The sequence below is a fragment of the Rhodococcus sp. EPR-157 genome (assembly GCF_001647195.1).
Classification (GTDB): domain Bacteria; phylum Actinomycetota; class Actinomycetes; order Mycobacteriales; family Mycobacteriaceae; genus Rhodococcoides.
The window spans coordinates 1-46,351 of sequence record NZ_LVCV01000190.1; the positions used below are offsets into that span (position 1 = coordinate 1).

Annotated in this window: 54 protein-coding genes; 25 read left to right on the forward strand and 29 right to left on the reverse strand. The window is 63.1% G+C overall.

What is annotated here, in order from left to right; all coding sequences use genetic code 11:
- Positions 1 to 897: protein adenylyltransferase SelO family protein (locus tag A2J03_RS08595; RefSeq protein ID WP_197480678.1), on the forward strand; the 897-nt coding region annotated here is incomplete at its 5' end.
- Positions 898 to 906: 9 nt separating this feature from the next.
- On the opposite strand, the gene A2J03_RS08600 is transcribed toward A2J03_RS08595, so the two are convergent.
- The 4 genes from A2J03_RS08600 to A2J03_RS08615 all read right to left on the reverse strand — a co-directional run bounded on the left by A2J03_RS08600 (position 907) and on the right by A2J03_RS08615 (position 3,698).
- Positions 907 to 1,818 carry an arginase family protein gene (locus A2J03_RS08600; protein ID WP_068372156.1) on the reverse strand — a complete coding sequence of 304 codons (912 nt, stop codon included), beginning with the start codon at positions 1,816 to 1,818 and terminating at the stop codon, positions 907 to 909.
- A gap of 127 nt (positions 1,819 to 1,945) precedes the next feature.
- Positions 1,946 to 2,224, reverse strand: coding sequence for a DUF3618 domain-containing protein (locus A2J03_RS08605; protein ID WP_068372159.1), 279 nt, complete (start codon positions 2,222 to 2,224; stop codon positions 1,946 to 1,948).
- Positions 2,221 to 2,634 carry a phage holin family protein gene (locus A2J03_RS08610; protein ID WP_068372162.1) on the reverse strand — a complete coding sequence of 138 codons (414 nt, stop codon included), beginning with the start codon at positions 2,632 to 2,634 and terminating at the stop codon, positions 2,221 to 2,223. Before A2J03_RS08610 ends, A2J03_RS08605 begins: the two co-directional genes overlap by 4 nt.
- The gene (locus tag A2J03_RS08615; RefSeq protein WP_231912439.1) at positions 2,631 to 3,698 is read right to left on the reverse strand and encodes a YihY/virulence factor BrkB family protein; all 1,068 of its coding nucleotides are present in this window, start codon (positions 3,696 to 3,698) and stop codon (positions 2,631 to 2,633) included. Before A2J03_RS08615 ends, A2J03_RS08610 begins: the two co-directional genes overlap by 4 nt.
- Positions 3,699 to 3,831: 133 nt before the next feature.
- Between A2J03_RS08615 and A2J03_RS08620 the strand changes: the two genes are divergently transcribed.
- Positions 3,832 to 4,893: an NAD-dependent epimerase/dehydratase family protein gene (locus A2J03_RS08620; RefSeq protein WP_068372166.1), complete on the forward strand. Its 1,062-nt coding sequence runs from the start codon at positions 3,832 to 3,834 to the stop codon at positions 4,891 to 4,893.
- Entirely contained in the window at positions 4,893 to 5,279 is a 387-nt protein-coding gene (locus A2J03_RS08625) for an ankyrin repeat domain-containing protein (RefSeq protein WP_068372169.1), read from the forward strand. The genes A2J03_RS08620 and A2J03_RS08625 overlap by 1 nt, the downstream gene beginning before the upstream one ends.
- A 43-nt stretch (positions 5,280 to 5,322) precedes the next feature.
- Here A2J03_RS08625 and A2J03_RS08630 read toward each other — a convergent pair whose 3' ends face one another.
- Both A2J03_RS08630 and A2J03_RS08640 read right to left on the reverse strand, forming a co-directional pair.
- On the reverse strand, positions 5,323 to 7,497 hold the full coding sequence (locus A2J03_RS08630; protein ID WP_082897694.1) for a catalase: 2,175 nt from the start codon (positions 7,495 to 7,497) through the stop codon (positions 5,323 to 5,325).
- A 153-nt stretch (positions 7,498 to 7,650) separates the two neighbouring features.
- Positions 7,651 to 8,091 (reverse strand): SRPBCC family protein, encoded by a 441-nt coding sequence (locus A2J03_RS08640; RefSeq protein ID WP_068372175.1) that lies wholly within the window; start codon positions 8,089 to 8,091, stop codon positions 7,651 to 7,653.
- 255 nt (positions 8,092 to 8,346) lie between these two features.
- Here A2J03_RS08640 and A2J03_RS08645 point away from each other — a divergent pair, with 255 nt between their 5' ends.
- Positions 8,347 to 8,790: an Hsp20/alpha crystallin family protein gene (locus A2J03_RS08645; protein ID WP_068372285.1), complete on the forward strand. Its 444-nt coding sequence runs from the start codon at positions 8,347 to 8,349 to the stop codon at positions 8,788 to 8,790.
- A gap of 60 nt (positions 8,791 to 8,850) precedes the next feature.
- Here A2J03_RS08645 and A2J03_RS08650 read toward each other — a convergent pair whose 3' ends face one another.
- Complete coding sequence (locus A2J03_RS08650; protein WP_231912440.1) at positions 8,851 to 10,092, reverse strand: EAL domain-containing protein; 1,242 nt, start codon at positions 10,090 to 10,092, stop codon at positions 8,851 to 8,853.
- 130 nt (positions 10,093 to 10,222) lie between these two features.
- Here A2J03_RS08650 and A2J03_RS08655 point away from each other — a divergent pair, with 130 nt between their 5' ends.
- Positions 10,223 to 11,527 (forward strand): serine/threonine-protein kinase, encoded by a 1,305-nt coding sequence (locus tag A2J03_RS08655; RefSeq protein WP_068372178.1) that lies wholly within the window; start codon positions 10,223 to 10,225, stop codon positions 11,525 to 11,527.
- A gap of 29 nt (positions 11,528 to 11,556) precedes the next feature.
- Here the strand turns inward: A2J03_RS08655 and A2J03_RS08660 are convergent, their stop codons facing one another.
- Entirely contained in the window at positions 11,557 to 13,767 is a 2,211-nt protein-coding gene (locus A2J03_RS08660; RefSeq protein ID WP_068372181.1) for a putative bifunctional diguanylate cyclase/phosphodiesterase, read from the reverse strand.
- 153 nt (positions 13,768 to 13,920) lie between these two features.
- On the reverse strand, positions 13,921 to 14,595 hold the full coding sequence (locus A2J03_RS08665; protein ID WP_068372184.1) for a TetR/AcrR family transcriptional regulator: 675 nt from the start codon (positions 14,593 to 14,595) through the stop codon (positions 13,921 to 13,923).
- A 66-nt stretch (positions 14,596 to 14,661) separates the two neighbouring features.
- Here A2J03_RS08665 and A2J03_RS08670 point away from each other — a divergent pair, with 66 nt between their 5' ends.
- The gene (locus tag A2J03_RS08670; protein ID WP_068372291.1) at positions 14,662 to 15,801 is read left to right on the forward strand and encodes an FAD-dependent oxidoreductase; all 1,140 of its coding nucleotides are present in this window, start codon (positions 14,662 to 14,664) and stop codon (positions 15,799 to 15,801) included.
- Here A2J03_RS08670 and A2J03_RS08675 read toward each other — a convergent pair.
- Positions 15,785 to 16,189: a cupin domain-containing protein gene (locus A2J03_RS08675; protein ID WP_068372188.1), complete on the reverse strand. Its 405-nt coding sequence runs from the start codon at positions 16,187 to 16,189 to the stop codon at positions 15,785 to 15,787. The genes A2J03_RS08670 and A2J03_RS08675 overlap by 17 nt on opposite strands.
- 53 nt (positions 16,190 to 16,242) lie before the next feature.
- Here A2J03_RS08675 and A2J03_RS08680 point away from each other — a divergent pair, with 53 nt between their 5' ends.
- The 3 genes from A2J03_RS08680 (at position 16,243) to A2J03_RS08690 (ending at position 17,958) form a co-directional block, all read left to right on the forward strand.
- Positions 16,243 to 17,217, forward strand: coding sequence for a GlxA family transcriptional regulator (locus A2J03_RS08680; RefSeq protein WP_068372191.1), 975 nt, complete (start codon positions 16,243 to 16,245; stop codon positions 17,215 to 17,217).
- A 105-nt stretch (positions 17,218 to 17,322) separates the two neighbouring features.
- Positions 17,323 to 17,568, forward strand: a complete 246-nt coding sequence (locus A2J03_RS08685) for a DUF3263 domain-containing protein (protein WP_068372194.1) — start codon at positions 17,323 to 17,325, stop codon at positions 17,566 to 17,568.
- 126 nt (positions 17,569 to 17,694) lie between these two features.
- On the forward strand, positions 17,695 to 17,958 hold the full coding sequence (locus tag A2J03_RS08690) for a hypothetical protein (protein WP_068372197.1): 264 nt from the start codon (positions 17,695 to 17,697) through the stop codon (positions 17,956 to 17,958).
- On the opposite strand, the gene A2J03_RS30430 is transcribed toward A2J03_RS08690, so the two are convergent.
- A complete protein-coding gene (locus A2J03_RS30430) occupies positions 17,892 to 18,311 on the reverse strand; it encodes an HNH endonuclease (protein WP_231912448.1) in 420 nt (139 codons plus the stop codon). The genes A2J03_RS08690 and A2J03_RS30430 overlap by 67 nt on opposite strands.
- Between A2J03_RS30430 and A2J03_RS31565 the strand changes: the two genes are divergently transcribed.
- The 3 genes from A2J03_RS31565 (at position 18,256) to A2J03_RS08705 (ending at position 20,065) form a co-directional block, all read left to right on the forward strand.
- On the forward strand, positions 18,256 to 18,606 hold the full coding sequence (locus tag A2J03_RS31565) for a hypothetical protein (protein WP_231912449.1): 351 nt from the start codon (positions 18,256 to 18,258) through the stop codon (positions 18,604 to 18,606). The genes A2J03_RS30430 and A2J03_RS31565 overlap by 56 nt on opposite strands.
- 534 nt (positions 18,607 to 19,140) lie before the next feature.
- Complete coding sequence (locus A2J03_RS08700) at positions 19,141 to 19,521, forward strand: histone-like nucleoid-structuring protein Lsr2 (RefSeq protein WP_068372202.1); 381 nt, start codon at positions 19,141 to 19,143, stop codon at positions 19,519 to 19,521.
- 265 nt (positions 19,522 to 19,786) lie between these two features.
- Positions 19,787 to 20,065, forward strand: a complete 279-nt coding sequence (locus tag A2J03_RS08705; RefSeq protein WP_231912441.1) for a hypothetical protein — start codon at positions 19,787 to 19,789, stop codon at positions 20,063 to 20,065.
- A 20-nt stretch (positions 20,066 to 20,085) separates the two neighbouring features.
- Here the strand turns inward: A2J03_RS08705 and A2J03_RS32005 are convergent, their stop codons facing one another.
- On the reverse strand, positions 20,086 to 20,397 hold the full coding sequence (locus A2J03_RS32005) for a hypothetical protein (protein WP_068372208.1): 312 nt from the start codon (positions 20,395 to 20,397) through the stop codon (positions 20,086 to 20,088).
- Between the two features lie 197 nt (positions 20,398 to 20,594).
- Here A2J03_RS32005 and A2J03_RS08715 point away from each other — a divergent pair, with 197 nt between their 5' ends.
- A complete protein-coding gene (locus A2J03_RS08715) occupies positions 20,595 to 20,993 on the forward strand; it encodes a helix-turn-helix domain-containing protein (protein WP_231912442.1) in 399 nt (132 codons plus the stop codon).
- A 605-nt stretch (positions 20,994 to 21,598) separates the two neighbouring features.
- Here A2J03_RS08715 and A2J03_RS08720 read toward each other — a convergent pair.
- From A2J03_RS08720 to A2J03_RS08745, 6 genes are all read right to left on the reverse strand, one after another.
- Positions 21,599 to 22,366 carry a TetR family transcriptional regulator gene (locus A2J03_RS08720; RefSeq protein WP_068372211.1) on the reverse strand — a complete coding sequence of 256 codons (768 nt, stop codon included), beginning with the start codon at positions 22,364 to 22,366 and terminating at the stop codon, positions 21,599 to 21,601.
- A 46-nt stretch (positions 22,367 to 22,412) separates the two neighbouring features.
- The gene (locus A2J03_RS08725; protein ID WP_068372297.1) at positions 22,413 to 23,198 is read right to left on the reverse strand and encodes an SDR family NAD(P)-dependent oxidoreductase; all 786 of its coding nucleotides are present in this window, start codon (positions 23,196 to 23,198) and stop codon (positions 22,413 to 22,415) included.
- Positions 23,195 to 24,187, reverse strand: coding sequence for an NmrA family NAD(P)-binding protein (locus A2J03_RS08730; protein ID WP_068372214.1), 993 nt, complete (start codon positions 24,185 to 24,187; stop codon positions 23,195 to 23,197). The genes A2J03_RS08725 and A2J03_RS08730 overlap by 4 nt, the downstream gene beginning before the upstream one ends.
- A 153-nt stretch (positions 24,188 to 24,340) precedes the next feature.
- On the reverse strand, positions 24,341 to 25,207 hold the full coding sequence (locus tag A2J03_RS08735; protein WP_068372217.1) for an AraC family transcriptional regulator: 867 nt from the start codon (positions 25,205 to 25,207) through the stop codon (positions 24,341 to 24,343).
- Positions 25,208 to 25,270: 63 nt separating this feature from the next.
- Positions 25,271 to 25,891 carry a class I SAM-dependent methyltransferase gene (locus A2J03_RS08740; protein WP_068372220.1) on the reverse strand — a complete coding sequence of 207 codons (621 nt, stop codon included), beginning with the start codon at positions 25,889 to 25,891 and terminating at the stop codon, positions 25,271 to 25,273.
- Positions 25,892 to 25,988: 97 nt separating this feature from the next.
- Complete coding sequence (locus A2J03_RS08745; RefSeq protein WP_231912443.1) at positions 25,989 to 26,366, reverse strand: winged helix-turn-helix transcriptional regulator; 378 nt, start codon at positions 26,364 to 26,366, stop codon at positions 25,989 to 25,991.
- Positions 26,367 to 26,424: 58 nt separating this feature from the next.
- Here A2J03_RS08745 and A2J03_RS08750 point away from each other — a divergent pair, with 58 nt between their 5' ends.
- Positions 26,425 to 27,171 carry an SDR family oxidoreductase gene (locus tag A2J03_RS08750; protein WP_068372226.1) on the forward strand — a complete coding sequence of 249 codons (747 nt, stop codon included), beginning with the start codon at positions 26,425 to 26,427 and terminating at the stop codon, positions 27,169 to 27,171.
- A 32-nt stretch (positions 27,172 to 27,203) separates the two neighbouring features.
- On the opposite strand, the gene A2J03_RS08755 is transcribed toward A2J03_RS08750, so the two are convergent.
- The gene (locus A2J03_RS08755) at positions 27,204 to 27,650 is read right to left on the reverse strand and encodes a MarR family winged helix-turn-helix transcriptional regulator (RefSeq protein ID WP_068372229.1); all 447 of its coding nucleotides are present in this window, start codon (positions 27,648 to 27,650) and stop codon (positions 27,204 to 27,206) included.
- Positions 27,651 to 27,819: 169 nt separating this feature from the next.
- Here A2J03_RS08755 and A2J03_RS08760 point away from each other — a divergent pair, with 169 nt between their 5' ends.
- Positions 27,820 to 28,359, forward strand: coding sequence for a maleylpyruvate isomerase family mycothiol-dependent enzyme (locus tag A2J03_RS08760; protein WP_068372232.1), 540 nt, complete (start codon positions 27,820 to 27,822; stop codon positions 28,357 to 28,359).
- A 22-nt stretch (positions 28,360 to 28,381) separates the two neighbouring features.
- Here the strand turns inward: A2J03_RS08760 and A2J03_RS08765 are convergent, their stop codons facing one another.
- Entirely contained in the window at positions 28,382 to 29,080 is a 699-nt protein-coding gene (locus A2J03_RS08765; RefSeq protein WP_068372234.1) for a GNAT family N-acetyltransferase, read from the reverse strand.
- A gap of 86 nt (positions 29,081 to 29,166) precedes the next feature.
- Positions 29,167 to 30,381, reverse strand: a complete 1,215-nt coding sequence (locus A2J03_RS08770; RefSeq protein WP_068372237.1) for a Cmx/CmrA family chloramphenicol efflux MFS transporter — start codon at positions 30,379 to 30,381, stop codon at positions 29,167 to 29,169.
- A gap of 523 nt (positions 30,382 to 30,904) precedes the next feature.
- Here A2J03_RS08770 and thrS point away from each other — a divergent pair.
- Positions 30,905 to 32,179, forward strand: coding sequence for a threonine--tRNA ligase (gene thrS / locus A2J03_RS08780; protein WP_068372243.1), 1,275 nt, complete (start codon positions 30,905 to 30,907; stop codon positions 32,177 to 32,179).
- A complete protein-coding gene (locus tag A2J03_RS08785) occupies positions 32,176 to 32,568 on the forward strand; it encodes a VOC family protein (protein WP_068372246.1) in 393 nt (130 codons plus the stop codon). The genes thrS and A2J03_RS08785 overlap by 4 nt, the downstream gene beginning before the upstream one ends.
- Before the next feature lie 10 nt (positions 32,569 to 32,578).
- Here A2J03_RS08785 and A2J03_RS08790 read toward each other — a convergent pair whose 3' ends face one another.
- Together A2J03_RS08790 and A2J03_RS29820 are read right to left on the reverse strand one after the other, a co-directional pair.
- Positions 32,579 to 32,824, reverse strand: a complete 246-nt coding sequence (locus A2J03_RS08790; protein ID WP_197480679.1) for a hypothetical protein — start codon at positions 32,822 to 32,824, stop codon at positions 32,579 to 32,581.
- Positions 32,825 to 32,907: 83 nt separating this feature from the next.
- Positions 32,908 to 33,120, reverse strand: a complete 213-nt coding sequence (locus A2J03_RS29820; RefSeq protein WP_231912444.1) for a PLDc N-terminal domain-containing protein — start codon at positions 33,118 to 33,120, stop codon at positions 32,908 to 32,910.
- A gap of 446 nt (positions 33,121 to 33,566) precedes the next feature.
- Between A2J03_RS29820 and A2J03_RS08795 the strand changes: the two genes are divergently transcribed.
- The 6 genes from A2J03_RS08795 (at position 33,567) to A2J03_RS08820 (ending at position 39,244) form a co-directional block, all read left to right on the forward strand.
- On the forward strand, positions 33,567 to 33,929 hold the full coding sequence (locus A2J03_RS08795) for a hypothetical protein (RefSeq protein ID WP_068372253.1): 363 nt from the start codon (positions 33,567 to 33,569) through the stop codon (positions 33,927 to 33,929).
- A gap of 122 nt (positions 33,930 to 34,051) precedes the next feature.
- On the forward strand, positions 34,052 to 34,954 hold the full coding sequence (locus tag A2J03_RS08800; RefSeq protein ID WP_231912445.1) for an alpha/beta fold hydrolase: 903 nt from the start codon (positions 34,052 to 34,054) through the stop codon (positions 34,952 to 34,954).
- A 475-nt stretch (positions 34,955 to 35,429) separates the two neighbouring features.
- Entirely contained in the window at positions 35,430 to 36,374 is a 945-nt protein-coding gene (locus A2J03_RS08805) for a helix-turn-helix domain-containing protein (protein WP_068372256.1), read from the forward strand.
- A gap of 132 nt (positions 36,375 to 36,506) precedes the next feature.
- Positions 36,507 to 37,262 carry an FAD-dependent monooxygenase gene (locus A2J03_RS08810; RefSeq protein ID WP_068372259.1) on the forward strand — a complete coding sequence of 252 codons (756 nt, stop codon included), beginning with the start codon at positions 36,507 to 36,509 and terminating at the stop codon, positions 37,260 to 37,262.
- Positions 37,259 to 38,335: a maleylacetate reductase gene (locus A2J03_RS08815; protein ID WP_068372262.1), complete on the forward strand. Its 1,077-nt coding sequence runs from the start codon at positions 37,259 to 37,261 to the stop codon at positions 38,333 to 38,335. Before A2J03_RS08810 ends, A2J03_RS08815 begins: the two co-directional genes overlap by 4 nt.
- A gap of 9 nt (positions 38,336 to 38,344) precedes the next feature.
- Positions 38,345 to 39,244, forward strand: a complete 900-nt coding sequence (locus A2J03_RS08820) for a dioxygenase family protein (RefSeq protein ID WP_068372265.1) — start codon at positions 38,345 to 38,347, stop codon at positions 39,242 to 39,244.
- A gap of 11 nt (positions 39,245 to 39,255) precedes the next feature.
- On the opposite strand, the gene A2J03_RS08825 is transcribed toward A2J03_RS08820, so the two are convergent.
- The 5 genes from A2J03_RS08825 to A2J03_RS08840 form a co-directional block, all read right to left on the reverse strand.
- Positions 39,256 to 39,891, reverse strand: coding sequence for a class I SAM-dependent methyltransferase (locus A2J03_RS08825; protein WP_068372268.1), 636 nt, complete (start codon positions 39,889 to 39,891; stop codon positions 39,256 to 39,258).
- A 2-nt stretch (positions 39,892 to 39,893) separates the two neighbouring features.
- Positions 39,894 to 41,270, reverse strand: coding sequence for an MBL fold metallo-hydrolase (locus tag A2J03_RS08830; RefSeq protein WP_082897702.1), 1,377 nt, complete (start codon positions 41,268 to 41,270; stop codon positions 39,894 to 39,896).
- Between the two features lie 387 nt (positions 41,271 to 41,657).
- On the reverse strand, positions 41,658 to 41,798 hold the full coding sequence (locus tag A2J03_RS31575; RefSeq protein ID WP_231912446.1) for a hypothetical protein: 141 nt from the start codon (positions 41,796 to 41,798) through the stop codon (positions 41,658 to 41,660).
- Positions 41,795 to 42,829, reverse strand: a complete 1,035-nt coding sequence (locus A2J03_RS08835) for a hypothetical protein (protein WP_231912447.1) — start codon at positions 42,827 to 42,829, stop codon at positions 41,795 to 41,797. The genes A2J03_RS31575 and A2J03_RS08835 overlap by 4 nt, the downstream gene beginning before the upstream one ends.
- 79 nt (positions 42,830 to 42,908) lie before the next feature.
- A complete protein-coding gene (locus A2J03_RS08840) occupies positions 42,909 to 43,421 on the reverse strand; it encodes a hypothetical protein (protein WP_068372271.1) in 513 nt (170 codons plus the stop codon).
- A 105-nt stretch (positions 43,422 to 43,526) separates the two neighbouring features.
- Here A2J03_RS08840 and A2J03_RS08845 point away from each other — a divergent pair, with 105 nt between their 5' ends.
- Together A2J03_RS08845 and A2J03_RS08850 are read left to right on the forward strand one after the other, a co-directional pair.
- The gene (locus tag A2J03_RS08845) at positions 43,527 to 44,240 is read left to right on the forward strand and encodes a DsbA family protein (RefSeq protein WP_068372273.1); all 714 of its coding nucleotides are present in this window, start codon (positions 43,527 to 43,529) and stop codon (positions 44,238 to 44,240) included.
- 7 nt (positions 44,241 to 44,247) lie between these two features.
- Positions 44,248 to 45,114 carry a cytochrome c biogenesis CcdA family protein gene (locus A2J03_RS08850; protein WP_068372277.1) on the forward strand — a complete coding sequence of 289 codons (867 nt, stop codon included), beginning with the start codon at positions 44,248 to 44,250 and terminating at the stop codon, positions 45,112 to 45,114.
- Positions 45,115 to 45,132: 18 nt separating this feature from the next.
- On the opposite strand, the gene A2J03_RS08855 is transcribed toward A2J03_RS08850, so the two are convergent.
- Positions 45,133 to 46,191, reverse strand: coding sequence for a zinc-dependent alcohol dehydrogenase family protein (locus tag A2J03_RS08855; protein WP_156520274.1), 1,059 nt, complete (start codon positions 46,189 to 46,191; stop codon positions 45,133 to 45,135).
- Between the last annotated feature and the right edge of the window lie 160 nt (positions 46,192 to 46,351).

Genomic DNA, 46,351 nt, shown 5'->3' on the forward strand with positions numbered 1-46,351 from the left:
TTCGAGTTCGCGGTTCGCCGAGAGGGCGCACTGGGTCCACTCGCGGATTACGCGATCGCGCGTCACAACCCCGAGCTCGCCGATCGGCCCGACCGCTACCTCGCGTTCTTCGAAGCGGTAGTCGAAGCGCAGGCGTCGCTGGTGGCGCAGTGGATGCTGGTGGGCTTCGTGCACGGCGTCATGAACACCGACAACACCACCATTTCCGGAGAGACCATCGACTACGGGCCGTGCGCGTTCCTCGACGCGTACGACCCCGCTGCGGTGTTCAGTTCGATCGACCAGCGTGGCCGCTATGCCTTCGGGAATCAGCCCGCGGTGCTGACATGGAACCTGGCTCGGTTCGGCGAAACTCTTCTCGGACTTGTGGCCACCACCCCGGACGACGCCATCTCGTCGGTGACGGCGGTTCTGGAGTCCTTCTCCACGCGTTACGACGCTCACTTCGCGGCCGGGATGGCCGCCAAGCTCGGCCTCGGAGGCGATACCGGCACACTGGTCGAGGATCTGCTGACGATCATGGAGGACAACCGAGCCGACTGGACCGGCACCTTCCGCGCACTTGCCGACGAACTTCGAGGCAATCCGATCCCGCTGGATGCGGTGGTTGCCCGCGAAAACATCGGGCCATGGCTCGAGCGCTGGCGCGGAGAGCTCGCGGGCCAGGACGTCTCGACCATCGCCGACGCCATGGACCGCGTCAATCCGGTGTACATACCGCGCAACCACCGTGTCGACGCTGCGCTTCGTGCCGCGACCGACGGCGATCTAGGACCGTTCGAGGCGCTCTTGGACGTCGTGACGCACCCGTACGAACGCCGTGACGCGTGGTCGGATTACGCCGGTGCCGCACCGGACGAATTCAGTGCCGGGTTCCAGACTTTCTGTGGGACGTGACGGCCCAGCTCAGAGGGCGGAATGCGCGCTCAACACATCGGCGATGGTGCGGGCGAACCGCGGGAGCAACTCGGGTACTCCGGCGGATCGGGTCGGATTGATCTCGCCGATCGTCAGGACTCGCCATCGAGGGTCGGCGATCAGCACGGCCAGCGAATCGGCGAGTTGATCGAGCGTGGGACCGACGTTTCGTCCACTGGTGTTCTCCGACAGTGGAGCATCGGTGAAGTCGAGGACATCGACGTCCACGTGAACGGCGAACACCTCGTCGGGTAGTGCACGGAGCGCGGCGTCGGCGGCGGTGAAAGGGTCGTCGACGAGTTCGAGCTGCGTCGTGACGGCGATGCCGAGACGCGCGAGATGCTCCCGCTCGAATTCCGTGGACTGCGTGGGGTCGACGCCGAGGAAGCTCAGGTGCCGTGCGTCGAGCAGCGGCGCGTGTCCGAGCGCATCGACGTACGCGGGAAGCGCGCCCGGCAGGTTCAGTGCGTGCGCCAATCCCATCCAGTCGAGTGCTCCCTCGTCCGTCGACTCGGGGGTGTTCATGTCGAAGTGCCGGTCCACGTAGACCAGGCCGGACGGACCAGAGGTGTGTCGCCTCAGCGCCGACACTGCGCCGGTTGCGATCGTGCAGTTGCCTCCCAGCACGAGAAGACGACGTCCGTCCCCCAGCGTGGTCGTGGCTGTGTCGGCCAGATGCACGACGGACTCGATCACCTGAGCTGCATTCTGCGCCCGCGGCTGTGCGGGGTCGGGGGTCCAAATCTGTTGCGGCAGATCACCGAGAGCGTGCACGTCGATGCCCACCTCGGTGAGCGCCGTCAACATACCGGCGTCACGGAGAGCCCGGGGTGCCTGATCCTGTCCTGCGGCGTAGCTTCCCGCGCTGCTCGGAACGCCGATCACACTCAGTGATGTCATCGCTCGAGTTCACCACTCACCTGAGATTCCTACTTCGGATCTTCGTTCGCGAGCCCGCGGTCACCGGTGGACCCGGCCGAGCACACTCGTCGCGACAACGGCTTGTAGAAGGCTTTGGACCCGGTACTCATCGCAGGAACCTCCTGGCACGCCGTCGTCGGAGCAGGACCGTCACGAGGACACTAGTCAGGACCGCTCCGACGATGCCGGCCACGATGTTCGGATTGTTCTTCACAGCGTCGGACGCCTTCGAAGCCTGCACCGTTGCTTCGTTGCGTACCCTGGTGGGAACATCAGCTTTGGCCGCGAGCGCAGATACGGTCTCGGCGAGCTCCGCGCGTTGTGCGTCCACACTCGGCTCAGTCTGATTGCTTTCGGCGGACGCGTCCGCATGCTTGTCGGTCATCGGATTCCCTTCTTGATTGCTGCGATGTCGTCACTGACACTGGCGGCGGTGTCCTGGGGAACCGGTGGCACTGCCTTCTTCGCCTTCGAGGCGCCGACGGCAGCGAGAATCCCGCCCAGCGCGAGCACGGCGACCGCGACGATCAGGGCGGCGAGCCATGCCGAGAGCACCGTTGCCAGTCCCAAGACCGCCGTCGCGATGAGTGTGGCGAGACCGAGGAACATGAGCATGGCGCCTGCTCCCGAGATGCCGATCCCGATTCCGACGCGTGTGCCCTTTTCTTTCATTTCGGCCATGCCCGCGTTGATTTCCGTCCGTACCAGCGTGCTGACCTGTTCGGTGAGCCGTTCCACCAGCTGGACAGTTGACATGTCGGCAGCTTGGCCGTTCCGAGTCGAATCGTGATTCATGTTCTCTCCTGACTGCTTTCGGGTGCTTGCGATTCACGCAGCCGACGCCCCTGCTCGACGACGTCCGCATCCTTCTTGTCGTTCTTGTCCGACACCCGGGTGTCGCGGGGCGGAAGTTGCAACCGCTCCTCGGCGACGATCCCAGCTTGTAGCTGGCGTCCCCGTTCGAGTTCGGAGTCCAACTCCGCACCGAACAGCAGCGCCAGGTTGGTGATCCACAGCCACAGCAGGAAAATGATTGCGCCCGCGAGCGATCCGTAGGTCTTGTTGTAGCTGGAGAAGTTTGCTACGTAGAACCCGAATCCGGCGGTCGCCAGAATCCATACGACGATGCCGACTGCGGCGCCGTAGCTGATCCACCTGAACTTCGGCTGTTGGATGTTCGGTGTGGCGTAGTACAGGATGGCCACGGCCAGGACCACTACTGCGAGCACCAGCGGCCACCGTACGATGTTCCATACCGTCAGCGCCGTCTCACCGAGCCCCACAATGTCTCCGACGGCAGCTGCGACGGGCCCGCTGATCGCGAGCATCACGGCAGCGCAGGCGATGAGAATCAACGCGATCAGTGTCACCAGGAGCATCACCGGGCGCAGCTTCCACACCGGCCGGCCCTCGTCGACCTCGTACATTCGGTTCATTGCGCGGCCGAACGCCCCGACATACCCAGAGGCGGACCACAGTGCACCCGCGACACCGATGATCAGTGCAAGTCCTGCGGTGGGTGCTTGGACCAACTGTTCGATCGGCTCACGCAACGTGTCCACGGCCGACGACGGACCGAGGTCTCCGACTATCTGCAACACCCCATCGACCGTCGCCTGCCCCTGCCCGAAGACTCCGAGCAGCGAGACGATCGCCAGTATCGCCGGAAACAGCGACAGCACAGCGTAATAGGTCAGTGCGGCAGCCAAGTCGGTGCACTGATCACGCGAAAACTCGCGTACGGTCTTCTTCAACACGAACAACCACGATGGTTTGGTCAGGTCGGTCGGCGAGTCGGGCTTACGCGGGTCGTCGGGATCGGCGTCGACTGGTGCGGATGACGTCGGATTATCTTTCACTCGGGCTTCATACCCGGACAGTAAGACTGGAAACACGGAAGTATGGACAACACGGGTTTGGACCATCGCGCAACGGGGATCCGAACAGGATGAACCACGAAGGCGTCGAAGTGCGTGAGAACCAGGTGAGACCGTGCGGATAGCGGTGACGGGTGCGACCGGAAATGTGGGCACCGCACTGTTGCGTAAGCTCGGCGCCGATACGGATGTGGTCGGTCTCGTGCGCCGCCCACCTGCACTCGCCGAACCGTACGACCGGGCGAGCTGGGTGTCGGTGGACTTGGCTTCAGATGACTCGGAAATCACGTTGACAGAGGTATTTTCGACTGTCGACGCCGTCGTACATCTGGCCGTCGCGTTTCAGCCGATGCGCGACCGCGACTATCTCGAACGGGTGAACGTCGGCGGCACGGCCAGGGTGACGCGTGCATGTGCAGCAGCGGGCGTCACGCAGCTGATCCACCTGTCCTCGGGCGGCATCTATGCCGCAGGCGCCTACGGCGTCGAGGTCGACGAGTACTGGCCACGATCGGGAGTACCGACGTCGACGTACAGCATGGACAAAGCGGCGGCCGAGCTCGTGCTGGACGAATTCGAGAGCGCACACCCGGAAGTAACGGTTGCACGATTACGTCCCGGGCTGATCGGTCAGTACGAGTTCGGCAGTGCCATATTGAGATACGCGCTTCCCGACATCGTTCCTTCCTCGGTTGTGGACCACCTTCCTGTCGTGCCGATCGACCGCACGTTCGCGGTCCCGGCCGTGCACTCCGGCGACGTCGGCGACGCGGTGGTCCGAATACTGGACAGACGCGCGAGTGGGCCGTTCAATCTGGCCGCGCCGACCCCGGTACGTGCCGAGGATGTCGCAGATGCGCTGGGCGCGCGAATCGTTCCCACGTCACATCGGATTCTGTCCGCTGCCGTACGAGCAGGATTCGCGGCGCACGTGCTACCTGTCCACCACGGTTGGGTCGATCTTGCGTTTGCGACGCCGTTGCTCGACACCGCCCGAGCGCAACGCGAACTCGGGTGGATGCCGACCGTCGACGGACCCGAAGTGCTGCGAGAAACGGTGCGCGGCATGCGGGAACGCGCGCACGCCGCAAGCCCACCGATGCGCAAGAGAACGACCGCGGACCGAGTGCGTTCGTTCGGCCGACGAGGCTTCGTCTCGCGGGGGAGGCCCTCGTGATGGACGACGAACTTCTGGCTGTGTTTCACCGCGCGTTCGACAGTGCACGAAGCGGAGATGCCCTGTGGCTGCGGGCGTTCGTCGAGGCGGGTGGGTCGGTCGATCTGACCAATGACAAGGGTGACACTCTGTTGATACTGGCGGCCTATCACGTCCACCCCGACACGGTGTCGGTGCTGCTCGAGCTGGGTGCCGAGGTCGACCGGGTCAACGACAACGGCCAGACAGCGTTGGCAGCGGCTGTGTTTCGCCGTTCCGAGTCGATCGTCGGTGCCCTGCTCGCCGCTGGGGCGGACCCGGCAGCGGGAGCCCGGTCGGCGGACGCGATTGCGCAGTTCTTCGAACTGCCCGAGATGGCCGCGCTGCTCAGCCCGGCGAGTGAGTAGTTGCGTTCGACGGCAACTGCCCACTCACCGGGTGCGCCATGTCCTACTTTCGGGTCCGCTTCGCCCTGACCGCCGGCTTCGTCTTGACTGCAGCCTTGACGGAAGCCTTGGCCCCGACAGCCGGCTTCGACTTCGCAGGCGCGACCTCCGATGCCATCACCGCTGCGGCGCGATCCCACGCCCGGTGCAGGCCGACTGCGGAGAGCACCGCGTCGTTGAATGCCTTCACAGCTGTATCGCCGACGACGACGCCGGGATCGGTCGTCCCGATGCCCGCTCGTTCGAGGATCGCTGTTCCGTCACCCCATGCTGCGATCGCTTTGCAGTGACGAAATGCTTCCTGCAGCAACAGCATCAACTTGATATCGGTCGACGGCGTTGTTCCGCCTGCGACGACGAATGCGTCGAATTCGATCGATCGGACCGTCAAGAACGTGCGCTCGACGACCTGGGTCCTGACGCCCTTGCCGAGCACGCCACCGGCCGCGGCGATGACGTGTACCGTCGCCCCGCGCCGCGCGGCGGCCGTGCGGAGCTTGCCGATGCCCGACAGGTCGGATCCCGAGTCGGCGATGACACCGATCTTTCGGCCGGCGATGGGTCCCGGTGTGTCGATGACCTGTGACAGCGCGGGCGAGATGAACACGTCGTCCAGCGGCGTTCCGGTCGGTGCGGGGAGCCCGAGTCCGGCGGCGACGCGCTCGCACAGGTCGGTATCGACGTTGGCGAGGACGGCGAGTTCGCGTTCCTTGATGGACTGCTCGAATACCTTGCCCAGTTCGAAGGTGAAGGCTTCGACCACGTGGTCCTGCTCGATCGCGGTGAGGCTGCGGTAGAACATCGTCGACTGGGTGAAGTGGTCGTCGAAGGACGCCGGGTTCGCCCGCACCGCCCGACCCTCGATGATGCGTTCGGTCTGCACGTAGCCGTGATCGCTCGCCCCTGCTACTTCTGGTTCACCGCCGTCGACGGTATTGCTCAGGTACGGGGCGAGTCCGGTGTGCACTGCGGTCTGGTGCATACCGTCTCGCAGCATGTCGTTGACCGGTGCGTGGGGCCGATTGATGGGAAGCTGCGAGAAGTTCGGTCCCCCCAAGCGGGTGATCTGTGTGTCCAGGTACGAGAACAGCCGTGCCTGCATCAGTGGATCGTTGGTGACCTCGATGCCGGGGACGAGATGTCCGGTGTGGAACGCGACCTGCTCGGTTTCGGCGAAGTAGTTCGTGGGATTTCGGTCGAGGGTGAGCTTGCCGATCGGCTGCACCGGAACCAGTTCTTCCGGAACGAGTTTCGTCGGATCCAGCAGATCGATCCCTTGGAAGGTGTTGGTGCCGTCGTCGGGCATGACCTGGATGCCGAACTCGTACTCGAGTGGGGCGCCGGCCTTGATGCCGTCGGCCATGTCACGACGGTGGAAGTCCGGGTCGACCCCGGCAGCGATCTGGGCTTCTTCCCATACCAGCGAGTGCACGCCGGCGACAGGCTTCCAATGGAACTTGACGAGCGAGGTCTTGCCGTCGGCATCGACGAGCCGGAAGGTGTGGACGCCGAAGCCTTCCATCGTTCGATACGACCGCGGAATCCCACGATCGCTGATGTTCCACATGACGTGGTGGGTTGCCTCGGTGTGGAGAGAGACGAAGTCCCAGAACGAGTCGTGTGCCGATTGTGCCTGCGGGAGTTCGATGTCCGGCTGTGGCTTTCCCGCGTGAATGACGTCCGGGAACTTGATTCCGTCTTGGATGAAGAAGACGGGGATGTTGTTCCCGACGAGGTCGAACGTGCCTTCGTCGGTGTAGAACTTGACGGCGAAGCCGCGGGTGTCGCGCACCGTGTCTGCGGATCCACGAGAGCCGAGAACCGTCGAGAAACGCACGAAAACAGGCGTTTTGCGGCCTCGGTCGGCAAGGAATCCAGCCTTGGTGACGGTCTTGGCCGAGCCGTAGGACTCGAAGGTTCCGTGCGCTGCTGCGCCGCGGGCGTGTACGACGCGCTCCGGAATCCGCTCGTGGTCGAAGTGGGTGATCTTCTCGCGAAGATGGAAGTCCTCGAGCAGTGTGGGCCCGCGCTCACCGGCTTTGAGCGAATGATCGGTGTCGGGAAGGCGCAGACCCTGGGCCGTGGTGAGGAAGTCTCCGGACTGCGCGCGGCTGTCGTTCGACCCGGTGGGACCGACGGGTGCGGGCGCAGATTGGTCTGGTCGAGGTATCGGAGGCATGGACGCCAACTTTCGTCTGGGAGGGTTCGCGGGCGCTCGGGGACGGAATCGATCGATCGACCGTAAGAACATCTGGTCGTGACTTCCGACTGCGGCTACTGCTCAACCACGCCTCGACGTTGTACCCGATCCGAGGTGTTCCAATCGTGTCGATCAGCCCGGGCTGACACTTCTCTCGGCGAGCAATGCGAGCCGACGCAGGGCTTCGGTGTTTCGGGGATGGACGAGTACGTGCTGGACCGAGTCGGGGATCAGGTTGAACGGCGCCGTCAACGCATCCTCGATCATTTCGATACGGCATCCCGTGGCGAGCGGAGTCAGCCGCAGGGTGATGTGTGCTTTGCCGAAGGGCATCGCCCTGGCTTCCAGCTCGAGCTCGCGACCGTCGTGACCGCCCAACGACCTCGTGTAGTCGCTCAACACTACCGGCCATACGCCGACGGAGTGGTGAATCTTGGATCCTTCGGACGGCCAGGCCGGATCGACCGCCCGGATGCGGGAGGCGCCGACCACCCACGTCGCATAGTTCCAGCCGTCGGACAGCACGCTCCATACCTCGTCGCAACTTGCCGTGGTCTCTCGAACTGTCGCCATGTTCTCGCCCCTTCTGCCGGGATGAATGTCGCAGAGTGCGACGCCCGCCGCTTGCCGGGTGCCCGTCCTACAGGAATCCAAACTGCTGGTTCCAGGGCTGGGTTCGGACCTACTGTCGGGCAGCACTATTCGCTCGAAAATTCTCGAGGAAACCACTTGGCAGTCGACGGGTGAGAGTGCTAATTTCGTCATCGCACAGTGAAGTAGCAGCCCGCTACAGGGGCGGGTGCAACGTCAGTACAGGAGGTGGTTGCTGTGCTTCGCTTCGATCCGTTTCGTGACCTCGATTCCCTCACTGCAGGGATGCTCGGTGCGTCGTCAGGTTCGGACCGTGCCCCGCGTTTCATGCCGATGGACCTGTACAAGGTCGATGACCACTATGTTCTGAGCGCCGACCTGCCCGGCGTGGACCCTGGATCGATCGATGTCGACGTCGACCGTGGCACCCTGACGCTGACAGCGCACCGAACTGCACCGGGTAGTGAAGGCGTGCAGTGGATTTCCTCCGAGCGGTTCGCCGGGACGTACCGTCGTCAGCTCTCACTCGGGGAGGGGATCGACACCGAAAGAATTTCCGCCTCGTACGACAACGGTGTGCTCTCCGTGACCATTCCGCTCGCCGAGCGGGCGAAGCCGCGCAGGATCGAAATCGCGCGGTCCGAGAACTCCGAGTCCAGACGAACCATCGAAGCGTCGTAGGCGTCGAAGGCCGGGGACCGCCGCATCGTCCCCGGCCTCGTTTCGGCGTACGTACAGGCGTTACGCACTCAACCGATGTAGCAGGACGGTAGCTGCGTCGAGCACGACGTTTCGGTCGTATGTCAGCCGGTAGTTGTACGAGTGCCGCCCGTCATCGCTCGTGCCACGGTCCAAGCCGACCAGCGCCGCCGTCTGGAATGGGGCGACGACGATGATCGACCGTTCCAGGGCCAGCGGATCGGATGCATCGACGGTGACGGCGCGATAGCGCGCAGCTTCTCTGGCCGGGCAGGGCTCGAACACCGCGGTCAACGCTGTCCGACCGGCCAACTCGTCGAGGATGGCATCGAACGAGTGTCGGGCGCCGTGATCAGGCCCCCGGGTAGCAATGACGATCGCTGACGGCCCCATCGCGGCGGCAGTGCGCAGCAGCCCCATTTCCATCTCGTCGTACAGCGACCGACCGCTGCGTCGTGGCGCTCCGAGCGCGCTGACCACTCCGTACGGTGTCACTGCCGTCGGTACGCGGACCGTCACGGCCGGTTCCGGGTGGGCGGGGCGATGAGGAGTCAGTGTCTGCGTGAAATTGGGCAACGGACCAGGGGCGCCGTACAGCCAGCCCTGTCCCACGGTCGCGCCCATGTCCAGCGCAGTGTGCTCGTGCTCTTCGGTCTCGATTCCTTCGGCGAGAACGCGCGCGCCCGTCCGATCGGATTCCGCGGCGATTGCAGAGACGATCACCGCAGTCTCGGACGTCGATCTGCCCTGGACCATTCTCATATCGAGCTTGATGACGTCCGGCCGGATGAGAGGCAGCAACGCCAGGCTGGACGAGTCGGCACCGACATCGTCGATCGCGACGCGCCACCCCAGGTGACGAGCGTGCTCGACGGCTCGCAGCAGGCCCGCCGGGTTGCGCATCAAGTGGCGCTCGGTGATCTCGACCGTGATCGACAATGCGCCGGCCGCGGCGAGCAGAGCCGCCGAGTCGGCCGGAGGCGGGGCGTCGAGTGCGACCGGTTCCGCGTTGACGAACAAGACCATGTCGGGAGGCATGTGGGCGTCGAGTGCCCCGCGCAGAGCTGCGAGTCTGCACCGCCAATCGAAGGCAACCGTCGCGTTCATCACGTGGGCGGCCTCGAGCAATTCGATCGGGCTGGTCCACGGACTGTCCGCACACGGCCGGGTCAGCGCTTCGTAGCCCATGACGGCGCGGCTGTCGAGCGCAACAACAGGCTGATAGACCGGCTCGATTCCCACCGTGAGCGGCGTCACCGTCGACCGCGGCAGTGGCTGGCTCACGTTGCGCCTTCCTTCGAATCGGATTCGAGCAGCCCCCCAGCTCGCATCATCATGCCAAGCCGTCGAGGACAGGAACAGCGCCGGGCTATAGAGTGCCGACTACGCGTCAGGCAACGAACGGGAGTTCACGATGGCAGGCGGGGAGCCTCCTCTCGGTACGGATCTGTTCGCGGGCCGATATCGGCTCGGCGAGGTGCTCGGCCGCGGCGGGATGGCCGACGTGTATCGCGCCGACGACCAGGTGCTCGGTCGTTCGGTCGCAGTGAAGATCTTCAGGCACGGTCAGCCGCTGAGCGCACCGCGCATCGACGCCGAGACCCGGACTCTCGCTGCGCTGTCGCACCCGGGGCTCGTCACCTTGTTCGACGCAGGAACTGCATCCGACGTCCCATACCTGGTGATGGAATTCGTCGACGGCCACACGCTCGGAACGTACCGGTCCGGACATGCGCTTCGGCCTTCAGTGGTGGCCCGCATAGGTCACGACCTTGCCCAGGCGCTGTCGTACATACATGCTCGTGGAGTAGTCCATCGCGATATCAAACCGGCCAACATTCTGCTCGCGGGCTCACCCGAGGAGCCGACCGTCAAGCTCGCCGATTTCGGAATCGCCCGTATCGTCGATGCCGAAAGGCTGACCGAACACGGAACAACCGTCGGCACAGCACATTACGTCAGCCCCGAACAAGCCACCGGCGTCACTGCCGGCCCACCGTCCGACGTCTACTCGCTGGGTCTTGTGCTCATCGAGTGCCTGGTCGGTCGGATGGTGTTCGAGGGCAGTGCGGTCGCGGCGGCCGTGGCCAGGTTGCATCACGACCCAGCTGTCCCGATCGAGTTCGGCAGTCAGTGGTCCTCACTACTGACCGACATGACGTCCCGACGCCCGCAGGACCGGCCGTCGGCAGCCGATGTTGCGTTCCGTCTGCGGATGGTCGACACCCGTTCGCCCACGGCTACCGCGGTGATGGTAGTCCCGGCTGCGGTCCCAGCGGCCGTCCCGTTCGAACACGACGACGGTCGCCGACCAACTCGCGCTTGGGTTCTGCCGATCGCGGCCGTGGCCGCCTTGGCGCTGGCCCTCGCTCTCGGGTGGTCGGCATTCGAGACGGACGAGTCTCCACTCCTCGAGCCGACGGCGCCGTCCACCTCGGAGATTCTGCCGTCGCAGACAACCGCACAGGCCACTGTCGAGCCGGCGCCTGAGCCGGCGCCGGAGTCGGTGTCGCTTGCCCCCGCTTTCGTTCCGGCGCCCGTCCTTCCCGTGCCGGCGGAACCAGTGCCCACCGAACCAGTGCCAACCGAGTCAGTGCCGGCGGAAACCGCGAACCCGAACAACGGCGCACCCGGCAACAGTGGCAACGGCAACGGCAATGGCAACAGCGGCAACGGCAACAGCGGCAACGGCAACAACGGCAATGGCCGCAACAACTGACGCGCGTAGTAGTTGCGGAGGGACTCTGTCTAGGGGTGCGCGAACCGGTTCGCGCGAACGCTCCGCAGCATCTCTGTGGTGAGTTCGGCACTCTCCGGCCGTCCCATCAGATACCCCTGCGCGAGATCGCATCCTGTGGCCACGAGCGAATCGAACTGTGCCTGCGTCTCGACGCCCTCGCCCACAACGGTGACGTCGAATGCCTTGGCCAGAGCGACGATTGCCGCTACCACCGCTTGCGCGCGTGGATTGGGCAGCGCGGCGATATAGGACTTGTCGATCTTGAAGCACTCGAACATCGGGTACCGGTCGAGGTATGAGATCGAGCTGTGGCCCTTGCCCAGGTCGTCGAGGAGTAGCGCAACACCCATCTCGTGGAGTGCGGTGAGGGTGTCGGCGACACGTGCTGTGTCCGAGACCCAGGTCGTTTCGGTGATCTCCAGTCCGAGAGCGTGGGGAGGTAAGGCGGTTTCCTCGAGCACCGCAGCGACGTCGTCTGGGAATGCCGAGCTGCGCAACTGCAGGGCGCTGACATTCACCCGTATCGTAATGTCCCACACAGCACGCCACTGTGCGGCTTGACGGCACGCCGTCCGCAGCGCCCAGGATCCGAGAGCTGTTGCCAGTCCGGTTCGTTCGGCAACGGCGACGAACTCGGCCGGCGAGATCGCGCCGAGCTCCGGATGATCCCAGCGGGCCAACGCTTCGAGCGCGACGATCGTGCCCGACGCGATGTCGACGAGCGGTTGATAGTCAAGGGTCAACGAGCCGTGAGCGAGAGCGTGTCGGAGGTCGATCGACAGCAACCGGACGCGTTCGGCGTCGTAGATGTCGCCGGTGTCGAACACCGCGTAGCCACCGGTTCCGCTGTCCTTGGCGCGGTACATGGCCAGGTCGGCATGGTGAATCAGATCTCTCCGCGTGGTCCCTGGCTCGGACACGGCGATGCCGATGCTGACGCTGAGCGGGGTGGGTGCTTCACCGGAAGGCTGCGGTGCCGCGATCGCTGTCTCGATGTGATGAGCGAGTTCCTCGGCATGGGTGACGCTGTCGATGCCCTCGCAGATGACCAGGAATTCGTCTCCACCGAGCCGGGCGACGGTATCTCGCTCCCGGGTTGCCGCGGCGAGTCTCCGGGTGAACCGGACCAGCGCGAGGTCACCGGACTCATGCCCGAGACTGTCGTTGATGATCTTGAAGTCGTCGATGTCGAGCAGGAGAAGTGCCACCGACCCCGACTCCTCGTGGGCACGCGCCAACGCGTCGTCGATCACTTCGTAAGCGAGAGCGCGGTTCGGCAGGCCGGTGAGGGTGTCGTGCATCCCTCGTAGACGGAGCTGACTGTCCAGGTCGATGCGTGCGAGCGCTGTCGACAGGATACTTGTGATTGCAGTGAGGAAAGAGACCTCCCACTCTCGGTAGTCGCGCCGGTACGACGAGTAGATCGCGAGCGCTCCCCACGGGGCCGGTGTCGAGATGGGCACTGCGACGCCGCTGTGGAGCCCGAGACTGGTCATCGTTGCCGTGTTGAATCGGGTCTCCTTGTCCACATCGGCGCAGACCACCTGTGTGTTGTGCTTCAGGGCGTACCCGGCCAACGACTCGTCGCCGGCACGCACCACGGCGCCTTTTCCCAGCACACGAGTCACGGAGTCGACACGGAGGGTGCTGTCGGTAGGGGAGTCGTGACGAATGACCGCCGCGGATTCGACGCCGAGCAGCGAACCGGCCGCGGCGGTTGCGGCGGCCAGGAGTTCCGGGAGGTCGGCGTCGACGGCCAGCCGGCTGAGCTCGGCGAGTGCCTCCTGTTCGGCGGCGTAGTGCTGAGCTGTGACTGCGGCTGCCTCCAGTTCGGCGTCTCGCCGGTGTCCGACGGTGCGATCGCGGATGATCGTCGCGATCAGATCGGGTCGACCCTCCGCCCGACGGACGATGAAAGTGCAGACGGCGGCAGGTATGCCTGCACCGGTCACTTGATGCCGTAGCTCGCTGCGGCCTCGCCAGAACCCTTCGTCGCGCAACCCGCTCTCGGCCTCGTTCGCCACCTCCAGTCCGCGTGCGGTGAAGAACTGCGAAGTGGTCATCGGGGGGTCGGTGGGCAACTCGTCGAGACCGACGAGCGCCAGGCCGGAGGGGTTGACATAGACGACTTGTCCGATGAACTCGGAGAGGGCAACGAAGTCAGGGGACAGCTCGAGTAGCGCCCGCAGAATTGCCGGGTCGTCCATTGGGTCGGGCATAGGCCATCCGTTCGTATCCACACGGCATCAGTCCGCGACGCTGGGCGACGTCTTATCGTGTCAGGTCACAACAATAGGGAGACCTCTATGTCATCCGTCACGGTGTCATCGTCGCGCGGCGACATTATGTTTCCCCGGACGCTCGATATCCAATCATTTCCTGTGCGGAACGCGGCTCTCGATGCCAGCGAGGAAGTAGTCGATTCCGGCGAGGAATTGCATACGGTCGTCATGCTCGGGCATCTGCGCCGCTATCCGGTGAAGAAAGGGGAAGCGTGCAGGGTCCAGTTCGGTCCACCGGTGTGCGATCGCGGTGAGGACCGTTGTTCGGTCGGTCTCGTTCCCGTGCAGTCGGGCGTTCGCGGCGTTCTGCACGGCGACGCCGAGGATGTAATTCACCAACGCAGTGGTTGCGTCGAATAGCGCGCTCTCGGGCACACCCAACGCGTGAACCTGCGCGCCGACGACTTCGAGGATCTTTGCGGTAGCCGAGTGCCCGGTCTCGCGGGCGAGTTGAGCGCCGACCCATGGGCGCGCATCGATGGTGTCGAAGAGTGCGAGTGCAGTAGCTGTGATCGACTCCCGAGGGCTTGCTTCGACCGCCTTGTCGGCAAGGACTCGGGTCACTACGCCGTCGGTCGCAGCGTCGAGCAGTTCGCCCTTGTTTCGGACGTGCCAGTAGATCGCCCCGCTTCCCGTGGAAAGTCGGGCCGACAGCGCCCGGAATGTCAGAGCGTTCTCGCCCACTGCATCGAGGATCTCGATCGCTGCGTCGACGATCCGCTCATGAGACAGCGCCTCGGACCGTCTTTCGTTCTTGCGCGCCATTCGTTCATCTTGACATAACTGGAACGCTGTTCCAAGATTCGTTTGGAACAGCGTTCCAACGAAGGGATCATCGTGAAGATTGCCATCATCGGTGCGGGCCTCGGCGGCCTCACCCTCGCCCGTGTCCTCCGCCTCCACAACATCGACGCAACGGTGTACGAGTCCGAGGTGTCCCCAGCGGAGCGCACGCAAGGGGGTCAACTCGACATCCATGAGCTCGACGGCCAAGTCGCACTCGCCGCAGCGGGACTGACCGCAGAGTTTCAGGCGATCATCCATCACGGCGCGGAGGCAACTCGCGTGCTCGACAGTGCCGGTGTCGTTCTGTTCGATGAACCCGACGATGGCACAGGCGGACGCCCTGAGGTGCTGCGCGGGGATTTACGGAGGATTTTGATCGACTCCCTGCCGACCGGGATGATCAGGTGGGGCAAGAAGTTGATCGGCGTCGAGCCGCTCGGCGACGGCAGGCATGGCCTGAGATTCGCCGATGGATCCGCTTCTATCTCCGATCTCGTGGTCGGTGCCGATGGTGCGTGGTCGAAGATTCGTCCGCTGGTGTCCTCGGCGACGCCGGAATACGTCGGGACCACTTTCGTCGAAACCTATTCGTACGACGCCGACGAGCGGCACCCCGCCGCTTCGGCGGCTGTCGGCCGCGGAGCGATGTTCGCAATGAGCCCCGGCAAGGGAATCGCTGCGCACCGTGAGGCAGGGGGAATTTTGCACACCTACGTCGAGGTGAACCGTCCCGCCGAATGGGTCGACGGTGTCGACTTCACCGATGCTGCTGCCGCGAAAGCCTATGTTTCCGCCGAATTCGAGGGTTGGGCAACCGAACTCACCTCACTGATCGTCGACGCGGACAGCGCGCCGGTTGCGCGGATGATTCATGCGCTCCCGAACGACCACCATTGGGATCGGGTGCCTGGGGTGACGCTCGTCGGTGATGCCGCGCATCTGATGCCGCCGTCAGGGGATGGTGCGAACCTGGCGATGTTCGACGGTGCAGAACTCGGCAGGGAGATAGCTGAATACCCCGGTGACATCGAAACCGCCCTCGCAGCATACGAAGCCGCCCTGTTCCCGCGGAGCGCAGCAGCGGCCGTCGAGGCACACGAGACGCTGGATCGGTGCCTCGGTGATCGCGCTCCCTACGGCTTGATCGAACTGATCTCCGGCGCTGCTGTCATGGGTTTGTCGTGATGTCGCGGCCGGTCGTCGAACGAATATGAGCGGGAATGTCGTCGCTACGATCACCGGTGTTGACCGTGCTCGACGGCTCGAACAGTAGGACGGATGCGCCGTCGACGGAGGAAGGCTTGTGTTCGACTCCGCGCGGAACGGTGAACACCGATCCGGCAGCGAGGTGAACGACGCGTTCATGTCCCGGCGTTTCGCGTAGTGCGATGTCGATGTCGCCGCTGAGCACGTGAAAGAACTCGTCGGTGTCGACATGGCGGTGCCAGACGAATTCGCCTCGGATCTTGACGACTCGAACGTCGTAATCGTTGACGCGAGTGACGATGTGCGGGCTCCATTCGTCGGCGAATGTGTCGAGGACACGCTGGAGTTCCACGGGTTGCGTTGTCATGGATCCGATTCTGCAGGTCGTCTGGACATGGTTGTGAGTGCTATAAATTGCACGTGTCGAAAGAAAACTCTCACCCGAGAGATCATCGCGTGGTGGTCATCGTCGACGAGAATTCGAACCCGTTCGAGTTGGGCTGCGCAACTGAGGTATTCGGACTCGACCGGGCCGAGCTCGGTGGGAAGCTGTACGACTTTCGGCTGTGTGCCCCCGAATCGACGACGAGAATGCGTGACGGGTTCTTCTCGTTGACCTCGGTCGAGGACCTCGGGGCTGCAGACACCGCGGATACGCTGATCGTGCCCAATCGGCCGGACACCGAGGTGCCGCGCAGGCAAGAGGTGTTGGACGCGGTGCGGCGAGCTCATGACCGCGGAGCGCGGCTCGTCGGATTCTGTAGCGGCGCATTCACTCTTGCCGAGGCAGGAGTGCTCGACGGTCGTCGGGCCACCGCCCATTGGCAGTGGGCCGGTGTATTTCGCGGACGGTTCCCGCAGGTCCTCTTCGAGGAGGCCGTGTTGTTCGTCGACGACGGCGATATCCTCACTGCGGCTGGGAGCGCCGCGGCATTGGATCTCGGACTGCACGTGGTTCGTCGCGATCACGGTGTGGAGGTCGCGAACTCGGTCAGCCGCAGGTTGGTATTCGATGCCAACAGGGACGGCGGTCAGAAGCAATTCATCGAACGGCCGGTTCCGGCCCTGTCGTCGGAGTCGCTCGGTCCGCTCACGTCGTGGGCCGTGGAGCATTTGAGCGACGCGATCCAGGTGGCGGACCTTGCTCGGCAGGCCCACATCAGCGTTGCGACGCTGCATCGCCGATTCATCGCTCAGCTCGGTACGACTCCGCACGCATGGCTCACTCGCGAGCGCGTGCGGATGGCCTGTCGGCTGCTCGAGCGCGGCGATGCAGACCTGACTGCGATTGCGTCGGCCACGGGTGTGGGAACGACCACGACCCTGCGAACTCTGATGCGCCGAGAAACCGGCCTCACTCCGTCGGCGTACCGTCAGCGATTCGGTGGGCGGTGACCCTACGCGGTCGACGGCGTCTGTTTGCGTGCAGTTCACCACCGCGGTGATAGGTCGTCGTGTTCGGACCACGACTCGTAACGTGGGCACTGAACACTTCGGACCATGCAGACTCTGAGGCCCGCGATCGACAGCGAGCAGAATCGAATGCTGGATTTCGCACGGCTGTGGGCTCCGCACGGAGGCGGACCGTCCGAGGACATCATGGTGCGCTTCGGTCTGACATCCACCGAGTTCTTCACACGGCTGCAGTCGCTGCTCGAGCATGATGAGCAGACCGAACTTCTCACACCGGGCACCCGTGCTCTCGTCCTCGCATGCTGCCGACGACGGCTGTGGGTCGAGGCCTGATCTGTTTCACTACCGGAAACTCTCTGCAAGTTGCCAGCTTGATTTGCTTCTGGTTCACCTTTTGTCCATCTATCGTTAAGGCTGCCTCGGGACGCGAGGGAGTCGATCGATAGCTAGGCGGAGGGCATGGGCGACTACGCGGACGAGGAGCAAGCACGCGTGTTCGTCGATCTCCTCGGCCGCGAAATCGAGGATATCTCCGACCAGATCGAATGCGAAGAATTGCGCGCCCGTTCCGCTACGGCTCGCACGGACATGCCGACTTTCGAACGGCACCACACTACAGCCCTCGCGATGAGGTCGACCCTCTACGAGCTGCACCGTCAACTCCAGGCGCTGGACGTCCGGTTCCCCCGCTTGCGGATCCGCACGCCTCGTCCGCACGAGTGATGTGCGGCCACTGGAACCGCGTCGGCGAATAGTGTTCTATGCGGCGTGTTTTCGGCGACGGTGGTAGCTGGGCTGAGGCTTGCGGCTCGGATCTTCGGAGGCGGTGGGACGAGATACGGGTGACCGTCGTCGCCGATGACGAGTTCCCATTCGGTGGTGTGGATGATGCGATGGCACTCTCCACACACGAGCGCGAGGTTGTCCAGATCGGTGGCGCCCCCATGTTGCCAATACTCGACGTGGTGCACCTGGCACCATGCCGCGGGCCGGCCGCATTTCACACAGCATCGATCGCGGATGACGACGGCCTTGCGTTGCCCCGGCGTCGCGAGTCGAACACTCTTGCCGAGCATCAGCGGAACCCCGGCACGGTGCCGCAGCGTCGGCCGCAGCGTGGTGTGCGAGTTCCTGTGCACGTTCGGTGACAGCTCTGGCGGTCGACCGGGTAGCGACGTCCAGGAGCACTCGCACCACATCCGTCTGGGCGGAGTTGGTCAGGGTGGGCTCGGACAGAACGACGAGGGCCAAGCCGTCGGCGATAGCTCTGGCATGGACAGCATGGATGGTCCCGTCGATCAACGCGTCGGCAACCGTTCGGCGTTCGCCCAACCAGTATCCGAGGGAGATCTGCTTTTCGGCGTTTTTTGAACTCAGGGATTCGAACCGCGTTGGCGTACCAGCGCTTCACCGAACCCTGGCCAAGTTTCTTTGCAAGCCGACGACGGTCGGCAGCGGCGAGCATTGCCATCTTCGCGGCGGCCAGGTATTTCTCGGTGGCATCGACGTGCGCGAGTCCGGACACGATCTCCTGATCGGAGAGCGTGTGTGCGGTGGTGAAGTCCCCCAACTTCGTCATGCCACGCAAGCTACAACGCACTACCGACAAGAAGTTGCGGGCGCGGAGGCGTCGGATACTCCGTGGCCGAATCATCGCTCTGTTGCCTCTTGCTCGAGCATGCATGTAGTTCTACCGCTAAGGAAATTCTCAGCCCTGCGAAATACTTCGGCCGATAAAAAACCGGTGGGTCTGCAAAGAGGAATTCGTCGGTGACAATGCGGGTAGACCGACTGGCTTTCATATCGAAATGAGAAGAATGTGTCAGGACGCCTCCCCGGAATTCAGTCGTAAGCGGTAGTTGGCTAACCTGGTAGCTATTCCCTCGACACGAAAGGTCTCGCACTGTGGCTAAGCAAGTCATCTATGAATTGGTCGACGACATCGACGGCACCTCTATCGACGAGGGCCAAGGCGAGTCCATCGAGTTCTCACTCGACGGCGTCGACTATGTCATCGATCTGAAGAACAAGAATGCCAACGATTTTCGAAAGAAGCTCGACTACTATGTTGGCTTCGCCACGCGCGTAGGTGGGCGCAAGCGCAAGGTTGCATCGGCAGGCGCCGTCGCCAGTGCCGGCGCGCCCGCGCAACCGGCCGCCGCCACGAAGCGTGACCCTGCGCAGACGCGTGCAATCCGCCAGTGGGCTGCGGATAGTGGATATGACATCAACGATCGCGGCCGAATTCCGGCAGAGATCGTGGAGGCGTACGAAGCAGCGAATTAGGACGGTCGAGCCGGTGCCGGTCCGCAAGGTGGTGCTGGCTCGATCGGCAGTGCTTCCCTGCTCTCCGAGACCTCTCATCGGATTCGGTTGCTTCCGTACGGGTTCGGTCGCCTGACAACTCGTGCACAGCGCGGAATGTCGTTCGTCGCACCCGGGCAGGTCATGATCACCGACTTCAGTTTCTCCAGATTCGGTAACGTCCACCTGCCCTTGCCCGACGTGACAGTTACGACTGTCGACGAAGGGTGTAACGAGCATGAGGAATATGAGCCGACGAATTGCGGTCCTCACCGGCATGATGGCGCTGCCGATCGCAGCGGGGGCCACTGTCGGTGTGGCGACCGCGACCGCCGATCCCTGGCATTACGGACCGGTTTACCGATCCGAATCCTCCGGCGAAGGTGGGCGGTATTTCTGCAACAAGGCCCAGTCGCTCGAGCAGGCGACGCAGTCGATCGTTCTGGTGCCGTGCACCAATGAACCGAACACCGATGTCTGGTACCGAATCGTGGTGAACCCGTACAACTGGGGGTGGAGCGGGTAGAGGCAGCGCGGTGCGGCCGGTCAGGCCATCGGTTCGCGTGTCAGGCGGAAGCCTTTGTTGCCCAGAACGACACCGAGTAGGGCGCCGAGCCCTGCGCCGACGAGGGGGAGGACGCTCGCCCACCAGTCGAAGACCAGCCCGGCGCGAACCTCGAACGAGATGTCCATGGTTGTCTCGTAGGCTCTGCTCATTTCTACGCCGGGCAGGGGTTCGTAGACACCGTTGTATTCGACTTCGGGCGCGAAGAAGGTCTCCTGGATCAAGTCCGAGAGCATCGGCAGCAGACCCACTGTGAGGCCGAGCGCCATGAGCAACAACACGAGTGCACGCATGGGTGAAGGGTACGTAACCTCCGCAAGAATCTCACGTGGCTGCAGTAGACATCAGGCCTGCGCCGACGGTACTATTTTGCCGGACCGACGCTCGGTCAGCGCTAGATGCTGTCCGCTCGAACTGCCGGGGGTCGGTGGGCACTTCGGTGCTGTGTTCTTTTGCAGCAGCTCTCCTCGTGCCGGTCTCGAGTTCGAGCGTGAAGCACCCGAAGGGCATTGTGGATTCGCATATCAGTAGCGCTGGCGAGGATTCGGCCAGCGAGAAGTTCGACGACGAAAACTATCCCGCCTACAACATCGGCACGGCCGCGCAGATGCTCGGTGCGACGCCGGGTTTTCTGCGTAGCCTCGACGAGGCAAAACTTCTGTCTCCGCACCGATCCGAGGGTGGTCACCGGCGGTATTCGCGGTATCAACTCAGGATCGCGTCGCGCGTTCGGGATCTACTCGACGACGGTATGGCGCTCGAGGCTGCATGTCGCATAGTGCTTCTGGAAGATGAACTTGCCGATGCGCGCAGTCGTAACTCCGACTTGCAAAAGGCAATCGACCACCGTGAGAAGGCCGACGGGAAGGCTCCTGACAACAAGGTGTGACAGTCGCCTGGCTGTTCAGTTGATCTGGGTGCAGATAGTCGGAGGGCCCCGGTGCCGAAGCACCGGGGCCCTGGAGGGGAATTACTACCATCTGTTTCCACTTGCCTGAAGCAACTGCAATGTTCGCCCCGAAAATCTTGTCCATGCGGGCGAACTGACGATACGCAACTCCTTCCTTCTTCCAATTTCCAATTACACCTGCTCGACGGTGATGGTGCTGCCGTCGTCGTGCGTACTGCTCGCGGGCAGTTCGTTCTCTCCCGCGCCTTGCGATCTCTCTTTGTCTTACGTCAGAAACTATAGCCAGACCGATCCTGAATGTCTACTCCGACCGAGATAGATTTTTGATGTTGGTTGAGATCGGTTGTTCCGCTGGTCGCGGTCCTCCTGCATCCGGGCGAGGCGCCCGTACGCTCGGTTTCATGGAGACAGCACTGCTCGGGGCGGCGGGTTTGCAGGACTGCGTCGACTCCGGAACGGACTGCTTGCCAGGGTTCGGGTCCTTCCTGCTGCTCTACGGGGGTGGGTTCCTCGCCCTGCTCGTACGGGTTCCCATCTGTGTTATTTCGTCATCGTGGCTGGCCGCCGGCAACTCACAGGAACTATCAACTGACTTGGCCCCGCGGTGGCTTCTTTCCGTGAGATGCACCATCAGGTCGCGAAGGCGGGATCAGCAGGTGCACTCTTTCGACGAGGCCCAGTGCAGTGTTGGCATCGGCACCGTCGAATACTGCTGTGTGAATGCCGCGCATCGCGCCGGTGAGGAGGTGTGCTGCAGCGAATACGTCTGTATCACTGTCGATCTGATCCGCTTCGGTCGCAGCACGGAGCAGCTGGGCGATCGCATCTACGAAACTGTCGTGCCAACGTTCGGCTGAGCCCTCGGATTTCGGTACTCCGAGATTGCGGAACAGTACGTGGGTTCTCGGGGTGTCGTAGATGCTCGCTGCCGCGATACGAAGAAATGTCTGCAGCTGTTCGAGTGGGGTGTCCGGCCAGGTGGCGGCTGCCGATTTCTCGTGGATACGGTCTATCAGCACGGTCGCGGCGTCGTCGACGGCAGCCTGGAAGAGTTCACGCTTGGTGGGGAAGTGGTGGAATGCAGTTCTCGGTGCGAGACCGCATCGGAGAGAAACACTTTCGATCGTGATGTCCCCGTAATCGGCGTCCCGCAGCAGTTCCTGTGTGGCCTCGATCAGTCGGGCCGCTGCGGGCCCGGGTTCGTCGGTAGTCGACGACCCGGCCCAGCGATAGGGCGTCGTGGTGTGGATGCCCAGTGAGCTCGCCACTGCCGCCGGGCTCTCGGAACCGCCGAAAGCACGTGCGACGGCTTCCTGCCGATCAGCGAGTGTGAATCTGGAGACCCTGGCCATGCTCGTGACACTACATTCCTCGTCGGGTGCGGAGTCCGGCCCGAACCTAGTGGAGCATCCGCGCGAGGGTGGGCAGTAGAACTCGCGCGGGGACGAGACCCGCAGCGATCGCCTGAACAGTGTTTCGTCGGCCCGAGATCACCTGCGGGCGAGACCGTCTGGCGTCGAGTATGCGCATGGCAGTTGCGACGACCTCGGTCGGTGTTTGGTAGCTGCCGGCTGCTGCAGCGGTGTCTCCGATGACGTCGAAGAATTCGGTACGGGTCGGGCCTGGATTGAGCGCGAACACTCTGACTCCGTGTTGTGCTGCTTCGTACCACAAGGACTGGCTGAAGCTCAGCACGAATGCTTTGGCGGCCGCGTACACCGCGAGCGACGGGACGGGCTGGAACGCAGTCGTGCTGGCGACGTTGACGATGGTGCCGGTCGAGCGATCGATCATGCCCGGGAGGAACGCCGAGCAGATATCAACGACAGCGCGGATATCGACGGCGATGAGGCGCTCGAAGTCGTCGGCATCGCCGTCTGCGAACGGTCCCTGCACGGCGAACCCTGCATTGTTGACGACGAGATCGATCTGCTCGGGCACGACTTCGCGCAGTCGGCGTCCGCTCGATTCCTCGGACAGGTCCCAGGCCACTGTGCGGCAATGGATTCCGTGGATTTTCTCGAGCTCCTTTGCCAGGGTGGTGAGGCGGTCTTCTCGTCGTGCGACCAGTACGAGATCGGAGCCTCGGGCGGCCAGTGCTCGGGCGAACTCGGCACCGATTCCCGAGCTTGCGCCGGTGACCAAGGAGCGGCCAGGTCGGTAGCGAGAACCTCGGAGGTTCATCGGTCCGAACCGACGGGCGTGCACCCGAGCTCAGCGGCCGAACGGCGTGCGAACTCCTCGTACGACGTCGGTGTGTGTCCGAGCAGAGTCGGAAGAACCGTCAGGTCTCCGGCCGGTAGGCCGTGGCTGTCGTAGTAGGTCATCATCGTGCGGTACGCCTCGCGTGCGTCGGCGGGCCAATTCTTCATGTCACGAGGGTTCGACGCGGCCCTGGCACCGCGAACGAGGTGGCCGGCCGAGTGCAGCTTCGTCGATCGCACAGCATGCCCGACAACCGAGGCGAGTGCAGGCAACACGTTGAGTGAGTTCGTCAGGGACGAAGGGGGAATCCGAACGGCAGTCACCCGGTGGCCCAGCACGCGCGACCAGATCTGTGCCATCTCGTGGCGTGTGAGTTCTACCGTGGAGAGGTCGTAGGTGCGACTGGTGTGCGACCGCGGGTCGATCAGGATGTTCGCCGCGACCTCTGCGACATCGGCGACGTCGACAACACCCATGACGCTGTCCGGGGACACCGGGTACGGCATGACGCCCGCCTGCAGGAATTCCCATACTTCCAGGTAGTTCTGCATGTAGTGCGACGGTCTGAGCACCGTGGTGGGGATTCCGCTTTCACGCAGCAGACCTTCGGCGATGTCCTTCTGGTGATGGTGCGTCAGTTGGTGCAGGTGTGGATGGATAACGGAGTGGAATACGATGTGCTGCAGCCCTTTTGCAGGACCTGACGCAATCAGGTGTTCGATGATCGGTCCTTCGTCGATGATCTGAGTCGGTGCCGCGTGGTACAGGACGCCACCCCCCGTCAGGGCGGTATCGAGGGTCTCGGCCGACCTGAGATCTCCTACGACCACCTCGGTGGCCCCGTCCTGACGGGTGGTCGCAGCCTGGGCCGCATTCTTCACGACTGCACGAATGGGCACATTCTGTACTGCGAGTTGTCGGACCAGTAGACGTCCGACTCCGCCCGCTGCGCTTGTCACTGTGATCATCAGTCCTCCTCGGCGATGAGTGCGGCGGCTGCCTGGCTCATTTGCGAATATTGCATATTGAGTGCATATAACGCAAGAGATCGAGGTGGAATGTTCCGCTTCTGCGTGCAGTGCTGGGACTTGCCTACTGCAGATCGGATGGAGACCGCGGCCCTAGCGACGCTCCACCGGAATCCACAACTCGCCTTTACCCGAGCTCCAATCCTCGGACTTTTCGGTGATGGTCAGCAGCTCCGGCCCCGGCACCACCTGGTATGGATTGGACGGGAACCACTCGCTGAACGCGTCAGCCCACAGTTGTTGAAGTGCGTCGGTGAGGTTTCCCTGACTGGAGGCTTCGAATACAACCCACTTCGATGCAGGCACGCGCAGGTTGTCCCAGTCATCGTGATCGTGGCTCGCCGCCACGGCTAAGTAGTAGTCGAAGAGGCTTCCGTCCTCGCGTTCGGCCTCGAATCCAGCACTTACGAACAAGATTTCGGGAAGCTCCCGTACGTCGGCGAGCATCCGTAGCTGTTCCCCCGTTCCTGAGGGAAGGTTTCGGTGAAATTCGGTCATTGCGAGGTTCTCGCCCTGATACTTCAGCGGGATTCGTGTCTTCCTGCCGACGATCGAAAACTCCGGTAGATCTGCGATGCGGTATCGCATGGTGTGCTGCCCTCCGATAGTGAGATGAAATGACACGGTCTGCTGTGAACGAAGTACGGCTCCAGGGCGACGGGCCTGCGACGGGGTCATGCCGTTCATCTGCCGAAACGCGCGGCTGAATGCATCGCCCGACGAATACCCGTACTTCACGGCGACCTCGAGCACACCGGCTCCGTCGAGAATGTCCGCTGTAGCCAACGTCATTCGACGGTTTCGGACGTACTGCGAGAATGACATCCCGGCGAGGGCAGAGAACACCCGCCTGAAGTGATATTCGGACGAGAGAGTGATCCGTGCCAGGGTGGCTGGGTCTATCGCACCGTCAAGGTTGTCCTCGATGTATTCGAGTGCGGCGTTCCACTTTTCGAGCATCGCGTGTAGGCCTTCCTTCGTTCTGATCGAAACGATAGGGGCGGGTGCGGTGTCGAGTCTCGACTATTGCTGCCGCGAATTGTCGTCCGCATTCGTGAGTTCGGCCAGGATGGCGCCGTGGGGCCGGTACTCGAGTCCGGTGCGGGTGTGGGTCTCGGCGGTCGTGAACCCTGCAGCGTCGAGTTGAGCACTCAGCGCTCCGACAGGCCACCGGTACGCAGTGATGACCGCATGGTCGAATGGTCGAATGGTAGTGGCTTCGAAGAACCCGATCAGCAGTTTTCCGCCGGGCCTGAGCACTCTTGCGAATTCCTCGAAGGCGAATCGAATATCTCTTGGGTCGTGGTGAATCAGCGAATACCAGGCGAGTATCCCGGCGACGGAACCGGACTGCGCATCGAGATCCTCGGCCCGGCCGTCGTCGAACCGGCAGTTCGGGTAGGTAGTGCGTGCGAGTTCGACAAAAGCGTGAGTCGGGTCGATTCCCCGTACATCGACGTCGTGCGTGAGGAGGTGGTTGGTCCACTGTCCCGGGCCGCAGCCGACATCGAGAACAGGACCGCCGATCGACCGGGCCCAATCCGTGACGAGTTGCTTGTCGGACGGGTGCACCACCTCCATCGAACCCACTACGCGCACGTACTCCTCGGCGCGGTCGGCGTACGAGGCCTCGACATCTCCCATGTATGGAAGATAGTTCAGCGGTGCTGCTGCGAATTAACTCAGGCGCAGCTGTCTGGTGTCGCGTCGTAACACAGTCATTTCGAGTTGAGGTGCTGGATTAGGAGTCTGAATTCGATCCCGGTCTCGGCGGCAGCGGAGTAGGGGATTGTGCTGCAGCCCATTCCGCAGACCACTGCCACAGGGGTTCGAGTGCCGCGCTGAGCGAAACACCCGCCTGGGCCAGCTCGTACGTTCGCGAGGGACTCTTCTCGATCAGACGGGCGTCCTGGAGTTGTCTGAGTCGTTCTGCCAGCATGCTCGACGAGCAGTTGTCCATTCGCCGCCTGAGCTCCAGGAACCCGAGCTGGCCGGCCTCGAGTTCCCACAGGATCCGCAAACTCCACTTCTGCCCCAGTAGGTTCATCGCCGCATGTGCAGCCGCGGTCTCGTCGGGTTGCCCTGCAGGCGGCGGGGGTGGAGTGTTTGCGCTTCTCATTCAGAAGCACCATACTCACTTCTGTTTCAGAAGCGTTCGGTGACGGTGAGGGGCAAGCATGGCGGTAAACCAGGACGATTCAGGACGCGTCACTCTCGTAACAGGTGCATCACGCGGGATCGGCGCCGAAATAGCCCGACTCGTCGGCGCCGTTGGCGACACGGTCGTGGTGAACTATCGCGAGAAGCGGCCACGTGCGATCGCGGTGGCGGCAGAGATCGAACGCGCTGGAGGCCGGGCTCATCCGATCGGTGCCGACCTGTCGGACGAGCAGAGCGCGTCGGAAATGATCGACGACATCTCACGAACCTTCGGTCGTCTCGATGTGCTCATTTTGAATGCATCGGGTGGATTGGAACGCGGGGCTGATCCCGACTACGCGATGCGACTCAATCGCGATGCCCAAGTGCGTCTCGTGGAACTGGCGATGCCGCTGATGAAGCCGGGCAGCCGGGTCGTGTTCGTCACCAGTCACCAATCGCACTTCTACGGGCAGAAGCCCGTGCCCGAAAACTACCAGCCCATTGCGCAGAGCAAACGGGCGGGCGAAGACGCTTTGCGAGAACGTATCCCGGAACTTCTCGAGCGCGGCATCACGCTGACTGTGGTGTCGGGCGACATGATCGACGGGACGATCATCGTCCGGTTGCTCGAGCGACGGGATCCCGATGCCGTCTCCGAGCGGCGCGAACACGGAGCGTTACCGACCATCGAGGAGTTCGCGTCGGTAGTGGTGGACGCATCGATCGCGCAGGTCGAGTCCGGGCACACCTTCTACGTCGGTGGCGACGACTATTTGTCTTGAACCACATCAGCAAGCGGCCGGGCGGGATTGTCTCAATCCGATTCGCAGGCGGCGGCGAGTCGGTCGAGTAGTCGGCGGAGGTTCGTGGCGTCGCTCTCCGTCAGTCCAACGTGAAGAAGCTCGTCTTCTATCTGCCTGACCTTCCTGCGGACTCCGTCGAGCAGTGCTTGCCCGACGTCGGTGATGGCGACAGTCCGTTGGCGTTGGTCCTGCGACCGGTCTCGGCTGATGAGCTCTCGCTTCACCAGCTCGTCCAGGTGTCGACCGAGCCGCGTGGGATCACGGCGTGTCCTACGGGAGAGTTCGCGTTGAGATACGGCGGCACCCGAGGCGACCTCGGTCAGGATTGCGTATTCCCACATCGAGAGGCCGGCCTCGCGTAGGAGGGGCTCCTCCAATGCGGCCAATCGCGGCAATATCCGAAACATGACTGCAGCCAGGTCCTGCTCGCCGCACGGCGGACTGTCAGCATCGGTCATGGACAACCTTCCGATAATCATCTACCGTGGTAGACGGCCCGATCATCTACTGCGGTAGATGATCGGGTCTCGACTCTGTGCGCATCTCACGTTAAGTCACACCCTGCCAGTCTTTGCGACCACCCGACGCCGACTGCGTGCGTTGGCCGTACCGGAAATGGGCCCTTCTATGGACGTATCCGTCTTACACACCGCGACCGAATGCCTCGCCGAATATCTATCCGAGGTGACCCAGGGAGATCTCGGACAATCAACACCGGCGCCCGGCCGGGACATCGGTGACCTGTACCTGTACCTGATCGATCGGAATATCACCGTCGCTGCAGCCCTCATGCCTGATAGCGCACAATCGCAGGTCGGCCTCACGAGTCGATCGGCGCTCGATGCGTCGGTGAATGTGTACGGCGGCGGGTTCGAAGAGCGGTATCGCCGATCAGCGTTGCAGATGGAGGACGCCTTTGCGTCCGTTTCCGATGCTGATGTGCGTTGCCGAATCGACGGCGTCGAGATCGAGGCCGGCGCGATGTACGACCAGCAGGTCAGCGAAACAGTCATCCACACTTGGGATGTGGCGCATGCTCTTGGGCTGACCTTTCACCCGCCGCTCGAGGTGGCGCACCGGATACTGAAAACACTCGAGGAACAGTCGATCGAAGATGTCGACGCGGTGTGGGAGAGTGCTCTCAGAATGTCCGGACGGCTGAGCTGACGACGTCGCGGCGCGTCAGGCGTCAGCGGGCGGGAATGTCCCACAAGCGGTAGTCGCCGATCGTGGTGAACCCCATGCCGGTGTACATCGGATAGCCAGGAGTGGTCGCCTGGAGCACCGCGGCGTCCGCACCACGGTCGAAGCCGTCCTTCATCGCCATCCAGGTGACAGCTGCACCGAACCCGGATCGACGATGGCCGCGTCGAACAGCGACGAAGTAGATGCCGATCGTGCTCTCGTTCCTCACTCCGACGCTCACTGCTACACAACGGCCGTCGATCCACCCCAAATGGAACCGGATCGAGTCGTCGGCGAGAGCGCGCTGGTGTGCGATCGGCTTCAATATCGCTGGGTCCATCCGGTATCCCGCAGCCGCGCAATCGACGAACGCGCGTAGATCGGCCACGTCGCCGGCAGTCGTGAATGTCAGTGCAGTGGAAGGGGGCGGCACAGCCGTGGCCGCCGGGATGGCCATGACCGGATACAGGGGTTGGCGCTCGATTCCTCGGTGTTCCGAATATTGCTGTGCTGCTGCACTGTTCACGTGGCTGATGATCCGCCAGTCGACGCCGCGCCGGTCGAAAATCGCCTCGGCCGCGGCGAGCACTGAATTTTCGTCGGCCTCGAGGTGGAGTTGATTGAAGCCGGTGGCCGGGATGCCCGTCGCGACAACAGTTCCGCCGGGAAGGTCATGGACTGCCCCGTCACAGATCCGCGACACATGCTGCCAGAAAGCGAGGTGGTTGACGTTGGCCGAGTGGATGTCGATTGTCTTCCCCTGATCTGCGGTCCGGTGCAGAAACGACGCTACCTCGCGCGCCTGAATGTCGACGACGGCGGTAGGTTTGCTCCCTCGTCACCTAGTCTGGCCCGAGCGAGAGTGCGATGCCGTGTCCATCCCGCCACACCGACCACGAGTGCGATCGCCACCAACGCCGCGCTCGACCACAGTGGCGCCCGGTAGCCCAGGCCCATACCGATCGTGAGCGCTCCGAGGGTCGGACCCAGAGCGGCGCCGACGTTGAATGCGACGGTCGCGAACGAACCCCCGAGCGTCGGGGCATCGGCGGCGTCATACAGCACCTGCGAGATCAACGTCGAGCCGACCGCGAAGGAGAGCGCACCCTGCGTGAACAGCAAGATCAGCGTCACAGCTGGATGGGAAGCAGCCAAGGCGAATACGATCCAGCCCGCGAACAGCACCACTGCCCCGACGCTCAGTAGCGACAGTGGCCGTGCGTCGGCGAGTCTGCCCCCAACGCTGACGCCTATGAACGATCCGAGCCCGAACAGCCCGAGAAGCACAGGCAACCAATGTGAGTCGAACCCCGAGATGTCCGTCAGCAGCGGCGCCAGATAGGTGAACGAGCAGAAGGTCGCACCGTTGATCAGCGCTCCGAGCACCAGCATGAGCACGAGCTTCGGGCGACGCAACGATGCGCATTCTGCTCTGGCATTCGGGATGGATCGAGTCGATGAATCTGGCGGTGTCGCACACAAGATCGCGACGACTGCGGGAACGGAAATCATCACGATGGCCCAGAACGCGGCACGCCAGCCCCACGCGTTGCCCAGAATGGCGCCGCCCGGCACCCCGACCACGCAGGCAATGGTCACGCCCCCGAGGAGTACGGATGTCGCGCGTCCCTTCTTATCGATGGGGGCCATCGACATCGCAGCACTCAATGCCACTGCCAGGAACCCGGCGTTGGCCAGCGCGCCGATGATACGAGTGACCAACAGAACTTCGAAACTGCTTGTGAGTGCGCCGATCACGTGGACCGCCATGAATGTGACCAGGAACGTCAGAAGTGCACGACGGCGTTGCCATCGAATGCTCAGTACAGCCATCAAGGGTGCGCCGATGATCATCCCGACTGCGAAAGCAGAGGTCAGCAGCCCTGCTGCCGAAACCGACACCTGTAGGTCGTGGGCCATGTCGGGGATAAGGCCGGACAACATGAATTCCGATGTGCCTTGGGCGAATACAGCAAGCCCGAGGACATAGATTGCGAATGGCACTGTGAAACTCTCAATCCGAGATCGCGAGAGGCTTCGCGGTCACATGACCTACGAAGCAGAGGACACGACGTGCGTCACAGCGTGGAATGTGCGCAGCCGACTTTTCGACTCGAAGTTCAGAAGGTAGAGGTGTGCCACCAATTGCGCACGAGGAGAAACGACCGCGAATGGTGCGGCAGTCGAGCGCAACGAGATGTGGCCACCGGACTACTTCCGGTGGCTAGAGTCTGGACGCCTTGGGGCTGGACACGGTTGCGAACGTAGCAAATGCCGCTCGGCGATGTCCACCGCATTCGATCTTGCGCAGCAGTGTCGGCGCCGTTCGAAACAGGGTGGCGCGTATCTGACTCGTCCTGTAGTTTCCATTGCATGATCGGATTCAGTTCAGCCACGACGACGCCGGGAGATGCCGGTGTCATTGCGACGGACTGACTGAACACGGTCCAACCCAAGCCCCGGAACAGCTCCGGGGCTTTCTGCATTCCTGGGGTCTGTGTCGGATTCATCGATCCAGGAGCACTCTATGGACTACGACCACCGCGAACTCAATCGAAATATGTCGATCTTCGCCACGGACCCTCAGGTTGGCTCGGGGTTGCCGATGTGGCTGCCGTCGGGCGCCGCCATTCGCCACGAGCTCGAATGTCTGGCGCGCGAACTTGCTCATGCCGATGGCTGTGTCAGCGTCTACTCGCCGGTTCTCGGAAAGCGGTCCCTCTACGCGCGATCCGGGCATCTGAGCAAGTTCAGCGAAGACATGTTTCCTGCAATGCAATTGGGTGACGATGACTTGATGCTGAGACCTGCGAATTGCCCGCATCATGCGTTGATATTCGCTGCTGAGAACCGTTCCTACCGCGACCTCCCGATCAGACTGAACGAACTTGCCTCCATGTTTCGCGCCGAACGTTCCGGTGTCGTCTCCGGCCTGAACCGGGTCCGCCAGATCAATCTCGATGACACGCATGTGTTCTGCAGGCCGGACCAGGTACTGGGCGAGGTGCGACAGGCGCTGCGGTCCGCTCTGCGCGCGCAACAGATTCTGGGGCTGCCCGTCGACTACGTACGACTGTCGAAGCGCGACGACTCCGGCCAATGGCTGGGGAGTGCTTCTCAGTGGGCCGACGGCGAGGGTGACCTGCGGGCTGCCGTCGCCCCGGTCGCCGAGGAGCATGGAATCGGTGTCGTCGAAGTAGCAGGGGAGGCAGCGTTCTACGGGCCGAAGTTGGACATCCAGTCCCGGACTGCGCGCGGAAACGAAGAAACTATTGCCACCGTGCAACTCGACTTCACTCAACCCGAACGATTCGACCTGAAATACAAAGGCCAGGACGGGCATTTTCACCGGCCCGTGATGATTCATCGGGGAACCGTTGGATCCATGGAACGTGTCACTGCGCACCTGCTCGAGCACTATCGAGGCCGTTTGCCGTTCTGGTTGGCTCCGACTCAGATCACGCTGCTTCCCGTCGACACCGAACAGGACGCGTCGGTGCGCACCGTCGCCGACGATGCGATCGCGTCAGGACTTCGGGTGAGAATCGACCACGGCGGTTCGCTCGGTTCGCGAATCCGTGAAGCGCGCGCACGTCGAGATCACCTAATCGGTGTAGTTGGGCCGAACGAGGACGAGGCGAATACCGTTCACATCACCGATGTCGTTGCAGGCGTTCGACTGCACATCGAGCGATCGGAATTGCTGACGCTGATGCACGATGCCCACCGCGCACGCTGGAGGGCACCGAACTGGCCGTCCTCCGAATCGAACTCGATCGAGCTGATAGGAAGTACCGAATGACCGCATTTGCGAAACTGTTCGCCGTCACCGTCGACTGCATGGACCCGGTGCAACTGGCCACGTTTTACCAGGGTTTTATCGGTGGACGAATCCGGTCGTCCAATCCGGATTTCGTCGTGCTCACCGGCCCCCACGACGTACGTATCGACTTCCAGCGCGTCGAGAACCCGGAGCCAGGTCCATGGCCGAGTCCCGACGCACCGAGGCGCGTGCACCTGGACTTCGGCGTCGACGACCTCGCCGAGGCCGAGCGACTGTTGCTCGGCCTCGGTGCGAGACGCGCGTGTCATCAACCGGGCGGTGACAGGTTTCGAGTATTCCTCGACCCGGCCGGGCATCCGTTCTGTGTCACAACATTCGAGACTGCAGCAGCTGTGCCAGATGAGTAGGCCCCTTTCCTCAGGGGCGTCGTCCACCTGCCAGATAGAGGGTGTTCCAGGAGTCCGTGTCGCGGGCCATCTGCCGGTCGTGAGTTGACACCACCACCGCGGCTTCTGTTGCGTCGAGCGCCTGAGTCAACTCGTCGACCAACCTGATGGACAGTTGATTCGTCGGCTCGTTCACCAGCAGCTCACCGATCCGCTGGCCGACTTCCCTCGAGCGCAGAATCCCCAGCAAGGACCGGGACAAGCCATTCGAAACCACGATACGTCAGGGGCATCAGCTGTGTCCGTCCTTTCAGAGCTATTCGAAGGCAGTCATGGTCCCATCAGCGGTGGCGTCGCGCATCACTGCTCGGCTCTCTTGGGTCGGGCAAAGAACCAGGCGAGGGCCCCGAAGATCGGTACGACAAGCACCAGCACGCACCACCAGAACTTCCCACCCTGCCGGTCGTGGGAGGTCCGCAGAATCGATACCCATGCAATACCGCAGAGAGTCAGCCAGATCAGCACCATTGCCGTCCAAGCGAGGTCGAACGCAAGCGGCACTGTGGGATTCACTGTTCTGCCCTCTTCCTCTGGCGCGGGTTCCGCAACCCTACTGTGCGTAGGCGTCGACGCAGTGCACCCACGGCCGTGTCCCACGCCAACGTGCGATGAGGTGGGGCAGGAAACGCATCGGCGATCCGCGCTTCCGGGGAGGTCGCACGAACGGCCGGATGACTACCCTCGCGTCGAGTCGAAATCGGTTGGGAAGCGATGAATCGACCACGAAATGCCTGTACAAGCGGGGTGTCGTTTGCGAAGTGGGCTGCGTGGGTAACTGGAACGAGTGGCGACGTCGAACCGTCGCCGATCTCGTGTAGATGATCCCGGGCGTGGGCCGGGGACACGACGCGTCCAGCATGTGGTGCTCCCGAATTCCAATACTGCATCAAGGTCGGTTCTTGGTGACAGCAGTCGTGGACGGGTACGAGTCCGAATCCAGGCAACAGTGAGGCCAATCCATGACTAACGACGTCGAAAAGCGGTGGCACGACTCCCATGGCTTTCGATCTGCCGCGCGTTACACCGTTGCGGTGATCGTGTCGGCCGTGGCGATACTGGTGGCTTGCATCATGTGGGCGGTGTGGGGGACGAATGCGGGCGCCTGCGATGACGCAGCATTCGTTGTATGCGCGGATCCTGAACGAACGATTCTCGTCACCGTTCCTCCGGCACTCCTGCTTGCAGGTGGAATAGGCGCGTTCGTACAGACCTATCGGGTGTGGCGCAGGGGCGGGGCGTGGCCGATCTGGCAAGGAGCCGGGTGGGTGCTACTGACTTTCATGGTGATCTACATGGGAATGGCAGTCAGTGTTGATCGCTGAATATCCAGCGGCTCCACCGCAGTGGCGCGGTTGGGTGTCCCAGGATGCACTTATTCGTGCCACTGGCGGCGGAGCCGCCAAGGGATCGACGTCGGAAGTTGAACTGAGAAGGATGTCATTCAGTGTTGAGTGAAGATACGTCGGGCGCACGCGCCGTGCCGCGCACACGTGAGCTCGCGAGTCACTGGGTCCGGTTCGTCGACCACGGCAGCGGCCCGACGGTGGTGTTGGTGCACGGGCTGATGGGCACATTGCACGACTGGGATCCTCAGATTGCCGACTTGTCAGCGCACTTCCGGGTCATCGCGGTGGATCTGCCAGGGCACGGTGAGTCCGACAAGACCCCGGGAGACTACTCGTTGAGCGCGCACGCTGCGACCATCCGCGACCTCCTCGTCGACCTCGGAGTCGACTCGGCCACGATGGTCGGGCATTCGTACGGCGGAGGGGTGTCGATGCAGATGCTCTACCTCTTCCCCGAAATGGTGGACGGTATCTGCTTGATCGCCAGCGGAGGTCTGGGACAGGAAGTGAACCCCGTGCTGCGAGCGGCATCGATGCCGGGTAGCGGGATCGCGATTCCGTTCGCCGCGTCCTCCGTTGTCCGCGGTGTGCTCGGCGGTGTGCTCGGCGCACTCAAAGGGCTTCGGGTCTTCACGATGAGTGCGGGCGACCGACGGGCGTGGAGGAATTTCGCCTCCATGTCCGACGCGCCTACCCGTCGAGCTTTCCTATCGACCGCCAGATCGGTGATCGACTACCGCGGACAAACCGTCAACGCCACCAGGCTCCTCTCGTCGTTCTCCGACAAGCGGGCGTTGCTGGTCTGGGGTGACAAAGACGCCATCATCCCTCTCGCCCATGCACATTCGGTTCGAGATCAGATGCCCGTCGGAACCGTCATCGAAGTCGTCGCGGGAGCAGGACACTTCCCGCACCTCGACGAGCCCGAACAATTCGCGTCGGTGTTTCGTACGTTCATGTCCTCGGCCGACGAACACGCCCCACCGCAAGTGGGGGCGTGAAAGCGCTGGCTCGCGTACACTCCCTGACCGGCCCGTGCACTTCACTATCGAAGGGGCCACCCGACGTCCGGCGCGATGTTCCAAACGCGCTGGGCTGTCGTCGCCGGCGGAATGTGCCTGCGTTAGATACACACCGTCTGCTGGTTTACAACACTCCTGTGCGTTGTAAACGGACGGTGTTGTTGTAAACGTGGGGGAGCCAGGTATCGGCGACTTCTGCGGCCTCGGCGACCAATATGGAATCCTCGAGCGCGTTGTCTATGGTGAAGCTCGGGCTGAAGTCACGGGACAGCATCGCAACCCACAGATAATGGCACCGCCTCGGTATATTCTCCAGCGAGTTGGACAGTTGGATTTGCTGTTGGACACTGGGGTCTGTGCCTGAATTCTGCGACGGCCGGGAGAAACGGTGCATCCTGATAATCTGCGTTTAGATCCGGAGAAATAAGCACTCCGACGGAGGAGACTCTCGATCATGTCCATCGCCGAGTTCTCCACCGCCGGACTTCCGTTTCCCGAGCGTCTCGAGCTCTGGGAAGGCCACAACGCCGACGTGCTCATCGGGCTGCGCTGCCGCCGATTGGAATCCGCCCAGCTCGAGGCCTCCGAGAGGAACGTGCAGCTCGAATCGGTCCAACTGGCTCGCGTCATCGGGACCTCTCACGTCGTGGAGAGGGACGCGGAGCTCATTCGTCGTCGGCCTTCCGACTCGGTGATGATGTATTTCAGCCTTGTCGGCGATGCGTTCTTCTACTCCGAGGACGGCGTCCGCACCGTCGGCCCGGGCCAGGTGCTCCTGTGCGACGCCGACAAGGCCTTCATGCGTGGTTTCTCCCACGGACTCGAAGAGTTGGTCGTGAAGATGCCCCACTCGGTGTTCGGTGATGTGTCGGGGCTGACCTCGTTGCGATCCCCGATGGTCTTCGACTTCTCCGCGAACGGCAACGTGCACGCTGCGGCCCTCGCCCAGCAGGTCGGTCACGCGACTCGTTCGGCCGATCCCACCGCGCCCGACGAGCGCGCGATCCTCGAACTCGTCTCCGTGCTGGCCACTGGCGCGCGTGCGGATCTCAGCTCGGCGCATCGGGCATCTGCCCGGGCCTTCATCGAGCGTCGACTGTTCGATACATCGTTGTCCGCTACTGCGGTGGCAAGCGCGGTCGGTATCAGCGCGAGACAGTTGTCTCGGGTGTTCGCAGCCGACGGGACAAGCGTGCCCAAGTACATCCTTCAACGACGGCTCGACCTCGCACATGCACGGCTGACGACACCGTCGGCGGCAGCAACGACGATCGCCGAGATTGCCCACGACTGCGGGTTCACCTCCGCGGCATACTTTTCCAACGCCTTCGCGACCAAGTTCGGCGCGCGGGCATCCGATGTTCGTCGCGACGCGGTCATCGCTCGATCGGCCGGTTGAACCTTTCCGAATCCGCCACTTCTTCTCCTTTGCGCCGCAATACGGCGGCATCCTTCGGCGTCGTGCATGTGATGCCCGACACTGATGTGAAGGACCCGCGATAAGCGTCGGGCTCGGCGAAGGGTGTGTGCAATGCCGGTGTTCGACGACGGTCAGCAGGCGACCGAGCCGCCCGACTCCGCTGTGGTCGAGACTGATGTTCTCATCATCGGTTCGGGCCCCGCGGGTGGTAGCGCGGCTCTCCTTCTGTCCACGCTCGGTGTCCCCAACATCATGATCACCAAGTACCGATGGACGGCCAACACACCTCGCGCCCACATCACGAACCAGCGTGCGATGGAGATCTTCCGGGACGTCGGCATCGACGACCAGGTGCTGGCCGACGCTACCGAGCACGGACTCGTCGGTGACACCGTGTTCTGCACCTCGATCGCCGGCGAAGAAATCGGTCGAATCCGCACGTGGGGAACCGGGGCCGATCGCGAGGCCGACTACCAGCTCGCTTCGCCGTGCCTGACAGTCGACATCCCGCAGACCTACCTCGAGCCGATCCTGGTCAAGAACGCCACGATGCGTGGGACCCAGGCTCAGTTCTCGACCGAGTACTTATCCCATGTGCAGGACGCAGACGGTGTGAACGTGTCCTCCTGCAACCTCGCATGGAAGATCGCGGCGGTTCTGAACGGTCAGGCCGGCGAGTCGCTACTCGACACCTATTCAGCTGAGCGCGCCCCGGTCGCTGAGCGAATCGTCAAGCGAGCCAACCGGTCCAGTCGCGAATTCGCCGATCTGTTCCACGCTCTCCGCGTCAACGATGCGAAGGCGGAAGAGGAGATGATCGGGCGAGACGCTCTCTGGCAGGCTTCGACTGCGGTTCTCGCACGATGACCTACGAGTTCTCGTACAACGCGAATCCGATGCGAGTGCGATTCGGGTCGGGTGCACTCTCGGCTGTGGCAGACGAACTCGACCACGTCGGCCTTCGACGCGTCCTGGTCCTCTGCTCGCCCAGCCAGAAGGACACCGCCGAATCTCTGGCGTCGATCCTCGGGGACCGCTGCGTGGGCGTCCGCGCCGACGCCGTGATGCATGTTCCCGCGGAAGTGGCTGCCCGGTCGAGCGCGGAGGCCCTCTCGCTCGGGGCCGACGGATGCGTCACGGTCGGCGGCGGTTCGTCGATAGGTCTCGGCAAAGCCATCGCGCTCGAGCACGGTCTCCCGATCGTGGCCGTCCCCACCACGTATGCCGGATCGGAAATGACCCCGGTCTGGGGCATGACGACCAACGGGCGCAAGGACACCGGTCGCGACAACAGGGTCCTGCCGTGCAGCGTCATCTACGACCCTGATCTGACGACGAGTCTGCCGGTCGGAATCTCTGTCACGAGCGGTATCAACGCCGTGGCTCACGCGGTCGAGGCGCTCTACGCGCCCGACATCAGTCCAATCGTCGCCTTGATGGCCGAGGACGGTGTTCGCGCACTCGCGTCGGCACTCCCGGCGATAGTGGCGAATCCTTCCGACGCGCAGGCCCGCAGCGAGGCGCTCTACGGAGCCTGGTTGTGCGGAGCGACGCTCGGTGCCACCACGATGTCGTTGCACCACAAGCTCTGTCATGCGCTCGGTGGCTCGTTGAATCTGCCGCATGCCCCGACCCATACGGTGGTACTACCTCACGTTCTGGCGTTCAATCAGTCGGCGGCACCCGGCGCGGTGTCGGCCCTCTCACGTGCCCTTCCTGGTTCCGGGGACCCGGCACGTCGGTTGTGGGATCTGTGCCGTGCGCTGGACGCGCCTCGGTCCCTCGCCGAATTGGGAATGAAGGAGGGTGACATCGACCGGGCCGCAGAAGAAGCGACGAGCCGATCGTACGGAAACCCCCGCCTCGTCACGCGCGAGGCGGTCACAGCCATTTTGCACGGAGCGTGGGCCGGCGACCGGCCGACCGATATCGGACAGTGAGAGAGAATCATGACCGAGCAGACCATGACCGGACAATCCCAGGACGTCGTCGAGGAACGGCTGGTGGAGAACGTACTTCGATCGTTCGACGACTGCACCGACCCGCGTCTGAAGCAGTTGATGACCTCTTTGGTGCAGCATCTGCACGGATTCATTCGCGACGTGCGATTGACCGAAGAAGAGTGGAATACCGCCATCGGCTTCCTGACCGATGTCGGGCACATCACCGATGATCGCCGTCAGGAGTTCATCTTGCTCTCCGACGTCCTCGGGGCGTCGATGCAGACGATCAACGTCAACAACCCCGCCTACAAGGAGGCGACCGAAGCGACAGTGTTCGGTCCGTTCTTCGTCGACGATGCTCCGCGCATCGACAACGGCGGCGATGCGGCGGGAGGCGCTGCCGGACAACCGTGCTGGGTGGAAGGGACTGTGCGCGACACTGACGGTAACCCGATCCCCGACGCACGCATCGAAATATGGGAAGCCGACGAAGACGGGTTCTACGACGTCCAGTACGACGACGCCCGGGTCTCGGGGCGGGCGCACCTGCACAGCAACGAAGAAGGGCGCTACTGGTTCTGGGCGCTGACCCCGACTCCGTATCCGATCCCGCACGACGGGCCGGTCGGACGAATGCTCGCTGCCACCGGGCGCGCACCGATGCGTGCCTCGCACCTGCACTTCATGGTCTCGGCGCCGGGCCTACGGACTTTGGTGACGCACATCTTCGTCCGCGGCGACGAGCTGCTCGATCACGACACGGTGTTCGGAGTCAAGGAGTCTCTCGTCAAAGACTTCGTCGAGCAGCCCGCGGGAACGCCGACTCCCGACAGGCGTAATATCGGGGACAACACTTGGGCGAGAGTTGATTTCGACATCGTGCTCGCGCCGGTGGTTGTGTCCTGAGGGGCGTCGGTTCAGGAGGACTTGCGGGCCTGCAGACGTTCCACGAGCCCGAGGGTGAACCGTTCGATCTTCTCGACGGAGAAGTTCTCGTCACCGTCGACGAGGAGTGACGGACGGCGAAGGAAGTGCTCGCCGCCGACTGGAATGCTGATCAGTTCCACAAGTCGTTGTAGCCATCGAACGGGTCGGACGGACGACGCGACGTGGTCGGCGAGCAGCAGGGTTCCTCCGGGCCGCAAGACTCGTGTCATTTCGGCGAGCGCGTCGTCGGGGGAGGGGATGGCGCACAGGGAGAAGGTGCAGACAACGGTGTCGAACGATGCGTCGGGGAATTGCAGATGGTGTGCGTCTCCGAGAACGAGTCGAGCATCCGGCATGACGTTCTCGGCGCGGACCTGTGCGAGTGCGAGCATGTCCGGACTCAGCTCGATTCCTGTCAGGACCGTGCCGGTTGGGTAGTGATCGAGATTGAGCCCGGTCCCGACAGCGATTTCGAGGACCCGGCCACTGGCACGCGAACAGATCCAAGATCTGGTGTCCCGAAAAAGTACACGATCGAGGAACGTCATGTGCTTGTCGTAGGTAGCCGACTGCGAGTCCCAGTAGCGCTGCCATCTGACGAGTCGGCGCGTCGATTCGTCTGGCATCGTCAGCCGGCTTCCGTCGTGATCCCAGCGTCGACCGCGTTCGAGTAGTCGTCGTCCACGAGCACCACGTCGCGTCCTGCCCGGTCGAGAAGACTGGCCGCTATGGAGGCGCGGTATCCGCTGGCGCAGTGCACCCACAGTTGCCCAGCAGGGAGGGTGTCGAGGCGTTCGAGCAGATGATGCATCGGAACATGTGCTGCGCCGGGGATATGTCCGGCGTCGTACTCGTCGTCACGCCTTACGTCGAGAATCACCGAATCGCCGTCGGTTGCGTCGTCAGCGGCGACGACGCTGGCCGGCAGTTCGGCGAAGGTGTGCAGCGGATACGACGAGAGCGGGGTGTCGCCACTGAGCTCCTCGGCCGAACCTGTTGCCGCGCCTTGTAATTCATCGACTCCGATGCGCACCAGCATTCGCTGTGCATCGGCCACCTGTTCCGCAGTGTCACCGATCAAGGACAATGGTGTCCCCCAGGGCATCAACCAGCCGACGTAGGTGGAGAACTGGGTTCCCAGTGCTATCCCGACACTGCCGTGAACATGGGATGCCGCGTACGCGGTCTGGTCTCGCAGGTCGACGATCCATTCGCCCGCATCGATGCGAGTGCGTAGCTCGTCGGCGTGCAGCGGACTCGGGGGTGTGAGGTCGGGAGCGGTAGGACCTTGGCGGTTCAGCGCACCCATGTGCGCATAGTAGGCCGGGTAGGCCGTCAGATTCGCGATCAGCTTTTCGACGAATGCATCCTCGTCGTCGGTGGTCAGCGCGTCGTTGCGTTGCTTCTCTTCTCCGATGGTTCCTCCGTCTCCGCCCGCTGCCGATCCCGACGAGCAGAAGCTGCCGAAGCCGTGCGTGGGGAAAACCTCTGTCGCATCGGGAAGTTCGGCGGCCAATCGTCGCGCGGAGTGGAACTGGGCGCGAGTGAGTTCATCGGTGCGTGCGACATCGACCAGGTCGGTTCGACCCACCGAGCCATAGAGCAACGACCCTCCGGTAAAGACGGCGGGTGTCTCGTCGCCCTCGCTGATCACGTAGGACAGGTGAGTGTCGGTATGACCGGGAGTGGACAACACTCGGACGGTCATCTTTCCGACGACCAGCTCGTCACCGTCACGAACAGCGTGTCGCTCGAACGAGACCTTGTCGTCGGCGTTGACGACGTAGGGGCAGCCGTTGCGTTGCGCGAGGTCGTATCCGCCGGTGACGTAGTCGTTGTGTATGTGGGTCTCGACGACCATCGCGCACGTGACGCCGTGTTCGGCGAGGACTTTCTCGACGCGATCGATGTCGCGTTGTGGATCGACCACAACGGCGGAGGTTCCGTCGTGGACAAGATAGCTACGGTCTCCGAGGTCTTCGGTCGAGATCACTTCGACGTGCACGACGATCACTCCTTGATGGTTGTACCAACGTACCTACTCAGCGTCTGAATAACGCTTGACCAGGGCTTGCTGCTCTGCTGCTCACGATGACGGGCGTCTTTCCAGTCAAACACCTGCTCGGGCGCAGCGCGACTATTTCTTGGAGAACATGCGGGACAGGAATCCCGGCGACTTCGGATCGGCGGCGTGTCCTGTGCATCGATCGGATGCCGGAACGCCCCGCATCACTTGGTCGACGTGTTGGCCGCAACCCGCCCAGGTGGTCTTTCCACACTTCTTGCATTTGACTGCCCTGCACATGGCATCTCCTTCACTTGTCGAGCAATTCACCCGACTATACCCCATGGGGTATATGAACGGCCGCGGTCGCGGAATTCGGCGGGGTTCTCAGAAGTGGGGTACGACCTTGAACGCGGTGTACCCGCCGGTATCCGCAGCCAGTGCGACACCGTTGGACGTCACCACTGTCGGCGCATCGCCTGGTGAAGTGCCGGTGACGCGGCCGGTGGCCGCATCGATGGCGGTCATAGCCGATTTCGAGCCGCCGTACACGACTCCGCCGACGAGTGTGAGCGGTACGCGCCGGGAAATTGATCGGCGGTGAACCCTTTGGTGCCGTATTGCACGAACAGAACCGCGATACCGTCGTCGGTGAGGTCATCGGTAGTGATCAGGGTTGATCCGCTACTGGCATCGGCAACAACCGTCATCGGGGTCCGAGCACCACTTACCCATCGGACTTCGGCGTCCGAAAGACGGTAGACCGCCTGGATCGGCTCGGAACGGGTAGGGATTGTCCACGCAACGATCACCGAGTTGCCCGCGGCACCGATGAATCGTGCGGAACCGGCTAGAGCTGCGGGCGGCGGTGTCAGCGTTTCGGTGGACCAGGCAGTGTTCCCGGTATCGACGGTGACGATTCGCGCGTTCTCGCCGTCGGCGACGACCGCGTGTCCGCCGAATTCTGTGACCGCGCCACTCAGGTCGATGGTGTGTCCGTCGACTGCCGATACTGCGCCTTCTGCTGAATTCGATTCTGCAGCGTCGCAATCGGCGTCGATCAGGAGCCCGGTCCCGGTCAAGCAGCCCTGGGTGCGGACTGGGCCCCACACGATTTCGCCGGTCCGGGTGTCGCGTGCGGTGAGATAATCGATGTTGTCGGAGTCGGTGTCGCCGACGTCCTGGGTGATCAGTAGTTCACGACCACGGACAGATGCGACGGCGAACTGTGCGCGGTTCGCCGGCACGTCGACCCCGAACCGTGGTGCGCCGGTGTCGCCGAGCACCTGCACTGTCGCCGAATCGGATGCCTCGGTGCCGACCAGTATTCCGGCGAATCCGTCGTCGACAACCTGGGGCGTCGAGATGAACGGGACCGACCACAATGGGGTTTCGAGGAATCCGGGAGGTGAAATCAGTTGCGACGTCGACGGATTCTCGACCGCGACTGCATTCGAACCGTTCACCTCGGCGACCGTTGATCGACTGCATCCGGAGACGCTCGACACAGCGCAGATTCCCGCTGCGGCGATGGCGGCGACTCGAACGCTGATTGGCAAGTCGGTCAGAATGTTTCGATCCTCCAACGGTTGTCCTTTTCGGAGGTGCCAAGAGCGGCGTGCGTCGAGGGACCTCAGGTCATACCGAGCACGACGATGTAGTGCAGTCGCGTCTGCGCCATCGGAAGACCACGGCTGCCAACAACATTGTCAGCGATACGCCCGCAAGAATCGGTTGTATCGGCGCCCACAGCCCCAATGCGCCTGATGTGCCGAGCGCGAGGAGGACGAGCTTGTTGCACACGGGACAGCCGACGGCGAAGAAGGTCAGCACTACTCCGAGAGCGGCCGGAGTGCCGGTGCGCTCGGACTGCTCGGGCTTGTCGATACCGAACCACACGGCGGTCAACACGGCCGTAGCCAGCAGGACCGGGAGCTCCCATACCCGCACCGGAACCTCGCGGCCGAACACCGGGGTGTCGATGATGTCGGTGGGAATCCCGACCACGAGCGTGGTGATCACCCCGGCCAGGGTGCCGCGCAGTAGTCGCATCCCCCACCTGCTGGGTCGTCCGGCTGCGCTGAGTTCCCGACTATCGGGAACTACAGCGAAATTGACGTCGCGGCGTACGGACGTAGTGGGCTCAGGCATGAACTGGATTCTCCTACGGGTCGTAGTTGTGTGCGTAGGGTGTGTCGTGAGGGTATACCCGGATGGGTATATTCGCCAGCATCGTCGACTACCGAAAGGTATTGCATGACTTCGCCATCTCGTTCCACCCGCCGCCGAGACGCCTGGCTTCTTGGTATCGCCGTGCTGGTGGCTGCCGTCCTTGTGGGAGTTCTGGTGGTCGGAATGCGCGGTAGCGACGAACCGCAGGCGGCCGCGGACGGGGGAGCGAGTGCGATACCGGAGATGGGTCCCCTGGGGGACCTCGCGCGCCGCACGGTCGACGATCCGATGGCCCTCGGTGAGGTCGAGGCGCCCGTCGTGATGATTGCGTTCTCGGACTTGCGGTGCCCGTTCTGCGCCCAGTTCAGTCGGGAGACCGAGCCACAATTGATCGACCGGTACGTCGACGCCGGCACCCTGCGCATCGAATGGCGTGATCTCCCGATTTTCGGGCAGCAGTCCTTCGACGCCGCTCGAGCCGCTCGAGCCGCAGCGGCCCAAGACAAGTTCTGGGAGTTCACCCATGCGGTCTACGCCGACGCACCCGAGACCGGGCATGCAGACCTGACCATCGAATCGCTCGAATCCTATGCTCGACAGGCCGGTGTCCCAGATCTCGCACGATTCACCGACGATGCCACCGGAACCGAGTTCGACGCCGCGATCACCGCGGACGCCAACGAGGCGCAATCGCTCGGTATCCCGGCCACACCGGCGTTCTCGGTGAACGGCGATCCCGTTCTTGGAGCGCAACCGTTCTCGGAATTCGTCGACTTGATCGACGCTGCGGCCGGATAGGGACCTGATGTCTCAGATCGGTCTTCTCGGAGCATTCCTCGGCGGACTTCTGGCCCTGGTCAGCCCCTGCTCGGCGTTGCTGTTGCCCTCGTTCTTCGCCTACGCGTTCGGCGGAGCCGGCAAGCTCGCCGGCCGCACCGGGGTCTTCTACCTCGGGCTTGCAGCGGTACTGGTCCCCCTCGGAGCCGGAGTCGGTGCCATCGGCTCCGCCATCACCCAATACCGCGAGATCACCACGATGATCGGCGGAGTGATCATCATCGGACTCGGGGTGATGATCATCGTCGGCCGCGGATTTGCACTGGGTTCGGCGCAGCGAGCAGCCGCACGCATCGACGTCTCCTCCACCGGCTCGGTGTTCGCGCTCGGAGCGGTGTACGGGCTCGCAGGCTTCTGTTCCGGGCCGCTGCTCGGCGCAGTGCTGACGGTTGCGGTAGCCGGCGGGCAGGCGATGTACGGCGGGGTCCTGATGGCGCTCTACGCAGCGGGGATGGTGGTTCCCTTGTTCGTTCTCGCCCTGGCGTGGGACCGATTCTCGCTGGGCTCGCGAACATGGTTGCGCGGCAGAGAAATTCAAATCGGTCCAGTACGCACCCACACCACGTCTTTGGTATCGGGTTTGCTCTTCGTCGGCATCGGTGTGTTGTTCCTGCTCACGGAAGGAACCGCCAACCTCGGTGGAGTGATGGGCGTCGACAGTCAGTACTCGCTTCAGGTGTCACTCGGCAACATCAGCGATTCGGTGTCGAATACGGCGGTCCTGCTCGTCGGAGTGTTGGTGATCATCGCGGTCCTGGCGGTGCGGATCGTTCGCAGCCGTAGCCGCGAAACCGAAGACGTGGTGCCCGCGAAAGGCGACGACGGGACGACGTGAGATACCGCGCAGATCGACCTATTCGGCTACCAGGACCAGCTTTCCGAACGCCCCACCGCTCTCCAACCGGTGAAGGGCCTTCGTGACCTCGGTCTCGGACGTTGCACTAGACACGGAATCGACCACGGGCCGAATGCCGTGCTCGTCGACGAAAGCTGTCAGCTGCTCGTACATCTCGCGTGATCCCGTCTCGACTCCGTGGATCGTGACGTTGCGGGTCACGAAGTCGTAGGTGTTGATCGACGCCGACAGGCCGGCTAGCAGACCGATGAAGCTGATACTTCCGCCGACTCGAACCGACCTCAGAGAGACGTTGAGATTCTCCCCACCGACGGTCTCGACCACATGGTCGACGCCACGCCCGCCGGTCCAGTCCAGAACTCTCTGCGCAACGTCGTCGCGTCGATAGTCGATGGTGTGCTCGGCCCCGAGAGCTCGCGCCCGTGCCAGCTTCTCCTCGCTGCTCGACGTCACAGCCACGCGGGCGCCCAGAGCTGTGGCCAACTGGATCGCGTGGAGTGCAACGCCTCCGGTGCCGTGGACGAGCACGGTCTGTCCAGCCTCGACCTGTCCTCGGACCACCACTGCGTGCCAGGCCGTGAGAGCTGCGACGGGTAGTGTCGCCGCCTCGGCAGTGGTCAGCGTCCGCGGCGTCTCGGCTGCCTCGTCCTCGTGGACCACGACGTATTCCGCAAGCAACCCGCGGTTGACCGGACCGCCGACTGGCAAGACGTACTTCTCGTCACTGAGTTCGCCGTTCTGCCAGTGCGGCAGGAACATCGGCGACACTCGATTACCGAGATCGAACCTCGTCACACCGTCCCCGCGCGCTACGACGACACCGACGCCGTCGGACAAAGGCACAACCGGACGTGGCGGACTCCATCCGTCCTCGCCATTGATGACTAGAAGGTCGCGATAGTTGAGTGACCATGCGCGCATCCGAAGAAGAACCTCGTGTTCGCCAGGGGAGGGCACCGCCACAGCGGTGCGTCGAAGGGCGTCTGTTCCGTGACCGTCGGTGAGCCACGCGAACATCGATTCAGGTACTTCCGTTGAAGGATCGTGGTTCGTCATGGCTCCAGGATGCTCGATGCGACCGCCCCACACGATTGGCAAATACGACACCTATCGACAAGATCCCGCCATCGGGACAAGATATAGCGTGTGCTGCAGACCGTCGCTGTGATCCTGCAAGAACCTGTCGCTGTATTCGAGCTCGGTGTACTCACCGAGA

Bases quoted from the DNA above. Each gene is read 5' to 3' on its own strand.
- A2J03_RS08600 (WP_068372156.1), bottom strand. From the start codon at position 1,818: ATGACATCACTGAGTGTGATCGGCGTTCCGAGCAGCGCGGGAAGCTAC.
- A2J03_RS08605 (WP_068372159.1), bottom strand. From the start codon at position 2,224: ATGACCGACAAGCATGCGGACGCGTCCGCCGAAAGCAATCAGACTGAG.
- A2J03_RS08610 (WP_068372162.1), bottom strand. From the start codon at position 2,634: ATGAATCACGATTCGACTCGGAACGGCCAAGCTGCCGACATGTCAACT.
- A2J03_RS08625 (WP_068372169.1), top strand. From the start codon at position 4,893: ATGGACGACGAACTTCTGGCTGTGTTTCACCGCGCGTTCGACAGTGCA.
- A2J03_RS08630 (WP_082897694.1), bottom strand. From the start codon at position 7,497: ATGCCTCCGATACCTCGACCAGACCAATCTGCGCCCGCACCCGTCGGT.
- A2J03_RS08640 (WP_068372175.1), bottom strand. From the start codon at position 8,091: ATGGCGACAGTTCGAGAGACCACGGCAAGTTGCGACGAGGTATGGAGC.
- A2J03_RS08655 (WP_068372178.1), top strand. From the start codon at position 10,223: ATGGCAGGCGGGGAGCCTCCTCTCGGTACGGATCTGTTCGCGGGCCGA.
- A2J03_RS08660 (WP_068372181.1), bottom strand. From the start codon at position 13,767: ATGCCCGACCCAATGGACGACCCGGCAATTCTGCGGGCGCTACTCGAG.
- A2J03_RS08665 (WP_068372184.1), bottom strand. From the start codon at position 14,595: ATGGCGCGCAAGAACGAAAGACGGTCCGAGGCGCTGTCTCATGAGCGG.
- A2J03_RS08675 (WP_068372188.1), bottom strand. From the start codon at position 16,189: ATGACAACGCAACCCGTGGAACTCCAGCGTGTCCTCGACACATTCGCC.
- A2J03_RS08685 (WP_068372194.1), top strand. From the start codon at position 17,323: ATGCAGACTCTGAGGCCCGCGATCGACAGCGAGCAGAATCGAATGCTG.
- A2J03_RS08690 (WP_068372197.1), top strand. From the start codon at position 17,695: ATGGGCGACTACGCGGACGAGGAGCAAGCACGCGTGTTCGTCGATCTC.
- A2J03_RS31565 (WP_231912449.1), top strand. From the start codon at position 18,256: ATGACGACGGCCTTGCGTTGCCCCGGCGTCGCGAGTCGAACACTCTTG.
- A2J03_RS30430 (WP_231912448.1), bottom strand. From the start codon at position 18,311: ATGCTCGGCAAGAGTGTTCGACTCGCGACGCCGGGGCAACGCAAGGCC.
- A2J03_RS08705 (WP_231912441.1), top strand. From the start codon at position 19,787: ATGAGCCGACGAATTGCGGTCCTCACCGGCATGATGGCGCTGCCGATC.
- A2J03_RS32005 (WP_068372208.1), bottom strand. From the start codon at position 20,397: ATGCGTGCACTCGTGTTGTTGCTCATGGCGCTCGGCCTCACAGTGGGT.
- A2J03_RS08720 (WP_068372211.1), bottom strand. From the start codon at position 22,366: ATGGCCAGGGTCTCCAGATTCACACTCGCTGATCGGCAGGAAGCCGTC.
- A2J03_RS08725 (WP_068372297.1), bottom strand. From the start codon at position 23,198: ATGAACCTCCGAGGTTCTCGCTACCGACCTGGCCGCTCCTTGGTCACC.
- A2J03_RS08730 (WP_068372214.1), bottom strand. From the start codon at position 24,187: ATGATCACAGTGACAAGCGCAGCGGGCGGAGTCGGACGTCTACTGGTC.
- A2J03_RS08735 (WP_068372217.1), bottom strand. From the start codon at position 25,207: ATGCTCGAAAAGTGGAACGCCGCACTCGAATACATCGAGGACAACCTT.
- A2J03_RS08740 (WP_068372220.1), bottom strand. From the start codon at position 25,891: ATGGGAGATGTCGAGGCCTCGTACGCCGACCGCGCCGAGGAGTACGTG.
- A2J03_RS08745 (WP_231912443.1), bottom strand. From the start codon at position 26,366: ATGAGAAGCGCAAACACTCCACCCCCGCCGCCTGCAGGGCAACCCGAC.
- A2J03_RS08750 (WP_068372226.1), top strand. From the start codon at position 26,425: ATGGCGGTAAACCAGGACGATTCAGGACGCGTCACTCTCGTAACAGGT.
- A2J03_RS08755 (WP_068372229.1), bottom strand. From the start codon at position 27,650: ATGACCGATGCTGACAGTCCGCCGTGCGGCGAGCAGGACCTGGCTGCA.
- A2J03_RS08760 (WP_068372232.1), top strand. From the start codon at position 27,820: ATGGACGTATCCGTCTTACACACCGCGACCGAATGCCTCGCCGAATAT.
- thrS (WP_068372243.1), top strand. From the start codon at position 30,905: ATGGACTACGACCACCGCGAACTCAATCGAAATATGTCGATCTTCGCC.
- A2J03_RS08785 (WP_068372246.1), top strand. From the start codon at position 32,176: ATGACCGCATTTGCGAAACTGTTCGCCGTCACCGTCGACTGCATGGAC.
- A2J03_RS08795 (WP_068372253.1), top strand. From the start codon at position 33,567: ATGACTAACGACGTCGAAAAGCGGTGGCACGACTCCCATGGCTTTCGA.
- A2J03_RS08805 (WP_068372256.1), top strand. From the start codon at position 35,430: ATGTCCATCGCCGAGTTCTCCACCGCCGGACTTCCGTTTCCCGAGCGT.
- A2J03_RS08810 (WP_068372259.1), top strand. From the start codon at position 36,507: ATGCCGGTGTTCGACGACGGTCAGCAGGCGACCGAGCCGCCCGACTCC.
- A2J03_RS08815 (WP_068372262.1), top strand. From the start codon at position 37,259: ATGACCTACGAGTTCTCGTACAACGCGAATCCGATGCGAGTGCGATTC.
- A2J03_RS08820 (WP_068372265.1), top strand. From the start codon at position 38,345: ATGACCGAGCAGACCATGACCGGACAATCCCAGGACGTCGTCGAGGAA.
- A2J03_RS08825 (WP_068372268.1), bottom strand. From the start codon at position 39,891: ATGCCAGACGAATCGACGCGCCGACTCGTCAGATGGCAGCGCTACTGG.
- A2J03_RS31575 (WP_231912446.1), bottom strand. From the start codon at position 41,798: ATGACCGCCATCGATGCGGCCACCGGCCGCGTCACCGGCACTTCACCA.
- A2J03_RS08840 (WP_068372271.1), bottom strand. From the start codon at position 43,421: ATGCCTGAGCCCACTACGTCCGTACGCCGCGACGTCAATTTCGCTGTA.
- A2J03_RS08845 (WP_068372273.1), top strand. From the start codon at position 43,527: ATGACTTCGCCATCTCGTTCCACCCGCCGCCGAGACGCCTGGCTTCTT.
- A2J03_RS08850 (WP_068372277.1), top strand. From the start codon at position 44,248: ATGTCTCAGATCGGTCTTCTCGGAGCATTCCTCGGCGGACTTCTGGCC.
- A2J03_RS08855 (WP_156520274.1), bottom strand. From the start codon at position 46,191: ATGACGAACCACGATCCTTCAACGGAAGTACCTGAATCGATGTTCGCG.